Below are 57,671 nucleotides of genomic sequence, written 5' to 3'. Positions count from 1 at the left end.
GTTGGATTGCGCTCGCCGCATGGGGAGCAAGTGCTTACAAAGGCTTGATGTTAGCGATGCAACATGTGGACTATCAGTTCAACCCATCGCCATTTGCAACGTGCGACTTGTTTGTCACATTCCCTAGCTGGGCACCATTAAACCAATGGGTTCCGTGGATGTTTGAAGCATACGGCGATTGTGCGAAGATCGTTTGGCAGTTCCTTGGTCTTTCCATGCCTCAATGGCTTGTGGTGATCTTTGCAGGTAACTTAGTCGCCCTTGCCTTTATTGTGATTGCCCAGTTCTTTGGCGGAAAGCGTAAAAACCCTATTCAGTAACGCTCCAACTGATTGCACTAAAAGCAGATTAAACCAATCAAAAAAGCCGACCTCATGGTCGGCTTTTTATCTTTAGTTCAATTACTTACCACAGCACTGCTTGAACTTCTTACCACTATCACATGGGCAAGGGTCATTACGACCGACATCCTTAAACGGATTCAAGCTCTTGGATTTTTTACCTACCATTAGCTCATCAGCACCAAGCGCCACTTCGTTAATCATCAAATCAAGCTGATCAATAAAATCCATTAGTGCTGGCGGTGTTTCAATACCCGCATCACGCATTTGCTGTTGCGTTTGCTCTTCATCAATCGCTAGCATCATTGTCGTAAGCAAAGCTTGCAACATACGCTCTAAGCCATCGTTGAGCACGACATCATGCCATTGCTCTTCAATCATGGACCATACAGACATAAAACCTTCAGCAAAGTCAGCTAACTGATCTGAATCATCGTTGGTCAACGCGAGAATCGAGTACTCATTTCTCAGGATGTAATTGTGTTGTTTGTGAATTTGCTCTTCGATGACAGGCTGAAGAGCTTTAAAGCCCTCACCAAGCAGTGGCTCTAGCCACGTTTCTGGCGCTAATGGTTTTGTGGTTAGGTTAGCAGCGAGCACTGCCCCTTCCAAAAACAATGAAGACTCATCGAACTGAACTTCACCTTTCTCAATTAATGTGTATTGCATGACATCTGGTTTCTCATAAATTTGGCGGCATTATACCCCAGAGCTTATACCCAAGTAACCTCGAGATGCTTGGGTATATAGGATGCTCGTTGATGTCACTCGATGCTGATGAGTCTTTTAATGACAAACTTCACTCACATCGCTACAATCGCCCTCTTTTTTCCCACCAAAGTGTATTAGGTAAACTATGCGAGTTGTATTAGGTCCAATGGAAGGCGTTTTGGACCATTTGATGCGCCAAATCCTGACCGAAATTAACGACTATGATCTGTGTGTGACAGAATTTGTTCGAGTGATCGATCAGCTTTTACCTGATCACGTATTCCACCGTTTGTGTCCAGAACTTCTTCAAGGGTCACAAACCGCGTCTAGCGTACCTGTTCACGTTCAATTACTTGGACAAGAGCCTAATTGGATGGCAGAAAACGCAATCAAGGCGGCAGAACTTGGTGCTCGTGGCATTGATCTTAACTTCGGATGCCCTGCTCGATTGGTGAATAAAAGTAAAGGTGGAGCGGCTTTATTGCAGCATCCGGAGTTGATCCATAACGTTGTAAAAGCGTGCCGTGAAGCAGTACCTACGGATATTCCTGTTACCGCAAAAATCCGTTTAGGTTGGGAAAACCCTGAAGACTGCTTTGAAATTGTCGACGCGATTCAATCTGCCGGCGCGAATGAGTTAACGGTTCATGCTCGTACAAAGCAAGGTGGTTATAAAGCTTCTGAAATCAAATGGGAATACATCACAAAAATCCGCGAGCGTTTTGATATCCCGTTAATCGCAAATGGCGAGATTTGGAATTACGAAGATGGTCAACGCTGCATCGAAACGACTGGCGTTGATTCTCTGATGGTTTGCCGTGGTGCCTTTAATATCCCAAACCTTGGTAACATGGTGAAATACGATCATAAGCCAATGGCTTGGTCAGAAGTTGTCGAACTGCTGATTTACTACTCTCAATTTGAGATGAAGGGCGACAAAGGTCTGTATTACCCTAACCGCGTAAAACAATGGTTCTCCTATCTACGTCAAGCTTACCCAGAAGCCAACGAGCTATTTAGAGAAATCCGCACGTTTAACAAAGCCGCGCCTATTGTTGAACATATTCAGCGCTACCGAGATGAGTTGCAATCTCGCGTCGCTTAGCGCGGAATAAACCCATTAGTACATAAAAAAGGGCGATGATATCGCCCTTTTTTATTTCTCTATTCTTAATAGCAAATCTTGTTCTTGCCCGTGCTCTTCGCCTCGTAAAGCTTTTCATCGGCAAGTTTGAATAGCTCATCAAAGCTTTCCAGTTGAGGAGAAGACTGAAACTCAACCCCTCCCGACACTGTGAACCCACCAGACACCACTTTTCGTGAGTTTTTAGCAATTGCGCTTCGCACACGCTCTAAGATGCGAAGCATACTGTCAAAGTCTTCATCATAAATCGCTAAGACAAACTCTTCGCCACCAAAACGGGATGCGACGTCCGAGTGGCGGATGTTCTCGCGTATGCACTTTGCAACCAGACGGATAGCATCGTCGCCGACATCATGACCATGTGTATCATTGATTGCTTTGAAATCATCGATATCAAACACTGCGAGCGCAACATGTTTTTTGGTCATTTTATTGCGCCAAACCGCTTGTATGCCACGGCGGTTTAGCAGCCCCGTCATTGGGTCTTTTGCCGCCAGTTCTTGGAAATAACGGCGCTCTGTACGGGTATTCACTAAGAACAAGGCCACAGTACTCAGTACGTAGATGAAAAACGCTACAGCCACGCTGTACTTTTCAAAGACTAATAAATTCTTAAATTCATCCCACCAATTGTATTCATAGAATATGCGATGATTTGAGCTCAAACGCTCATGTTCTATTGGCTGTAAACGGATTACATGCTTAGGTATGTCCATCATTCCAGAGATGATATGTAACTTACCTATTAGGTTTTCATTCGTTTCAAGTAAGTTATCCACATCAAAATCTATGGATAAAACGCCTTGGTGTTTACCCTTTTCGTAGATAGGTACAGTCAGGCTCACTACTTGCCCATCGTGCCGATCTAACATCGGTGCGGGACCAGACATGGTTACTTTGACGGTTTCCTGCGCTGTTTTCTGCCAGAAAGGTCTCGCCTTTAAAGTCTCCCAAAGTGCTTTGGAAAAGTACTGAGCGTAAGTATCTGGAGAAGAAATAACATACCCACGCTGATCAATATAGTGAATACCAATCACATGTGATTCGATATCATGTAGAAATGACAAAGACGGAGCAAAGCCTGCTTTTTGTTCTGCCAACTTAAACAGTTTAGTTCCTGGTTCACACAGTTCTTTTTGTCCAACAATCATGTAGTCAAGCTCAACGGCAGGCAGACCTCCGGAGTGCTTGTTTTCTAAAAGCAGCACATCAATCGGCCAAACAAAACACAGATCATTTTTGATCATATGATTGTGCTCTTGAAACAGAGGGTGAGCTGGGTTGGAGTAGTTAACAAAGCTGTAATCCAGCGCCGTTAATACTTTGATAGCACGATTAATAGCACGATCAACTTGCGCGTACTCTAATGTAATGTAGCGATTCATCGCGTCGTAGTAGTTCTTTGCGGTCACCACCATGACGGCAAGGAATAATAGTAGGGGGAAGAAGATGACAAACTTGAGGCTAAATCGCCTTTTAGTACCCATTGAACACCATTGATTATAATAATATCAGCCCTTCGAAAGCTTAGGCTATCGAAGGGCTATTTATAGTTTTTCACTTATGTATTCATAAATTTTAATAAAGAAGGCGCTCGAAGTCACTCCATCTGCCATACTTTGCAGTTCATTGCTGGGATATTGACAGAAAAATGACGTTCAATAGGCATTAGTTCACCTTTGTCTAATAATTGATGCAGGTGTTTAGCATTTAAGCCAAGTTGCCACAATGGTAGGTTAACATCTTGGTCACTGTTGCTAAGGTTAAATGCCACAACTATTGCTTCATCTTGCCATTGACGCCCATATGCCATGACTTGTTCACCACAATGAAGCCATTGTAAGCTACCACATTGTAGTGCCTTGTATTTCTTACGGATTTCTATCCATTCCTTATACAAAGGTAACCATTTAGAAGTCGTTATTTGGTCCCAAGGGAAACAACGTCGATTGTCTGGGTCGAGCCCTCCCTCTAGTCCAACTTCACTGCCATAATAAAGACAAGGTGTTCCAACGTAAGTCATCAATAATGCAAGCGCCATTTGCATTTTTTCTTCATTTCCATTTAATAGCGTCAGAAAACGGGCGGTATCATGACTGTCTAATTGATTAAGCTGCGACAGCTGATTTGCAAACGGTACTTTGGCACGAGCTTCATCTACCCATTCTTTGAAATCCAACGCATTGATATCAATCGGATCATACATAATGTCTTGTTTGGCAAATAACGCACGTACAGGGTGGGCAAAGCCATAATAGTTCATCGCTCCATCTTCTTGTCCACCTTGTAGCCACTGCGTTGCCTCAAAGAAGTGTTCACCTAACACATATGCATTCGGATTGGTGGACTTAGCAGCTTGACGGAAAGCTTCCACATAGTGGGCATTATTCTTCGCACCATCGCCCTCGCCTAACATATGGATAACGTCGAAGCGCCAGCCATCTACACAATACGGGGGTTTGAGCCAATGTTTGATCACAGCTTCTTCACTTTGATAGATGTAATCACGTACCTGTTCATTTTCGAAATTCAGAACAGGTAAGTTACCAATCCCTTTCCAGCCAATATAGTTGTTGGTTTGACCTTCGAAGAAGTAATAATCTCGGAAATCTGAATTGGGATTTCCATAAGCGCCCTGACCTTCTTGCTTAATATCAAACCAAGGATGATGAACAGACGTGTGGTTAAACACAGCATCCAAAACAATCTTCATTTGTTTGCCACGAATTTGCTCACACAACTGCGCAAACTGCTCATTCGTGCCAAACATAGGGTCAATCTGGAAGTAATCCGTTGTGTCATATTTATGATTACTTGGCGCTGTAAAAACTGGGTTAAAGTAAAGTGCTGTTACACCCAGACCGGATAGATAATCCAGCTTTTGTTCAATGCCTTTTAGATCCCCACCAAAGAACTCGCGAGCCCCCGTATTTTGGTGCGTTCCAACGGCATCTCCCCACGCCTTCACCATGGCACTTGAATCGTGATGTGCATAAGCATTTTTTATAGCGGTATGCTCCTGACTAGCAGCAAAACGATCTGGGAAGATCTGATAGAAGACTTGCTCTTGAACCCAGCTTGGCGGCTGAGATTGTACGTTTAACTTAAAGTGAAACTCTTTGGGCGGAACGCGCTTATGCACACCTCTCGCGTCTAACCAGAACTGGCTCGCCCCCTTAACAAGTTTAAACACGTAATGTGTCACGTCTCGATCTTTGTTTGGAGCAAACTGACCTTTCCACAACTGCAACTCACCAGCTTTACCATGAGGCTGCATCTCAATGAGATATTCTTCATTATCAGGCTCGCACCTTACATGGATGCAATCGAATTGGGTGTCATCCGTTTTGAGAACGACGGTCAGCCGTTCACCATCGAATTCAAGACCATCTTTCGTTTGGCTATGGAAGATAAATGGAAGGGACATGGCAAGTGCTCTTTGTATTGGAATATTCCACTATTTTAATAAAGAGCTTCTACCTAAAAATCCTCCTTTTAAAAATACCGTATGGGTCATTTTCTTAAGGAGGATCACGTTTGGTAGGCGTAGTCGATGAGCAGTCAATGCTAGTTTAGTAGGAGACTATCGTCAGCCAGTTCTTCTCCGCGCACTTTAGAGAACATTTCAAGCAAGTCGGGAACTTGCATATTTTTACGTTGCTCCCCTGCCACATCTAGCACTATTTCACCTTGGTGAAGCATGACGGTTCTGTCACCACACGCTAACGCGTCTTTCATGGAATGCGTCACCATCATCACAGTAAGGTCGAACTCAGTAACAATGCGTTTAGTTAAATCAATAACAAACGCTGCCATACGAGGGTCCAACGCGGCGGTATGCTCATCAAGCAACAACAGCTTACTGTCTGAAAGTGTTGCCATTACAAGGCTGACAGCCTGTCGCTGTCCTCCTGAGAGTAGACCAATGCTGTCACCTAAGCGATCTTCTAACCCCAAGCCAAGAATGCTGATACGTTCCTGAAACAGCTTACGGCGTTTAGTAGAAAGAGCCATTCCCCAACCACGACGTTTTCCTCGCATGTAAGCAAGCGCCATATTTTCTTCGATGGAAAGCTCGCCACATGTACCAGCCAATGGGTCTTGGAACACCCTCGCACATTGAGTAGCACGCTGAGCAACGGTTTTCCGTGTCACGTCTTTCCCATCAATGATCACCTTTCCGCCAATCATTGGTGTTTCCCCCGTCACGGCTCCGAGTAGAGTTGATTTCCCCGCACCGTTAGAGCCAATCACCGTAAGAAATTGATGCTCAGGAACCTCTAGGGACACGCTCTTTAAGGCTCGATTTTCTAAAATCGTACCAGGGTTAAACGTCACCTGAATGTCATTAAGTTCAATCATAGCGCCTCCCCTGAGCCGTTTTTGGATGCCGCTTGTTTGGCATTAATCACTCGCTGCTTTGCTTTCATCCTCTGTTTAAGTTTCGGTGCAATTAGAGCGACCGCCACCAGCACCGCTGTCACCAGATTTAGATCCGATGCTTGCAAACCAAACATGCCGGAACTCAGCGCAAAAGCAACCGCCAGACGGTACAACACCGAACCAATAATTACCGCGCAAACAGCAACCCAGATTTTGCGTCCTGGAATCAAAGTCTGACCAAGGATCACCGCCGCTAAACCAACCACAATCGTCCCTACACCAGACGTGACATCGGCAAAGCTATTTGTTTGAGCAAACAGAGCCCCAGCAAAACCCACAAATCCGTTGGATAATGCCAAACCAAAATACGTGTAGAATCCCGTACTGGCTCCTTGTGCCGCGACCATTCGAGCGTTTACGCCTGTTGCTCTTAACCCTAAACCAAAATCACTATTTAGAAGGCGCACAACAAATAACGCAGAGAGTAAAACCAATACGCCCACGACCAATGGTCGGATGTACATCGCATCTCCCATGGCTTCAAAAGGCGTCAGAATCGTATCTTCGCCCAGTAGCGCCATATTCGGTTTTCCCATGATGCGGATGTTGATGGAAAATGCCGCAATCATGGTCAGGATTGAGGCAAGAAGATGAAGGATGCCGCAACGAACGGCAAGAAAAGCGGTGACCCACCCGGTCATGCCACCAGCGATTATAGCCAGTCCCGTTGCTAACCAAGGGTTGATACCCGCAACGATGGCTGTTGCTGCAACAGCCGCCCCCATAGGGAAACTACCGTCAACGCTTAGGTCCGGAAAGTCAAGAACACGAAACGTAAGGTAAACGCCCAAGGCGACCAAGCCGTAGATAAGCCCTATCTCGAGCGCACCAAAAAAAGCAAATGCAGACATAACTGCTCCTTTCTGCATAGATCAGGTCGGTAGAACACCGACCTAAAAACAACGCTTACTGCATACTAGTTGCACGTTTCACAACAGAACCTGGCAATTGAATACCAAGCTTACTTGCCGCGCCTTCATTCACGACAAGATCTGAGCCTGTCGCCACTTTTACATCTAACTTACCCGGATCTTGCCCTTCAAGAATAGCTGCCACGTAATCGGCTGTTTGAACACCGACTTGGTAGTAGTCAAAACCTAAGCTTGCGATAGCCCCTTTCTCAACATATGACGTCGCGCCTCCAAATACCGGTTTCTTCGCTTGGTTTGCGGCAACGATCATTCCTTCAATCGCGCTTGCAACCGTGTTATCTGTTGGTGCGTAAATGATGTCCGATTTCGCTGCAATAGCTTGAGTTGCAGATTGTACATCTGCGCTTTTCAGTGCCGTCGCTTCAACAACTTTTAATCCTTTTGACTCTGCGCTCTCTTTCAATAACTGTACCAAGGTGACGGCATTTGCTTCCCCTGGGTTGTAAACCACGCCAATGGATTTCACCGAAGGTAAGATTTCCTGAATCAACGCAACGTGCTGTGCGACCGGAGATAAATCAGAGAGTCCTGTGACATTCTTTCCTGGTTGACTCATCGATTTGACCAACTTGGCACCAACAGGGTCCGTCACTGCAGTAAACACAACAGGAATAGAGCGAGTCGCAGAGACCAAAGCTTGTGCTGATGGCGTTGCTATACCAACGAGGACGTCCGGGCTTTCTCCTACATACTGGCGTGCGATCTGAACCGCGATTGCTGGATTACCTTGCGCTGTCTTGTAGTCAAACTCTAAGTTCTTCCCTTGTTCATACCCTTTGGCTTTCAGACCGTCTAACAACCCTTGACGAGTTGCATCCAAAGCAGGGTGTTCAACAATCTGTGATACCGCGACTGTCGCGGTTTTAGCCAGAACGCTAGCGGAAGAAAAAGCCGTGGTCGTAGCAAGAATAGCAATGGCGAGTAAACGTTTTGTTTTCATCATGACTCCTTGATGTTTCTTCGTCCTTGAACTGCAAGCACAATGTTGCTGACGTACTCACGAGTCTTTGAAGTAGAAGATGGGATGTTGTGTTTATAGCTGCGCACTTTTTGTGCATCTAATTATCATTATTAACGCTAAGTCTGAGGAAAGAAAAGTAAGATTTAACAACAAAGTAACATTTGTGATCTCACAATCGGCACGAGAGGCGGTGATTACAAATAAGCAAAGAGTAAAAAACCATGTTGCGGGCATAAAAAATGGAGTGGCTAAAAGCACACTCCATTTCAATGAGTTGATGACCGAACAAGAAGATTAGAACCAACGCTCTAATGAAGTCTTATCCAGTTGGCGAAAAGCTCGGTTTAAAATTACTGCGAGCTCTTTATATCTTGGACGCGCTTTAGCAGGCTCTAAAGCAAATCCTGTTTCGGTAATTTTTTGGTGCAGCTCTCGATACCACGATGCTAAGGCAGGTGGCAACTTAGTATTGGAACGGCTGCCCAACCACCACATGCCTTGCAGTGGCATGCTGATTGCGAACAGTGCAACCACAATGGCTTGAGGAAGCGCATCATAATTGTTAAAAGCCATTTGAGTGAGCACACTGATTGCTGCAACCGCTGGCATCACTTTAATGCCAAAGCGTGTTGCTTTAATAATGCGTTGTTCGGGAAAAATGGCGTTCAGCTCTTTACGAACCGGCCAGATCTCCATGTAACTCTGGCCGTCTTTCAGGCTATGGATCAATCCGACTTGTTTGCTCATACCGCTCTCTCACTAAAAAATAGTTGAACATTTCAACTGAAGGCGCAAAAAATTGATGAAAGTTAATATTCTTTCAAAATTTTTTTGTTATCATTGCCTATTATCGCTATCCTTTGCAGACCCTCAATCTCATTGTTGCCGTTATTTACAATTTAAGCAACTCCGAGATTTTATTCTGCACGGATCGCTTCATAGTGGTGGATGGGTTCATCACTATTCATTTATACGGAATTAGAACAATTTTTGACCAAGATTAGTACGCACCCTTGGCGGTATCGTCTATTCTTGTGATTAATTTTTCATCCTTTAACTGATTTTGATCAGACGAATAACAGGTAGTCACACATGTCTAAGCTAGTTTTAGTTTTAAACTGCGGTAGTTCTTCTCTTAAATTTGCTGTTGTTGATGCAGAAACAGGTGCAGAGCACCTATCAGGTCTTGCTGAATGTCTTCACCTTCCTGAAGCACGTATCAAGTGGAAACTTGACGGTAAACACGAAGCTCAACTAGGCAACGGTGCAGCACACGAAGAAGCACTAGCGTTCATGGTTGAAACTATTCTTGCTTCTAAGCCAGAGCTTAAAGCTAACCTAGGCGCTATCGGTCACCGTATCGTACACGGTGGTGAGCAGTTCACTCAATCTGCACTAATCACTGATGACGTACTAAAAGGTATTCAAGACGCTGCGACTTTCGCACCGCTTCACAACCCAGCGCACATCATCGGTATCGAAGCTGCTAAACACAACTTCCCAGAGCTTCAAAACGTTGCTGTATTCGACACTGCGTTCCACCAAACTATGCCTGAAGAGTCTTTCCTATACGCTCTTCCATACAAACTATACAAAGAGCACGGTATCCGTCGTTACGGCATGCACGGTACTTCACACCTATTCATCACTCGTGAAGTTGCAGGCCTACTAAACAAGCCAGTTGAAGAAGTAAACATCATCAACTGTCACCTAGGTAACGGTGCTTCTGTTTGTGCAATCAAGAACGGTCAATCTGTAGACACTTCTATGGGTCTTACTCCTCTTGAAGGTCTAGTAATGGGTACTCGTTGTGGTGATATCGACCCAGCTATCGTATTCCACCTACACGACGCTCTAGGTTACTCTGTTGAAGAAATCAACAACATGCTAACTAAAGAGTCTGGTCTTGCTGGTCTAACTGAAGTGACTTCTGACTGTCGTTTCGTTGAAGACAACTACGGTGAGAAAGAAGAAGCAACTCGTGCAATGGACGTGTTCTGTCACCGTCTAGCTAAGTACGTAGCTGGTTACACTGCTTCTATGGAAGGTCGTCTAGACGCAATCACGTTCACTGGCGGTATCGGCGAAAACTCTGGTCCTATCCGTGAAATGGTTCTAAACCGTCTAGGTATCTTCGGTATCGAAGTTGATGGTGAAGCTAACCTTAAAGCACGTTTTGGCGGCGAAGGTACTATCACTACAGCTAACAGCCGTATCCCAGCAATGGTTATCTCTACTAACGAAGAGCTAGTAATTGCTGAAGACACTGCACGCCTAGCAGGTCTTTAATAGATTGAACTGGCTAGCCACTCGGCTAGCCAGTTTTTCTTCCAAAAGAATTTCTTAGGGGCTTAACTCCTATTCTCTGAATTATTCATGGAATAAGAGTTGAGCTTTTATCCCCCAATAGCTAAAGGTACTCTACGAATGTCTCGTACTATTATGCTTATCCCTGCAAGTGCTGGTGTTGGTCTAACTAGCGTAAGCATGGGTGTTCTTCGCGCAATGGAGCGCAAAGGCGTTAAGGTTTCTTTCTACAAACCAATTTCACAGCCACGTTCTGGCGGTGATCAACCTGATCTAACTTCAACTATCGTTGGTTACAACAGCGATATGAAGATCGGTCAACCACTAGCGATGTCTGTTGCTGAAAGCCTAATCGGTAACGACAACATGGACGAGCTGCTAGAAACTGTTGTTGAGCGTTACAACCAAATCAACAAAGATGCAGACGTAACGCTTATCGAAGGTCTAGTACCAACTCGTAAGCACCCATTCGCTAACCAAGTGAACGCGGAAATCGCAGCGACTCTAGGCGCGGAAATCGTTCTTGTTGCAACTCCTGGTACAGATAACCCAGCTCAACTTAAAGAGCGCATCGAAGTAGCATGTTCTAACTTCGGTGGTACTAAGAACAAGAACATCTCTGGCGTAATCATCAACAAGCTAAACGCACCTGTTGACGAAGCTGGCCGTACTCGCCCTGACCTATCTGAAATCTTTGATGATGCAGACAGCGCGAAGCAAAACGAAATGAAAGTGATGGAAATCTTCAACACTTCTCCAATTCGTGTACTAGGTTGCGTGCCATGGAGCATCGATCTGATCGCTACTCGTGCTATCGATATGGCTCAGCACCTAAATGCTGACATCATCAACGAAGGTGACATTGCGACTCGTCGTATTAAGAGCATCACTTTCTGTGCACGTTCTCTGCCAAACATGATTGAGCACTTCAAACCAGGTTCTCTACTTGTTACTTCTGCAGACCGTCCAGACGTAATCGTTGCAGCAGCACTTGCAGCAATGAACGGTGTTGATATCGGTGCAGTTCTATTGACTGGCGGTTACGACATCCCTGAAGAGATCACTGGTCTTTGTAAGCCAGCGTTCGAAACTGGTCTACCGATCTTCAAAGCACAAGGTAACACTTGGCAGACTTCTCTAAACCTACAGAGCTTCTCTATCGAAGTACCTGCAGACGATAAAGAGCGTATTGAGTTCATCAACGAGCACGTTGCTGGTCACATCGACGGTAACTGGATCGAGTCTATGACTGAAGGTACTCAGAAGTCTCGTCGTCTAAGCCCACCAGCATTCCGTTACCAGCTAACTGAGTTCGCTCGTAAAGCTGGTAAGCGTATCGTTCTTCCTGAAGGTGACGAGCCACGTACAGTTAAAGCTGCGGCTATCTGTGCTGAGCGCGGCATCGCTGAATGTGTGCTTCTAGGTAACCCAGACGAAATCCGTCGCGTTGCTGCACAACAAGGCGTTGAGCTAGGTGCTGGCGTAACTATCATCAACTCTGATGAAGTTCGTGAAAACTACGTTGCTCGTCTAGTTGAGCTACGTGGCGCGAAAGGTATGACTGAAGTTGTTGCTCGTGAGAAGCTACAAGATTCAGTATTCCTAGGCACAATGATGCTTGAGAACGACGAAGTAGACGGTCTAGTTTCTGGTGCGGTTCACACCACAGCAAACACTATCGTTCCTCCGTTCCAAATCATCAAGACTGCACCTGATGCGTCTATCGTATCTTCTGTATTCTTCATGCTGCTACCTGACCAAGTATTGGTTTACGGTGACTGTGCGATCAACCCAGATCCAACAGCTGAACAGCTTGCTGAAATCGCTATCCAATCTGCTGATTCTGCAGCGGCATTCGGTATCGACCCTCGCGTTGCTATGATCTCTTACTCTACTGGTGAATCTGGTAAGGGTGCAGACGTAGATAAAGTACGTGAAGCGACTAAGATTGCTCAAGAGAAACGTCCAGATCTAGTGATCGACGGTCCTCTACAGTACGATGCAGCGATCATGGAAAACGTGGCAGCTTCTAAAGCGCCTAACTCTCCAGTAGCAGGTAAAGCGACAGTATTCGTATTCCCAGACCTAAACACTGGTAACACGACTTACAAAGCGGTACAACGTTCAGCAGACCTAGTATCTATCGGTCCAATGCTTCAAGGTATGCGCAAGCCTGTAAACGACCTATCTCGCGGTGCACTAGTAGACGATATCGTGTACACAGTTGCTCTAACTGCGATTCAGGCAGATCAAGCTGACCAAGCAAAAGAAAAAGCAGTTAACTAATAACTTCGCTTCTTCCAAAGAATAAAACCTCGCCACGGCGAGGTTTTTTTCATTTAATGTTCGGATAAATCAATACAAAGCCAAAAACAAAATAGCGCCAGAAAGCACGCATCCAACCATGACGGGCGCAACTCTTCTCCACAATGCCTTATCCCCTATTGCGACAACCATCCCCATTTTCACCACTGTATTGACTGATGCCGCGATCAGAATACCCAGTGCCGCGGTTTCCACACTTAGGGTTTGGGTACTTTGTCGCCCAAGAGCAAGGGAAATAGCATCGACATCTGTAATGCCGGATAGCGCAGATAGTATCAGAACACCAGCATTACCAAACAGATCAGCCAGTGCATGCGATAACAGCATAATCACAGCCAATACGACACCGAAGAACAACGCCGATTGCAATGCCAAAGGATTGGTTTGTTTATTTGATTGTTCCACCTTCCCTACCTCACTTCGACGCCATATCCACCAAGCAGGGAAGTAAAGAGCAATCATCATAATCATGACGATGGGCCACAACAATGTCACTAACTGAGGGTTAATCACTGACAGCACAATTAGCAGCCTAGGAAACATGGTACCGCAACTCAATAGTATGCCGCTTGCTAGCAAAGGGCTGATACTCGATTGTTCGCGTGAAAGATGGGAGAACTGCAGTGTGAGCGCAGTAGATGAGCTTAAGCCAGCGAAGACAGAAGTAAACAAAATGCCTCGCTTCGCCCCACCAATTTTAATCGCAAAGTAGCCCACAAATGAAATACTGGCAATCAACACCACCATCCACCAAATCTCATAAGGATTAAGTGCATTCCAAGGACCGTAAGCTTGATTGGGTAAGAGCGGCAACAAGACGATGGAAATGAGCAGCAGACGCAAAGCGGCATCAAGCTCGTACTCTTGGAGGCGTTGAAGCGCCTGATGAAGTTCTCTCTTGTTGTCCAGAACAACTGCGGTGATAACGGCAGCTGCCGCAGCAAGAACAGGCTCACCGGATACTGCCAAACTACCAAGAACAAACGTAATGACTAAACTGACGACGCCAGTAATGCTGATGTCTTCACTCTTTCTTTGCTGAATAACAAACGCAATGCAAGCAAGAATAACCAAAGCAATAAGAGCAAAGCCAAGTAACAAAGGCGTATACAGATTGGCAAGAATCCCAACCAAGCCACCAAGCAAACCGACTAAAGAAAAGGTGCGAATACCTGCAACGCGACTGCCTTCGACGCTATTGCGCATCACCCAGCCACGTTGTGTTCCCACAATCGCACCCAAAAGCAGAGCAACAAACAGATTCCAAATTAGATGCTCGCCACTGACAAACTCATTGATATCCATACCCCACCTCGGTCAAAGATCGGTTGTTATATCATCAGTTTATGTGATTGGTAGGAAGAAGCTGTGATGCTAAGAAGATATTGAGAAAAAAGAAAAGCGCCACATCAAATGGCGCTTTTCTTAGAGGTTTTAAACTTAGGTAGATTCTCGACCATGAGGTGAATCCAAATCTAATTCAGGACCTTTTGGTACCACTTGTGTTGGGTTGATGCCAGTATGGCTAAAATAATAGTGACGCTTTATGTGGTAGAAGTCCGTGGTTTCTGCCACACCCTCTACTTGATACAGCTCTTTCAAATAACCTTGAATGTTTGCGTAATCAGCAATACGTTGTTTATTACACTTGAAATGACCAACATACACCGCATCAAAACGCACAAGAGTAGTAAACAAGCGCCAATCCGCTTCAGTGATTTTATTACCTGCTAAGTAGCGATGCGTCGCAAGATGGGCATCAATTTTATCCAAAGCATCAAAGAGTGAATCAAAAGCTTCTTCATACGCCTCTTGAGTTGTGGCAAACCCGCAACGATAAACACCGTTATTCACGTGTGGATAGATGTCATCATTCCATTCATCAATCACACTTTGAAGCTGCTCCGGGTAATAATCATCATGATTGCCTGTTAACTCATTAAACTCAGAGTTAAACATTCGGATGATTTCTGACGATTCATTCGACACAATGGTATTGGTCTTCTTGTCCCATAATACTGGCACTGTTACTCGACCAGTGTAATCCGGTTTAGCTTCAGTATAAATTTGATGCATACGGGAGTGACCAAATAATGGCTCAGGCAGTCCCATCTGCCAGCCCTCGTTTAGCATATCAGGACACACCACGGTGACATCGATGTGTTTTTCTAACCCTTTGAGACTGCGAAAAATCAACGTTCGGTGTGCCCAAGGACAAGCAAGTGAAACATACAAGTGATAGCGACCAGACTCTGGTTGATAGGTTGCATCCGGTTTGTTTTTAATCCAGTTACGAAACCCTGCATCTTCTCGCACGAATTTACCGCCACTTGATTTAGTGTCGTACCATACATCGTGCCAAACACCTTCAACTAACTTACCCATGACTGCTCTCCTCAGATTCTGTTTTCCACTATATTAGCGAATCATGCAAAGCTTAAAATCCAACCGCTTAGTTCAACTTGTTCAAGAATTTCGAATGAACTAAATCAAGCCTAGATCGTAGGCATAAAAAAAGCGCGACCCTATAAAAGGAGCCGCGCTTAAGCCCGTCACAGGCCGAATTTAATTACACCGCTACGTGCAAACAAGAAACTGCATGAATATCAGAACCTTGGATATTTGGTTTTGTCTTTGCACACTCATCCGTTGCTTGAGGGCAACGAGTACGGAATACACAGCCCGATGGTGGGCTGATCGGAGATGGTAGATCACCTTCTAACATCTGGATCTTCTTACTGCGTTCAATTTCCGGATCTGGAATAGGCACAGCAGACATTAGTGCACGAGTGTATGGGTGCTTTGGATCTGCAAACAACGCATCTGCTTCACCCAGCTCCACAGCATTACCTAGGTACATAACCAGTACGCGGTCAGAAATGTGTTTCACAACTGATAAATCGTGCGCAATGAACACCAATGAAAGACCAAGCTCTTTTTGCAGCTCTTTCAATAGGTTAACTACCTGAGCCTGAATCGATACATCCAGTGCTGATACTGGCTCGTCACAGATAATCATCTTAGGTTTTAAAATCAGAGCACGTGCGATACCAATACGCTGACACTGACCACCAGAGAATTCGTGTGGGTAACGGTTGATAACGTTTGGTAGAAGACCTACCTTCGCCATCATCTCTTTTACGCGGTCTTTCACTTCTTGCTTAGTCAGCTCTGGGTAGAATGTCTCTAATGGTTCAGCGATGATGTCACCAACCGTCATACGTGGGTTAAGAGAAGCCAGAGGATCTTGGAAAATCATTTGGATTTCTTTACGCGTTTCACGGCGTTGGACGTCTTTCATTTTTGTCAGATCTTGACCCAACCAAACCACTTCACCGTCTGTTGCTTCCACCAGACCAATGATGGCGCGAGCAAATGTCGATTTACCACAACCGGACTCGCCTACTACACCAAGGGTCTCGCCTTCGTATAAACGAACGTTTACGCCGTCTACCGCTTTTAGGCTTGAAGGTTTTGACCAAGGCCACGCAGATTTTGATGCAATGCTGAAGTGAACTTTCAGATCAGATACATCCAGAATTAGCTTTTTATCTGTACTCATTTGCTCCAAGCCTCCCATTCAGAAAAACATGCACGCTGACGACCATCACCAAATGGCGTCAGAATTGGTGCTTCACGCTTACAACGATCCATCACGCGATGGCAGCGATCTTGGTAAGGACAGCCAGGTGGTAGACGAAGCAAGTTTGGCGGGTTGCCAGGAATCGTTGGCAGAATCTCGCCTTCTGTATCTAGACGAGGAATAGCCTTCAATAGACCTTCTGCGTATGGGTGGCTTGGGTTGTAGAAGATTTCGTTCACTGTGCCGTACTCCATGGTACGACCCGCGTACATAACCAGTACTTTGTCACATGAACCTGCAACAACACCAAGGTCGTGCGTGATCATGATGATTGCAGTGTTGAACTCAGATTTCAGCTCGTTCAGCAGATCCATGATCTGCGCTTGAACCGTAACGTCCAATGCCGTTGTTGGCTCATCCGCAATAAGCAGTTTTGGACGACACAGCAGCGCCATTGCGATCATTACACGTTGACGCATACCGCCCGAGAACTCGTGTGGGTACATAGTGATACGCTTACGGGCTTCTGGGATTTTTACTGCTTCAAGCATACGAACAGACTCTTCGAATGCTTCTGCTTTGCCCATACCTTTGTGCAGCATCAGTACTTCCATCAGCTGATCACTGACTTTCATGTATGGGTTAAGAGAGGTCATCGGGTCTTGGAAGATCATAGCGATCTGTTCCGCTCGAACCTTGTTAAGCTCTTTTTCTGGAAGGTTAAGGATTTCTCGACCTTCAAATTTCGCGCTACCAGAGATAATACCGTTCTTAGCCAGTAGACCCATGATTGCGAATACAGTTTGTGACTTACCTGAACCAGACTCACCTACGATACCTAGGGTCTCGCCTTGATTCAGAGAGAAGTTCAAATCGTTTACTGCGGTTACGATACCATCTTGCGTGGTAAATTCGACGCGCAGATCTTTGACATCTAATAAACTCATCATTGCTTCCTTTATTCTTTCTATTTTTAATTATCTGTCTTTTGGATCCAGCGCATCGCGCAGACCGTCACCAACGTAGTTGAAGCAGAATAGAGTCACAACCATGAACGCTGCTGGGAATGCCAGCTGCCAGATTGCTACTTCCATTGTTTGTGAGCCTTCTTGTAGAAGTGCGCCCCAACTTGTCATTGGTTCCTGTACACCAAGACCAAGGAATGAAAGGAATGATTCCGTTAGAATCATGCTTGGGATAAGTAGTGTTGAGTAAACCGCTACGATACCCAATACGTTTGGAACGATGTGGCGAGTGATGATCTTCCAGTTGCTCACACCACAAACGTGTGCCGCTTCAATAAACTCTTTACTACGCAGGCTTAGCGTTTGACCACGTACGATACGAGCCATATCTAGCCATGCGATAGCGCCGATAGCGACGAAGATAAGAACAATGTTACGACCGAAGAATGTTACCAGTACGATAACTAGGAACATGAACGGTACCGCATATAGGATCTCAAGAATACGCATCATGATACGGTCAACTTTACCGCCAATGAAGCCAGAAGCCGCACCGTAAAGTGTACCAATCACAACCGCAACTAATGCACCTAGAACACCAACCATTAGAGAGATACGACCACCAATCAGCGTACGTACGTAAAGGTCTCGACCTAAGCTGTCTGTACCAAACCAGTGCTCAGCACTCGGACCAACGTGCATTGCATACCAGTCAGTATCATCAAAAGCGTAAGGGGCAATCATCGGTAAGAAGATTACCGCTAGGGTCATCAATGCAAGAATGAACAAGCTCACCATCGCCGCTTTGTTACGCATAAAGCGGATACGGGCGTCTTGCCACAAACTACGGCCTTCAACTTCCAGGTTCTCTGCAAATTTCTCGACCGCTTCAAGATTCTCTTTTTTCGTTAACATAACCATACTTCCCTGTTAGTAGCGAATTTTCGGGTCAATCATTGCTAGCAGAATATCAACGATAGCGTTGAATAGAATGAATAGGAAACCAATCAGAATGGTCACACCCATTACTAGCGAGTAGTCACGGTTGAAGGCAGCGTTGACAAACAGCTTACCGATACCAGGCAGACCAAAAATGGTCTCGATAACAACCGAACCTGTGATGATACCTACAAACGCTGGCCCCATGTATGACACAACAGGAAGCAGAGCTGGTTTTAGTGCGTGTTTCAGGATGATGTAACGGTAACTTAGACCTTTTGCGCGAGCGGTACGAATAAAGTTACTGTTCAATGTTTCGATCATCGAGCCACGAGTGATACGTGCGAAAGTCGCCACGTAGAGCAATGACATACCGATCACAGGTAGCACAATGTATTGCCACCCTCCGTCATGCCAACCACCCGCGGGGAATAAATTCCAATGGAGAGAGAACAAGTAAATCAGAGCAGGAGCCAATACGAAGGACGGCATAACTACCCCGAGCATCGCCGTTGACATTATGGCGTAGTCCACCCAAGTATTCTGCTTGAGTGCGGCTATGGTTCCAACCGTCACCCCCAAAATTACAGTGAAGATAAAGGCGATAAAACCAACCTTCGCTGATACTGGTAATGCAACAGAGATTAGCTCATTTACTGTGTAATCTAAGTATTTGAATGAAGGACCAAAATCACCTTGGATAACGTTGGTCAAATATGTGGTGTATTGCTCAAATACAGGCTTATCTAGACCGTATTTAGCTTCAATGTTCGCCATAACTTCTGGCGGTAATGGGCGCTCGCTCGAGAATGGGTTACCCGGTGCGAAACGCATGAGAAAGAAAGATACGGTGATCAAAACCAACATGGTTGGGATCGCCTCAAATATCCTTTTTGCGATGAATTTAAGCATAAACTCACTCTTTCAGTCTGTGACAGTTAAAATGTAAATGATAGGCTGCACACGCTCCTTCAATGGTGCGTGTGAGCCTTATTCTTATAGTTTTGAAGTGACTTTAATTAGTCAGCTTTGATGTAAAGATCTTTGGTGTAGATCTTTTCTTCCGCGTTGTTTGCAGGGAAACCACCAACGTGCGGATTTAATAGACGAGAACGAACATACTGGTAGATAGGCGCAATTGGCATATCTTTCGCCATCAGTTGCTCAGCTTCTAGGTAAATTTTGGTACGCTCTTCTTCAGAAATCGATTTGATCGCTTTATCAATCAGAGCATCGTACTCTTTATTACCCCAGTGCTGACCACCAGTTGTGTTCGAGCTAACCATTAGGGTTAGGAATGAAGATGCTTCGTTGTAGTCACCACACCAACCGGCGCGTGCCACTTCGAAATCACCTTGGTCTTTAGTCGATAGGTAAGTTTTCCACTCTTGGTTTTCTAGCGTTACGTCTAGACCTAGAGTTTTCTTCCACATAGAACCTAGTGCTACTGCTAGTTTCTTGTGGTTCTCATCCGTGTTGTATAGAAGAGAGAATTTAAGTGGGTTGTCTTTACCGTAACCCGCTTCAGCCAATAGGCGTGCCGCTTCTGCATTACGCTCTTTTTGCGTCATCTTGCCGTAAGCTGGTAGCTCAGGGTTGAAATGCGCTGTAATTTCAGGCGTTAGGAAGTAAGCAGGCTTCTGACCTTGACCAAGAATTGCGTTTGCTACGATGTTACGGTCGATAGCGTAAGAAATCGCTTTACGAACGCGAACGTCGTTGAATGGTTCTTTCTTAGTATTGAATGAGTAGTAGTAAGTACACAGGCTACCTTCAACCGATACTGATTCTGGGTGCTCTTTTTTCAGACGTTTAAAGTGCTCTGTCGGCAGTTTAGACGTGAAATCAATTTCACCAGATAGGAAACGGTTCATTTCAGCAACACCGTTCTCAATTGGAAGGTACGTTACTTTGTTGATAACCGTTTTGTCGTTATCCCAGTATTCGTTGTTACGAACAAGCTCTAGACGCTCATTCACAACCCAGTTGTTTACGACATAAGCGCCGTTACCTACGAAGTTTTCTGGTTTCGTCCACTGATCACCAAACTTCTCAACTGTCGCTTTATGTACTGGTTTCATTGTTGTGTGACCAGCCATCATTACAAAGTAAGGAACGGCGGTATCTAGCTCAACCACTAGCGTGTGGTCGTCAGTCGCTTTAACACCGAGCTCGCTCTTGTCTTTTTTGCCCGCAACGATGTCTTTTGCATTCTTCATCTTGGTGTATTCCATGTACCAAGAATATGGTGAAGCCGTCGCAGGATCGACCGCACGCTGCCAGCTGTATACAAAATCTTGCGCTGTTACAGGATCGCCGTTAGACCATTTTGCGTCTTTACGTAGATGGAAGGTGAAAGTTTTGTTGTCTGAGGTTTCCCAGCTCTCAGCTACACCAGGGATAGTGTCGCCGTCTGCATTTTGGTTCACTAAGCCTTCAAGAAGATCACGAATCACATGCGACTCTGGAACCCCTTGAGATTTGTGCGGGTCGATTGTTGCAACTTCAGTACCGTTACCACGAACGAGTTCTTGTTTATCTGCTAGTTTAGTGCCTGCTGGAACGTCAGCAGCGAAAGCGGTAGAAGAAGAGGCAGCCACTGCCAGACCAGCACCTAGAAGAAGGGCTTTGGTGATTTTGTTCTTATACATGCGTAAAACTCCAAGTTTTTCATTAGCATCCATGACTTCTCTGCAAGGGACTGGAACGGTCAGAATTTTAGAATTTTTTAGTACACTTTCTGAGCACAAAACACTAAAACCTTACAAAGACTGCGGCACACATTAGCAATCATTGAAGTAATTTGCCATAAAAATGTAGCAAAAAAACTAATAATTCTGTAATTAGTGCTCATATTTAGCAATAAATACTACATAGTTTGTATTGGGTAGATAAATGCAGATTTGCGAGTTCATTTGGCAGGCAAAACTGTCGATAAATCTAAATTCAAACTCTTTGGTAGCATCTTATGCTAGATATATGTATAAAAATTAACATTTGTGACACATTGAGTCTAATTAATAATTGCATATATCTTGTTCGATATTTTTTATTGTGAACAAGGTCACCGAGAGGTGAAAGGAAGGAAAGGTGATGAATTTATCAGCAGGTCAAAGTAGGAAGTAAACTCCGTTTTTATCGTAAAAAAGAAAAAGCCAGATGAGATGAACATCTGGCTTTACTAGATTTGGTCGCAGAATAAAAAACGGTTCTACTTTTCCCAACGCTGCGCAGCTTGATGGTCAGTATCTCGTGACTCAATCCAGCGGTTATCGCTCGTTGTACGTTCTTTTTTCCAGAATGGCGCTTTAGTCTTTAGGTAATCCATAATGAATTCACAAGCATCAAATGCCGCACCTCGATGAGCGCTTGAGACTCCTACGAACACAATTTGATCGCCGGTATCAAGGTCACCAACACGATGTATCACGCGGACCCCAAGTAATGGCCAACGTGACTCCGCCTCATTACAGATATCGATCAGGCTTTTTTCTGTCATTCCAGGATAATGCTCTAAGTGCAGACCGATCACATTATCACCAAGATTCATATCACGAACCTTACCGATAAACGTAACAACGGCTCCAGACGCAGTGCCTTCCGACAAGCGCTGATACTCTTGATCAACAGAAAAGTCTTCAGCCTGTACAGAAACACGAGGATCCATCTTAACCTCCTGTCACTGGAGGGAAGAAAGCAACTTCATCACCCTCTTTCACTTCAGTATCCAGTGGGACAATAGATTGGTTTACTGCAGCGAGCAATTTACCAGGCTCAAGGGCGAGATCCCACTTACCTTCTGTACCTTCACCAATTTCAACCAAGTGAGCACGAATCGCTTCAACATTGTTGAATTGATCATCGAGCTCAAGCGCATCGATACCAACCAGTTCACGCGTTTGAGCAAAGAAAAGAACTTTAATCATTATTCCGCCTTGAAGTGACCAGATTTACCACCCGTCTTCTCTAGAAGACGAACTTGACCAATAACCATGTCTTTTTGTACCGCTTTACACATATCGTAAATCGTCAATGCAGCTACAGAAGCTGCCGTTAGCGCTTCCATTTCAACACCAGTTTTACCTGCTAGCTTGCAAACGGATTCAATGCGTACCATGCTCTCAGCTTCAATTGCTTCAAGTTGTACTTCTACTTTCGAAAGCAATAGAGGATGGCAAAGTGGAATTAGGTCCCACGTTTTTTTTGCCGCTTGAATACCAGCGATGCGTGCGGTTGCAAACACATCACCTTTATGATGTTGGCCAGAAACAATCAATTGCAGAGTTTCAGGTGCCATGTGAACGAATGCTTCTGCACGCGCCTCACGAACCGTTTCCGCTTTCGCTGATACATCGACCATGTTCGCTTCGCCAGACGCATTGATATGTGTAAATTGGGTCATGGTTTTTCCTTCGCTTTTAGGAAAGGTTATACAGATAGGTGTGGCATAAAGTTGCAAGGACGATGACTTGCATCTAGTTGTTGCTTGATGATCTTCGTCCACCCTGTGCGGCACGCACCTGTAGAGCCAGGCATTGCAAAGATAACAGTGTGGTTAGCGAAACCAGCAATCGCACGAGATTGAATGGTTGAAGTACCAATTTCTTCATAAGAAACCAAACGGAATAGCTCACCAAAGCCTTCTACTTCTTTATCGAATAGAGGCTTAAGCGCTTCTGGAGTGCTGTCACGTGAAGTGAAACCAGTACCACCAGTGATCATGATTGCTTGTACGTTTTCATCCGCAATCCACTGGGAAACGATCGCACGGATCTTGTACATATCGTCAATTACGATTTGCTTATCAACGACGTTATGACCTGCTTCCTTCGCGTGTTCAACTAGGTAACCACCAGAGGTGTCGTTTTCTTCAGTACGAGTGTCAGATACCGTTAGAACGGCAATGTTTGCAGGTTGAAATTTGCTTTCAGCGTGACCCATTTGTTCACCTATTCTTTAATTTGCTTTTTGATACGCAAGGTATCGATTCTGGAAAAATCATCAGAAGCCACGTCTGCTCCTGATGTGAAATCTGATTGGAGTTAACCGCCGATAGACGCAAGATGCGGCGTCATACCAGTGTTGCCATCGTGCAAGAAGTGACTTACGGATTTCGTTTGCAACTGTGCCTGAATACGTTCAATCAATTCGCTTTCTTGCTCGTCGCGCTCTAACAGGTCACGTAACTCCACGCCATGTTCACCGAACAGACAAAGATGCAGTTTACCCATAGCCGAGACACGAAGTCGGTTACAGCTCTCACAGAAGTCTTTTTCATAAGGCATGATAAGACCAATTTCACCCTTGTAATCAGGATGAACGAAAACCTGAGCAGGTCCATCATTATGAGAACGGACTTTCAGTAACCAACCGTTGGCGATTAATTGATTTCGGATCGCAACACCAGAGACATGGTGCTTAGCAAACAACTCATCCATTTCTCCTGTTTGCATTAACTCAATAAAACGCAATTGGATTGGACGGTCTTTAATCCAGTTAAGAAAAGCAGGCAACTCACTGTGGTTGAGGTCTTTCATCAGCACCACGTTAACTTTGACTTGCTCATAACCCACTTCAAATGCGCGCTCGATACCATTCATCACCTCAGTGAACTTATTTTCACCAGTAATTTGATGGAACATGCGGGGGTCAAGGCTATCCACACTAACATTAATATTAGTCAGCCCAGCTTCACGCCAATCAGCAACCTGTTTCGCCATGCGGTAGCCATTAGTCGTTGTAGCGACTTTTTTGATGCCAGGCGTCGCTGCGACAGAGTGGATAATGTCAGTAAAGTCTTTGCGTAAACTCGGCTCACCACCTGTGATGCGGACCTTTGAGGTACCACAATCTGCAAACGCTCTTACGACACGCTTGATCTCAGGGAGAGATAAAAAAGACGAGTTTTTATTGCCCGATGGCTTGTAGCCGTCAGGAAGGCAATAGGTACATTTGAAATTACATACGTCAGTCACAGACAGACGCAAGTAATAGAACTTACGATGAAATTTGTCTTCGAATTGTTGCGCCACGGAACACCTTTCCAAACACGGGAGGCATAATCATTTCCAATTATGCCCTTGTGACAGAATGTCACTGGCTCAAAACGCCTATCCTTAGACTTAGCATAGTGAGCTCGGAGTTATGGCAACCAGAGGAGGTAAACCCCTGATAGCTTTGCCGTGTAAAATACTTAATATTTGTAATGGAATCCAGACTTGAGTGATAAAAAACTCTCTAGAAACACAATTTACCGCTTAGTGAGTACCCCTTTGGCACTCATTAAGTTAAATTGTAGTCGTTTTTTACAAGATTATTAGAAGAACGTAATGAATATCTACACCGATAAGAAAGTGGTCGCAGTTGGTGGTGGTCACGGTTTAGGCCGTATGTTGGCAGCATTAAAAGATTTTGGCAGCAATGCAACTGGCATTGTTGCAACAACCGACAATGGCGGTTCAACCGGTCGTATTCGCCATTGCCAAGGTGGTATTGCATGGGGTGATACGCGTAACTGTATCAACCAGTTGATCACTGAACCATCAATCAGTTCCATGATGTTCGAATATCGCTTCAAAGGTACTGGCGAACTCGACGGACACAACCTAGGTAACCTAATGCTGACCGCTCTGGATAACCTATCAGTACGCCCATTAGAAGCGATTAACCTTATTCGCAATATGTTGAAAGTCGACGTCAACATTCTTCCTATGTCTGAGCACCCTTCCGATCTCACCGCATTATCGGTCGATGGGCAATGGGTTACGGGCGAAACCAACGTCGATGAGATGGATACCGATTTGCGTCGTCTCGATCTATCACCAGAAGTTCCCGCAACCAAAGAAGCTGTGACAGCACTTGCTGAAGCTGACGCCATCATTCTTGGTCCCGGAAGTTTCTTAACAAGCATTATGCCGCCACTGCTCCTACCTGAATTGGGTAAAGCTATTGCCGCAAATCAAACTGCAAAAGTGATTTTTGTCGCCAACTTGAGTCCAGAGTATGGTCCTGCTGGGCGTATGACAATGAAGCAAAAACTCGAATGGTGCGAGCGTGCTTGCCAAGGAAGAAAGATTGATGTCGTATTGGCAGAAGAAACAGAGCCAGAGGTGCTTGAGAACTGGAATGTGGTCACCGAGTCGTTAGCTTCTACTAATCGCGATTGGCGTCATGATCGAGACAAGCTCAAACTTGCGATTGAAAACCAGTTGCCGTCGAACTAGAAAGTTCGCATCGAGAAAACGACTCCAGCTAGAGCAATGTGATCGAATAAAAAACCCTTCCACACCGGAAGGGCTTTATGTTTTAGTGCTCATTGAATAGCGTCAACAAAGCGCTAGTTTGTCCAAGAGCGATAGGCATCGCGTGTGACATCAAGCAAAGCGAGCATTTCTGTGGCATCCTCACCCTGCTCGGCTAACTGATTCGACTTCGCTTTTCGGTCGATCGCAATAGCCAAATCACACAGTCGATCTGCACCAAAGCTTGCGGCACTGCTTTTGAGTGCGTGGCTGATCTCTTTCAAATAGATCAATTGCTCATTGCCTTTAAGATCAGATAATCGGGTTATATAGGTGTCCATTTCCCCTAAAAAAATATCAAGCAAAACGGGCACATTATCACTGCCTATCTCAGCAGACAGCTCTTCAATCTTTTGCTGATTTAATACGTTCATACTCATACGTTTTGTTTTTCGTCCCTGCTATTCCAAGCTTGCAACTTGCGATAAATCGTCGATGGGCTGACATCTAAGTAGCCCGCAGCGCGTGGAATATTGCCATCACACGCTTGAATCGCCTGCTCGATGGCCATTTTCTCAGTCATCCAAAGCGGCATAATGTCTGACACCGTCAAAATGTCAGGTTCAATAAATTTTGATGCCGATTGACGAACCACTGGCTGGTTCAACGGCGGTGGCAGCATGTCTAACGTAATCTCTTTGCCGTTGTTCAATACCACAATGTTGCGCAGTACGTTTTGCAACTGACGAACGTTACCCGGCCATTCATAACTATTGAACCTATCAATCACCTCTTGCGAGAAGCGGATGAAGCTTTTGCCTTCTTCGTGAGACATATAACCAAGCAACGAATAAGCAATCTCAATTACATCTTCGCCACGCTCACGCAGCGGTGGAAGGTGCAATGGGATCACGTACAAACGATAATACAAGTCTTCACGAAAACGCCCTTCTTGCACTTCCTTCCAAGGGTCGCGGTTCGTTGCGCAAACAAAACGTACGTCCACACTCTTCATCTTCGAAGAACCGACTTTTTGGAACGTCCCCGTTTGAATGAATCTTAGTAACTTTGTCTGGAGGTCTAGGTCCATCTCACAAAGCTCATCAAGAAACAAAGTGCCACCGTCAGCAAGCTCAGCCGCACCTTGTCGGTCATTTGCCGCGCCAGTAAATGCACCTTTTACGTGACCAAATAGCTCGCTCTCAATCAGATCTTTAGGGATGGCAGCACAGTTAATGGCGATAAACGGCTTATCACCACGTTTGCTTGCTGCGTGAATTGCCTCGGCACACACCTCTTTACCAGTACCACTTTCACCCGTGATGAAAATACTTGCTTTACTGCTCGCCGCCGAGTCAATAGTGCGGTAAACCTGCTGCATGGTTTGGCTACTGCCGATAAAGCCTTGGTAATTTTGGTTGCCCGGATTATCCGCTTCATTTTTAAGCTTGGTAGCTTTACGGATCGCATTATTTACCGTGACGCGTAAACGGTCAGCTTCACATGGTTTAATTAAGAAATCTTGAGAACCATGACGCATTGCTTCTACCGCAGTATCGATAGAGCCATGGGCAGTCATAAAGATAATTGGCACGTCTGGGTGACTTTTCTTCACTGCGTGCAATACATCCATCCCCGTCATATCAGGTAGACGAAGATCGAGCAGAATAAGATCAGGAATACGGTGGTTCAGACTTTCGATTGCGTCTCTGCCTGTACCAACAATATTGATATCGATGCCGAGTGGCGTTAGGTAAGAACGGTACAATGCCGCGACAGATGCGGTGTCTTCTACCATTAGTAGATAACGAGACTTTTGACCTTCTGTTATTTGTTGCATAGCCTAGCCGATTTTTTGTTGTGTTTTAAATAATAATCGCATTACGCTTTGCATTTTGCAAATAATCATTCGTAAGATTGTGGGTATTCTAAATAAACTAAACCGAATATCAACAGGTTAAATTATGGCACAAACCATGCTCTTAAACTAATGACCCCTCGGGTCACCTAGCCAACTGACGTTGTTAGTGAACGATATGTTCACAAAACGAGCCAATAGATCCGACTGCCTATTGGCTTCTTTTTTGTCTGTTGAGTATGGGGGAAGAAAGTGCCCAAGCGATTTATGTAAACACAAACACTTGGGCATGGAATGAAGCAATCAATCAACTGTTAGCGATGAACTGCTCGCGTAACTTCTCAATCTCGTCACGCTTTTGCGCTGCTAATTCAAATTCCAGATCTTGAGCATGTTGGTACATCGCCGCTTCTAGACGACTGATCTCTTTCTCCAACTGCTGTGGAGACATAATTTCGTAGGTTTGCGAAGGCTCTGCCACTTTCGATAACGGAACTTGCTTAGTGTTCCGTTGACGTTTGGACTTAGTGATATCCCCCAGCTCCATAATGTCTTTGATATTGCGCTTCAAGGCTTGAGGCTCAATGCCCATCTCTGCGTTATATGCCTTTTGCTTCTCACGGCGACGATCCGTTTCGTCCATTGCTTTCTTCATCGATTTAGTGATCGAATCTGCGTAAAGAATCGCTTTACCTTTGATGTTACGAGCTGCACGCCCAATGGTCTGAATCAATGAACGCTCTGAACGCAAGAAACCTTCTTTATCTGCATCCAAGATCGCCACCAGCGATACTTCGGGCATATCGAGACCTTCTCGCAACAAGTTGATCCCTACCAACACGTCGAACTCACCTAAACGAAGGTCGCGAATAATTTCTACACGCTCAACGGTGTCGATATCTGAGTGAAGGTATCGAACTTTCACATCGTGCTCGTGAAGGTATTCGGTCAAGTCTTCTGCCATACGCTTGGTTAACGTTGTCACCAGAACACGCTCATCTTTCGCCGCTCGAATGCGAATTTCAGACAACAAGTCATCAACTTGAGTCGATACCGGACGTACTTCCAATTCCGGATCGAGCAGACCCGTTGGGCGTACAACCTGATCAGCAATCTCATCGGCTGATTTTTCCAGCTCGTAGTTACCTGGTGTCGCTGATACAAATATCGTCTGTGGAGAAATCGCCTCAAATTCTTCAAACTTCATCGGACGGTTATCCAATGCTGAAGGTAAACGGAAGCCAAACTCCACCAACGTCTCTTTACGCGAACGGTCACCTTTATACATCGCACCAATTTGTGGAACCGTAACGTGCGATTCATCGATGATCAGTAAACCATCATGAGGTAAGTAATCGAATAGTGTTGGGGGCGGCTCACCCTCCGCTCGACCACTTAAGTAACGGGAGTAGTTTTCGATACCTGAACAGAAGCCTAGCTCGTTCATCATCTCAATATCGAACTGAGTTCGTTGGCTGATGCGTTGCTCTTCTAGAAGCTTGTTGTTATCTAGCAACTGCTTCTTGCGAACTTCAAGCTCATCTTTGATGCTTTCAATCGCATCAAGGATACGCTCACGCGGAGTCACATAGTGAGTCTTTGGATAGATGGTATAACGTGGTAAGTCACGCTGTTTCACCACTCCAGTCAGAGGGTCGAATACGCTAATGCAATCCACTTCATCATCAAACATTTCGACACGGACCGCATCTTGGTCTGATTCTGCCGGAAAGATATCAATCACTTCACCACGAACGCGGAACTGACCACGTTCGAATGCAACGTCATTGCGAGAATATTGCAACTCTGCAAGACGGCGCAGCATATCACGCTGATCAATCACATCTCCACGACGCAGGTGCAACATCATTTGCAGATACGATTCCGGATCACCCAAACCATAAATAGCCGATACCGACGCTACGATGATCGCATCTTTGCGTTCTAGTAAGGCTTTAGTGGCCGATAAACGCATTTGCTCAATATGAGCGTTAACTGAAGCATCCTTTTCAATAAAGGTGTCCGTCGTTGGAACGTATGCTTCGGGTTGGTAGTAATCATAGTAAGAGACGAAGTACTCTACGGCATTATTTGGGAAGAAGGCTTTCATCTCACCATACAGCTGAGCTGCCAGCGTTTTGTTGGGTGCAAGGAGGATGGCAGGACGCTGCGCTTGCGCAATCACATTTGCCAACGTGAATGTTTTACCTGAGCCAGTTACACCCAATAGCGTCTGATGAGCAAGACCTGCGTCTAACCCTTCCAATAACTGTTTGATAGCGGTTGGCTGATCACCAGATGGTTGATACTCAGAGACCAGTTCATAAACTTTACTCATACCCTTCCTCAAATTTACTGCACTTTGGCTGTATATATATACACCTTATTAGATGAAATCTACGTCTATTTTAGATTTATAGCTCATTGTTACTAATTTTTGTGCTTTCTCTATTTTGATCTAGCCTTAGTCTGGTGACTCTGTTATAGTCTTTCGCCCTACTTGGTGATACTCCCCAAATCATCACAATTTAATTTCCACAACTTTTCCCCAGAAAGACCTAATATTATCCTTTATCCCCAAAAGGCTAAATTTTATCCACTTTAACTAATTCTGCGTCAATCTAAATAAATCACTGTTTTATTTGCTTATTCAGTGCCTATTTCTGCTTAAAAATTCAAAACAAAACAACACTGTTGCATATAAAAGTTCTTTACTCAGATCTCATCAACATAGTTATCCACAAATTTGGTGGATAAGTAACTCCAGCCCTTTACTGGCAAGGATTACAAGAAAGTAAAGATAAAATTCCATTATTTTTTACTAGAAATGTGTTTTTTAGGTGTTGACAGAAATATAGGTGCTCGGTAAGATTCGACCCGCTTTCAAGCAAAGCAATTCCTCCTTAGCTCAGTCGGTAGAGCGACGGACTGTTAATCCGCAGGTCGCTGGTTCGAATCCAGCAGGAGGAGCCAAATTCCCGACAAAGCCGTGTCCAAAGACGCGGCTTTTTCGTATCTGCTCCTCTAGAATCTCAGCACAAATAAGCTTAGTAAATACAGTTACACAATCTCTTCATACACACCGCTTCTTCCTAATTCGAATGACGGCAAATCTGCTCATTACTCTGTTTTACTTTTAATTCGCCGATAAATTCACGATACCAAGCATTAAATGTGTGGTTCCAAAAGCAAAAGCCAACCATAAACCTATGATTTAAATATTAATGCATTTTAATCATTTAAAAAATGAAAAGCATTCATTTTACTCATAGATAGTAAGTCCATACGATTGAAAGGGTTAAGAATGGTTCCGTCCTACTCGTCGCCTCCATTCTATTTATCAATAACTTAGGGATTTACTAATGACTATTCCGACGACTGATATGCTTGACGCATGGACTGGATTCGCTGCTGGTGAATGGCAAAATGCTGTCAACACTCGTGACTTCATCCAAAAAAACTACACCCCTTATGAAGGAGACGAGTCCTTCTTAGCTGAGGTAAGTGAATCTACGTCAGCATTGTGGAACCAAGTGCTTGAAGGCATTAAACAAGAAAGCCGCACACACGCGCCTGTTGATTTCGATACCGCTCTGCCATCAACAATTACTTCTCACGATGCGGGTTACATCAACAAAGATTTAGAAAAGATCGTTGGCTTACAAACCGAACAGCCACTCAAACGTGCCATTATCGCCAATGGCGGCATTCGTATGGTGAAAAACTCGTGCGAAGTGTACGGTCGAGAGCTAGACCCAACCGTAGAAAAGATCTTCACCGAATACCGCAAAACTCACAACAAAGCGTGTTTCGATCTGTACACCAAAGAGATCCTAGCGTGTCGTAAATCAGGCATCATTACTGGTCTTCCAGATGCTTATGGTCGTGGACGTATCATCGGTGATTACCGACGTATCGCCCTTTACGGTATCGAATTCTTAAAAGCAGATAAAAAAGAGCAATACAACTCAACACAAACTTTCCTAGAGCGTGGCAGTGATCTTGAAAAGACACTTCGCCTGCGTGAAGAGATTGCCGATCAAGTTCAAGCACTTGAAGACATTCGTCAAATGGGTCTGAAATACGGCATTGATATGTCGCTACCCGCAAAAACAGCACAAGAAGCGATTCAATTTACCTACTTTGGCTACCTAGCGGCGGTTAAATCACAAAATGGCGCTGCAATGTCATTGGGTCGAACATCAACCTTCTTAGACGTTTATCTAGAACGCGATATCGCAAATGGTTTGATTGATGAATCACAAGCGCAAGAGATGATCGACCACTTCATCATGAAATTGCGCATGGTTCGCTTCCTGCGTACACCAGAATACGATTCACTGTTTTCTGGTGACCCAATCTGGGCAACAGAAGCCATGGCTGGGATGGGGGTAGATGGTCGCACGCTCGTAACTAAAACGACATTCCGCTACTTACATACATTGCATACTATGGGACCAGCACCAGAGCCAAACATGACGATCCTGTGGTCAGAGCAATTACCAGAGACGTTTAAGCAATACGCAGCAAAAGTGTCAATTGATACGTCTTCCGTTCAGTACGAAAACGACGATCTGATGCGCCCAGATTTCAATAACGACGATTACGCGATAGCTTGTTGTGTGAGTCCACAGATTGTTGGTCAACACATGCAGTTCTTTGGCGCACGAGCCAACCTTGCAAAAGCGCTGCTATACACAATCAACGGCGGCATAGACGAGAAATCTAAAGCGCAAGTAGGTCCATCTGTAGAAAAAGTTCAAGATGAAATTCTCGACTTTGACGCACTAATGCCGCGCTTCGATAACATGTTGGAATGGTTAGCGACTCAATATGTCACTGCGTTGAACATCATCCATTACTCGCATGACCGTTACAGCTACGAAGCGTCATTAATGGCACTGATGGATCGTGACGTACATCGAACCATGGCGTGTGGTATTGCGGGTCTATCTGTGGTGGCAGACTCTTTAGCTGCAATCAAATTCGCAACAGTGAAACCGATTCGCGACGAGAATGGCATCGCCGTTGATTTTGAAATCGAAGGTGACTACCCGAAATTCGGTAACAATGATCCACGCGTTGATGACATCGCTTGTGATCTAGTAGAGCGCTTCATGAAAAAAATTCAGAAGATGCACACTTATCGTGAAGCTGTGCCAACTCAGTCGATCCTAACCATCACATCTAACGTGGTTTACGGCAAAAAAACGGGTAACACGCCAGATGGTCGCCGCGCAGGTATGCCGTTTGGTCCAGGTGCAAACCCAATGCATGGTCGTGATGAAAAAGGAGCGGTTGCTTCGTTAGCTTCGGTTTCCAAACTGCCGTTTGCTTACGCGAAAGATGGCATTTCTTACACCTTCTCAATTGTACCCAACGCATTAGGTAAAGATGAGTCAAGCCAGAAGAAGAACCTTGCAGCACTAATGGATGGGTACTTCCATCATGAAGCAAGCAATGAGGCTATTGCGATTGAAGGTGGTCAGCATCTCAATGTTAATGTTCTCAACCGAGAGATGCTGTTAGATGCGGTTGAACATCCTGAAAAATACCCTCAATTGACGATTCGAGTGTCTGGTTACGCAGTACGTTTTAACTCGCTAACGAGAGAGCAGCAACAAGACGTTATCAGCCGCACCTTTACAGAAAAACTGTAAGTCAATTTAGAAACGTTAACCTTAGCTCATCCCCCTAGCCCATTAGGGGTATGAGCATTTTTATTTCGTTTTATCCAAGATAATGAAGAGTGGAGCCGCCAGCAAAGCGTGCGTTAAATCAGTGACGAAAATTGCGTTTTCCTTTGTTAACAACCATTCACCAAACTTTTCAATTTCTTATTAATCCATCCACTCACATCACATACACGTATAATTTTCCATCGGGTGCATAAAACCACACCGTTCTTTGGTTGTTATTGGTGTCACAAAACACGATAATATTGGGATCGGATTTTAAGAACGTAATAACTATGACCGAATATATTTTGTTGTTGGTCGGCACTGTGCTGGTGAACAACTTTGTACTGGTGAAGTTTTTGGGCTTGTGTCCTTTTATGGGCGTGTCTAAAAAACTGGAAACAGCAATTGGCATGGGCTTAGCTACAACTTTTGTACTAACGCTCGCGTCTGTGTGTGCATACTTAGTGGAAAGCTATGTTTTACGTCCACTGGGCATCGAATATCTACGAACCATGAGCTTTATTTTGGTGATCGCTGTTGTTGTACAGTTCACCGAAATGGTCGTGCACAAAACCAGCCCGACGCTTTATCGTCTGTTGGGTATCTTCCTACCATTGATTACAACGAACTGTGCTGTTTTGGGTGTTGCCCTGCTTAACATCAATGAAAACCACAACTTCATTGAATCGATCATTTACGGTTTTGGTGCGGCAGTTGGCTTCTCTTTGGTATTGATCCTATTTGCGTCAATGCGTGAACGTATTGCTGCAGCTGACGTACCTGTACCGTTTAAAGGTGCTTCGATTGCAATGATCACCGCAGGTCTTATGTCTCTTGCCTTCATGGGCTTTACTGGTTTGGTGAAGTAGACAATGAGTACTATTTTAATTGCGATCATTGCCCTTGCAGCGCTTGCCGCTGTATTTGGGGCCATACTCGGTTTTGCGTCGATTCGCTTCAAAGTAGAAGCCGACCCGATCGTCGATCAAATCGATTCTATTCTTCCTCAAACTCAGTGCGGTCAGTGTGGCTACCCAGGTTGTCGTCCATACGCAGAAGCGATTGCTAACGGCGATCAAATCAACAAGTGTCCCCCAGGTGGTCAAGCGACCATTGAAAAACTGGCGGATTTGATGGGTGTCGAAGCGGAAGAGTCGGCACACGATCTCGACAACAAAGTCAAAACCGTTGCTTTCATCCATGAAGACATGTGTATCGGTTGTACCAAGTGTATTCAAGCGTGTCCTGTCGATGCGATTGTTGGTGGTACTAAAGCCCTTCATACCGTTATCAAAGACGAGTGTACCGGTTGTGACTTGTGCGTTGCTCCTTGTCCAACTGACTGTATTGAAATGATTCCTGTGGAAACTACCACAGAGAGCTGGAAGTGGAAGCTTAACGCTATTCCAGTAGTTAACATTACGGATGCTGCCAGTGCAGCGAACGTGACTGATTCAATTAAATAAGGTTTCGTATGTTGTCTTTGATTGAACAAATTCGTACTGGTTCGCTCTGGGATTTCCCAGGCGGCGTGCATCCGGCAGAAAACAAAAAGCAATCCAACAAAACTGAATTGGTTCATGCAGCCATTCCGTCGGAAATCGTCCTACCTCTAAAACAACACATAGGTAAAGCAGGTAATCTATTGATTGCTGTTGGCGACAAGGTGTTAAAAGGTCAACAGCTAACGGCGTCAGACAGTGGCTTTACCGTTCCGGTTCATGCACCAACTTCCGGTCAAGTGACGGCTATTGAGCCACGAACCGTTGCTCACCCATCGGGTTTGAGCGAACTGTGCGCAGTGATTACACCTGATGGTAACGATGCTTGGTGTGAGAAAACGCCCGTTGCCGATTACACTCAAGAATCCGCTGATGCGTTAATCGATGTGATTCGCCTTGCTGGTATCTCTGGCATGGGTGGCGCAGGCTTCCCTACTGCTAAGAAGATCCAATCGGGTATCGCACGTACCGAAATTCTTATCGTCAACGCAGCCGAATGTGAGCCTTACATCACCGCCGATGACAAACTCATGCAAGAACATGCTGACGAACTGATCCAAGGGATCGAGATCGTCGAGTATATCCTTAAGCCAAAACTGACCATCATCGGTATTGAAGATAACAAGCCAGCAGCAATCAAGGCGCTGGAACAAGCGGCGATGAACAAAGACATAGTGATCCGCGTTATCCCAACCAAATACCCTTCAGGTGGTGAGAAGCAGCTCATTAAGATTTTGACCAACAAAGAAGTTCCTAGCGGCGCTATCCCTGCCGATATTGGCATCCTGGTTCAAAACGTTGGTTCTCTCTACTCAATTAAGCGTGCAGTGATCGATGGCGAACCTGTAGTAAATCGCATCGTGACTCTGACGGGTAAGACCTTCAAGCAACCACGTAACGTTTGGACGCTTCTTGGCACGCCAGTACAAGCACTTTTAGACGAGTTTGGCTACAAAGCAGATAAAAAGCTGCAGCGTCTGATCATGGGTGGTCCAATGATGGGCTTTACCCTACCTCACGCTCAGGTTCCTATCACTAAAACGGCAAACTGTATTCTGGCACCGAAACGTCGTGAGATCGCCTCTGACCAACACGAAATGGAATGCATTCGTTGTAGCCAATGTGCTGAGGCATGCCCTGCCTCACTACTGCCACAGCAGCTCCAGTGGTATGCGAAAAGCCAAGAATACGACAAGCTGGAAGAGCTGAACTTAAAAGACTGTATTGAATGTGGTGCGTGTGCATTTGTGTGTCCAAGTGAGATTCCACTGGTTCAATATTATCGTCAAGCGAAAGCTGAAATCCGTACTCGCGCTCAAGAAGCGGCAGCCGCTGAACGAGCTAAACTGCGCTTTGAAGAGAAAAAAGCGCGTATGGAACGCGAAAAAGCAGAACGTGAGAATCGCTTCAAGAAAGCCGCGGATGATCGTCGTAAAGACATGAAAGCATCTGGTGGTGACGATGCGATTGCAGCAGCGATCGCTCGTGTGAAAGCGCAAAAAGAGAACGCTGAAGCGAAAGCCGAGCCAGCAGTGAAACCAGCGGTTGCTGCCGCGATTGCCAAAGCAAAAGCAAAACAAGCTGCAGCGGCTCAATCTGGCGCAGCAGAACCTGATAACTCAGAAATGGCGAAGCTACGCGAAGAGCGCAAACGTATTGCTCGTGAGCGTAAAGCACAAAAAGAGCAAGGTGACACATCTGAGGATAATGCTGACGATAAGAAGTCTGCAGTTGCAGCCGCTATTGCCCGTGCAAAAGCCAAGAAAGCTCAGCAAGAAGACACATCAACACCTGCTGAAGCTGGTGACAAGAAAGCAGCCGTCGCGGCAGCTATCGCCAGAGCTAAAGCGAAAAAAGCACAACAAGAGGATTCAACCGAACCTGTAGAATCAGAAACGTCTGAACAGCAAGGCGGTGATCCTAAGAAAGCTGCTGTAGCTGCTGCCATTGCTCGTGCAAAAGCGCGCAAAGCTAAGCAAGAAAACTCTACAGAACCTGTAGAAACGGAAGCTCCTGCTGAACAAGCTGAAGATCCGAAAAAAGCCGCTGTTGCCGCAGCCATTGCTCGCGCTAAAGCACGCAAAGCTCAGCAAGAAGCACAAACAGAGTCTGTTGAAGCGGAAGCGCCTGCAGAGCAAGTTGAAGATCCGAAGAAAGCTGCAGTTGCCGCTGCCATTGCCCGCGCTAAAGCACGTAAGGCTCAGCAAGAGTCACAAGCTGAATCCGTTGAAGAAGCGCCTTCTGAAGAGCCAGAAGTGGATCCGAAGAAAGCTGCAGTTGCCGCTGCCATTGCCCGCGCTAAAGCACGTAAGGCTCAGCAAGAAGCACAAGCTGAATCCGTTGAAGAAGCGCTTTCTGTAGAGCCAGAAGTGGATCCGAAGAAAGCTGCAGTTGCCGCTGCCATTGCCCGCGCTAAAGCACGTAAGGCTCAGCAAGAAGCACAATCTGAATCCGTTGAAGAAGCGCCTTCTAAAGAGCCAGAAGTGGATCCAAAGAAAGCTGCAGTTGCCGCTGCCATTGCCCGCGCTAAAGCACGTAAGGCTCAGCAAGAAGCACAATCTGAATCCGTTGAAGAAGCGCCTTCTGAAGAGCCAGAAGTGGATCCGAAGAAAGCTGCAGTTGCCGCTGCCATTGCCCGCGCTAAAGCGCGTAAGGCTCAGCAAGAAGCGAATAAGAACAATACTGAGGAGAACGAGTAATGTCGTTTTTTATTGCCAGTTCACCACACGCTCACAGCCGTCGTAGTACGCCTGATTTGATGAAATGGGTAGCGCTGTGTGCAATTCCTGGCTTAGTGGCTCAAACCTACTTCTTTGGTTGGGGCACCATCATTCAACTTGTGTTCGCTATTGCGGTTGCGGTGTCGCTAGAAGCGCTAGTCATGCTTGTGCGTAAGCGTTCACCAATGCATGCACTTCGTGATAACAGTGCCATCGTGACAGCATGGTTATTAGCCGTTGCTATCCCACCATGGTCTCCGTGGTGGATCATGGTCATCGGCTTGATTTTTGCCATCGTGATCGCGAAGCACCTATACGGCGGTATTGGTCAAAACCTATTTAACCCAGCGATGGTCGCCTACGTGGTGCTACTTATCTCCTTCCCTGTCCAGATGACAAGTTGGAGCGCACCTGTTTCATTGATGTCTGAGCACGTTAGTTTTGCAGACGCGTTATCTCTGATCTTCACTGGTTATGATTTTGATGGCTTGTCACTACAACAAGTTCGCGCTGGAGTGGATGGCGTGACAATGGCAACCCCATTAGACGCATTTAAAACCGGTATCCACACTGGTGCGACACCAAGTGAAGTGCTATCACAACCTATGTTTGGTGGTCTTGCTGGTATCGGTTGGCAATGGGTAAACCTTGCTTACTTAGTCGGTGGACTGGTTATGATCAAAAAGCGCATCATCCAATGGTACATTCCTGTTGGCTTCCTAGGCAGTTTGGCGCTGTTTAGCACAGTATTTAGCTTAATCACACCAGGAGAAACTGCTTCACCAATCTTCCACCTACTTTCGGGTGCTACGATGTTGGGCGCATTCTTTATCGCAACTGATCCTGTATCAGCATCCACTACCGTGAAAGGTCGTTTGATTTTTGGTGCGCTTATTGGTGCATTGGTATTTATTATTCGTAGTTGGGGCGGTTTCCCAGATGGCGTTGCCTTTGCCGTTCTGCTTGCCAATATGTGTGTACCGTTGATCGACTACTACACCAAACCAAGAACTTACGGTCACTGAGGTAAACATGTTAACCGCTATTAGAAAAAATGGTCTGACACTTGCGATCTTCGCTTGTGCTACAACCGGTCTTGTGGCACTGACTCAGTACCTAACAAAAGATCAAATTAAACTTCAGGAACAAAAGCAATTGCTGTCGGTTCTTAACCAAGTGATTCCGGAAGAAATGCATGACAACAATCTTGTTACAGCGTGTACGATGGTGTCAGCGCCCGATCTAGGTACGGTTCGAGCGATGCCAACTTACATCGCAACTAAAGATGGTCAACCAACGGCAATGGCGATTGAATCCATCGCTCCAGATGGCTACAACGGTGAAATCAAAATCATCACTGGCATCGATAACCAAGGCAAGATCCTTGGTACTCGTATCCTAAGCCATCAAGAAACACCGGGGTTGGGCGATAAAATCGATTTACGTGTTACCGACTGGATTTTGAGTTTCACGGGTAAACAAGTGACAGAAAGTAACTGGAATTCTTGGCGCGTTCGTAAAGATGGTGGCGATTTCGATCAGTTCACTGGTGCTACGATTACCCCTCGCGCGGTAGTGAAAGCGGTAAGAAACACGGTAAACTATGTTAATAAATCTCGTGATGAGATTCTGAACCAGCCCCTAGACTGCGCAGGAGGCAACCATGAGTGAAAATAAACTGCTAATGAAAAACGGCATGTGGAGTAATAACCCAGCCCTAGTGCAACTTCTGGGTTTGTGTCCTCTACTTGCGGTTTCTTCCACCATTACCAACGCGCTTGGTTTGGGTATTGCGACTTTGTTGGTGCTTGTCGGTTCGAACGTGACGGTTTCACTGATTCGTAACTACGTACCAAAAGAAATCCGTATTCCCGTTTTCGTTATGATCATTGCTTCTTTGGTAACTTGCGTTCAACTGCTCATGAATGCTTATGCCTACGGCTTGTATCTATCTCTTGGTATTTTCATTCCTCTGATCGTAACCAACTGTATTATCATTGGTCGTGCGGAAGCTTACGCATCTAAAAATGATCCACTGCCAGCAGCACTAGATGGTTTTTGGATGGGTCTGGGAATGACAACTGTACTGGTTGTACTTGGCGCAATGCGTGAACTTATCGGTAATGGCACCCTGTTTGATGGTGCAGACCTACTCCTTGGCGATTGGGCTGCAGCACTGCGCATTCAAGTATTCCACTTCGATAGCAGCTTCCTACTTGCATTATTACCACCAGGCGCTTTCATCGGGGTAGGACTTTTGATAGCGTTGAAAAATGTTATCGATAGCTCAATTCAGGCACGTCAGCCAAAAGAAGAAAAACCAGCCATTGAGCGTGCTCGCGTAACTAACGCATAATGTAAAAATTCTAAAATCAAGGCTCTACCACTCGTAGGGCCTTTTTCATAAACCGCAAAGACGGGTTTGGAAGTCAGCAATGAACAAAGTCAAAAGAATTGAAATTCTCGAACGATTAAGAGAAAGCAATCCTAATCCTCAAACGGAGCTCAATTGGAGTACTCCGTTTGAACTCCTTATCGCCGTACTACTTTCTGCGCAAGCGACAGACGTAAGTGTGAACAAAGCAACAGACAAACTCTACCCAGTTGCCAACACACCGCAGGGCATTCTTGATTTGGGCGTCGATGGTTTAAAGGAATACATCAAAACCATCGGTCTGTTTAACTCAAAAGCCGAAAACACCATTAAGACTTGTAAGATCCTGCTCGAAAAACACAACGGTGAAGTGCCAGAAGATCGCGCAGCGCTTGAAGCGTTACCCGGTGTGGGTCGTAAAACAGCTAACGTTGTACTGAACACCGCATTCGGTTGGCCAACAATTGCGGTAGATACGCATATCTATCGTGTTTCGAACCGTACAAAGTTTGCGATGGGCAAAACTGTCGACGATGTGGAAGAAAAACTTCTTAAAGTGGTGCCAAAAGAGTTTAAGCTTGATGTACACCATTGGCTGATCCTTCATGGTCGCTACACCTGTGTTGCACGAAAGCCGCGTTGTGGTAGTTGTATCATCGAAGACCTGTGTGAATACTCTCCACCAAAAGAAAGTGTAAAGAAAAAGAAGAAATAAATACACTTAAATCTTTTATGGCTCTTTAATGAGCCATTTTTTTACTTTACAAAACCACCAAGTGCAACCATATTAGATTAATATGTAACCAACTTGCGATTTTGTAATGAATGAATTAAGTGAAAATGTTGCAGTAAAAATTTATAAAGATGCCGATGGGTACAGCTTTCCCCTCATTGTAAGATCTGGTGTATTTCCCGCTTGCTTGTACCTTAATGCTTATCTTAACGGAAACCATAACTCCCCACTTTCGGCAAGAAAGAATAAAGCAAGCACTCAAGCTCCAGCTTTTCATACACTAAAAAAATACGCCTATGAGCTGAAATTTTTATACTGTTATTTTATCGAGCAAGGTATCGATCTTGTTGAGCGTGTCAGCTCTGGTGAATTTCTTTCAAGGCAAGAGGTCGATGATTTTGTTAGATCGTGCAAGCTTTATGCTAATGAAGGCACTATTGATGAAAGTAATACCGTAGCAATTTCTGACAAGCGCATAAGAGATGCCATCCATGCGACTTCACATAGCCAACCACAAGTTTCTGCACACACATTACGTCAACGCTTAATCCGACTTAGAGCTTATATCGAATACTTGTTCGTTTGCCACCACTATGATCAAGAGCCAACTGATACTCAAGTCAGAGTTGACGACCAATTCAACAAGTTTAAGTTATACATCAACACGTTTATTAGTGGCACACGTAAAAATAACACCATCGTTAAAGATGCATTTGAGTCGGTAATACCTTCAGATAAGTTCTTTTATTTGCTTGAAATCATCAAAGAGAGTTCACCTGAGAATCCATTTAAATCCAGCAAATTAAGAAACCAACTCATCATGCAAATCCTAATTAACACAGGGGTTCGTGTTGGTGCGGTTTTAAAGCTAAAAGTCAGTGACTTGATTGACGATTGGGATAACCCTCGCTTCCTATTGACCAGAACTCCCAATGATCCGACTGATCCAAGGTTAGAACGCCCATCAAATAAAACCAAAGCGCTATCGGTTTCTATTTCCTCAGAGTTAATGAAGCTTATCAAGCTCTACATACAAACTGTGCGAGCAGAAAATACAACCACCCGTGAACATGACTTTGTGTTCATCTCAGAAAAAGGGACAACATCAGGGCAACCGCTCACGTATAAATCCATTCACAAAATCGTAGATAAATTTGGTGAGGCATTAGGTATCAAGCTCCACCCTCACAAGCTTCGTCATAAATGGAATGAAGTTTTTGAAGACAAGGCGAGAGAGCATGGGTTAACGCCTGAAAAAATTGAAGATTTACGCAAATATGCAATGGGCTGGGTTGAAGACTCGAAAATGGCATCCGTCTATAACGAATATCAACTGGCGGTCACTGTGGCTGATATTTCCGCTAGAACCCAATCTAAAACTGTTCCGAGGTTAGGAGGTGGTCATGAGTCATAGCCATATCGCAACATTAAAAAAGGAATACGATGGGCAGCGCATATTCAATGTAAGAGAAGATGGTTACTCTTTTGATGTGCTTTCAGATACGTGGGAGCTTGGTTATAAATCCTATTTATATCTAAATTGGATGAATGAACTAAATACTAATACTTATCTGGACTTAAGATTAGCAATAGCACATGCCGCAAAGCATTACACTTATAAGTCTCTAAACAGCCACGTTTGCACCCTCAAATCCATTGTAAAATATCTCGACATTTACGATTTTCAGGCGTGGTGGCTCACACTAGATACTTACAAGAAAAGTGTCAGAGATGGCTTAAACGCCCTATGCCACCCAAGAAATGGTTATACCTGTCATACTCTCCAACCGTTATATGACACAGTTAAAGATGAAAATTTAAAGCGCCAAGGTGTAATGAAAGGCATTCTTGACCCAAAAACGGGTGCTTACAGTGAAGTTGAGCACGACAATATTCTTGAAAGCTTAAGAATTGAAACGAAGCAAGTATTAGACGGGGAAATACTATCGCAACAAAAGTTTACCGCACTACGGAATGTCATAGCCAGTCAGTTACTTCTCGCCCTGATAAGACGACCAACCCAACTTGTGCAACTTAAATGGTGTGATGTTTTACCTGTAGGGGAAACCTTTTTATCTCATAAAGAACCGAACCTTAACTGGAAACCCGTTACTCAACACTTGTTCTCAGATGTGGAGCAATTGCACGTTCGCACCTTTAAAGGCAAGGATGGACAATTTCGAGGTGATGCGGAATCACGCTCACACCGCCTAGAGTCAGACTTTTCTCGACTGCTTTTGCGTTACTATCAGGTTTATGAACACTTCCTTTTACATTCGCTGTCTATACAACACATTACATTAGGTGAAGATGAAACCAAAGAACTCATGAGACGCCTACCTGTATTGCCTGACCAAAGCTTATTTAGCTCTCGTTTTGAATCTAAAGCAGAACTGTTTATCTCCAATAGCGATACCTCAAAAGCCTATCATATGAATTCGGTCAACCTTGGAAAGAATATACGTTATTTATTCGAAAACAAACTCAAGCCAAACAGCGATAGATGTCCAAACGATTCTTTGAATCTTGGTAACAACCGCTGGCGACACACCATTCTCACCCAAGGTGCAAAATATGGGTTAAGCCCTGCCCACCTTGCTGCTATAACAGGTGTCACCATTCAATCGATTACCCCCTATCTTGATTTGAAAACCTCAGAGCGAGTTAAAGTTGATGAGGCGTATGCTGGGAACCATATCATCAAGCGATTTGATAGCCTGTCGGTAAAAGAGTTACAAGCGCACGATGATTTCAAAGTAAAAAGCAGGTTTGATGAAGAAATTGGCCATAAACTCAATCCTGCTAACTGCTCCAGTTGTCAGTCAAAAGGCGGTGCGCCTATGGCCTGTTATCCCTGCGACAACTTTAGACCTCTAGAAACGGCAAACCATCAACAATATCTTGATAAAGCGAAAAGAAAACTGGTGATAAATAGTCAATCAGCACACCCTGCGACAGTCAAACGCCTCAAGAAAATCATTCTTTACATCAAGGCGACTATAGCGATTTGTGAAGAGAGAAAAACGGCTAAGCTTGGAGATGAAAAATGAACACACTCAACCGTTACATAACCAATCAACACGCTTATATCGCCGAAAAGAAAAAACAGCCATTACTTGGTTTTACCGCGCCATCAGGTCAGCAAGCAACGTGGGAGGACATTGCTGTTACCTTTACCAGCAACAAAGGCATCCATATTAACTTCCTTTTTAATAACGATAATCAGCCCAACGCCAACATTAACTCAACTTTTTCTCATAAAGACAGGCTCGATGAACATACGCACCATCTACTCTTTACCTTTGCTCTTGATGTACTAAAAGAAAATATTTCTAACAATAGGAGGAAAGATAAAGTCACTGCGGCAAAAAAACTTCTTATTGCTCTTAATGAAAATGTCGCTTCTTCCAGTCTGGATGAGATTCAAAACACCATTGATGAAATGAAGAATATCCAGTCTCTTTCTGCATTTTTTGAGTGGCTAAAAGCCCATAAGATGCTTCCAGCGAGTATAGCTCCGAACTTAACTAGGGAGATAAACTCAACAAGAGCCAAAAGCGGTGATGACGCTATCGAGGCTGAAAACAGTAAACTGCCTGATGAAAAGGCGTTATTGGCACTCGGGGCGATCTTTTATGATGCAATCCCGCCTTATCAAGACATCAAGAATAAAGAGAACACTAATTCTTGGGCTGCTCTCATCCATCCAACAACGAGTCAACTCGATAGTTATGTTTGCACCATGTCAGCACTTGCGATGTCGTCCCCCAATCGAGCGGCAGCAGAGCAAGTGTTACTAACCAAGCAACGAGTGAAAGCCCATAATGAAGTAGTCAATAACAACATTAATACTGTCTACTACCTTAATTGGCGTGGGTCAAAAGGATATAAAGACTATCAGAATCATATCAATGCTGAAATGGCCGAAAGCCTAGACCGAGCATTACACTATACCGCTCTTGTAACTGAGCCAGCGAGAGTATTAGCAAGGTTTTATCAAAACCCAACCCTAAGTTTAAAAAAGGTGTTAGGTGAGTTTAAGCCAAGTACCAAAAACCTAGATGCACTCAAACCCAACGACAGTAAACCGACCAACCTGATCCAGCTTGGTTTTTTATTGGGCTTTTATGATGACAGCGACGGCTATGCCCGTGTTACGTACGATACCAAGGGTGCGATTGATGCAACAAAACGTAAAAATTTCCCTTTATTTATCAAACACATCACCAAGCTGTTACCACTCGATAAACTAGAAATTAAATCCCGATGTCCTTATGCATCCTTACTTGTTGGCGCTCCTGTCAACGATAAAAAGCAATTGAGTAAATATTTCAATGGTCAAACAGAAATGACGGTTGAGGAATTTCAAAACCATTACATTACTACTAATCAACAAGCTATGTCAGGGTACAATAACGCTAAGACCAAGCGTGTCGATTATGGGCAAGCTTTATTTACCTATACAGAAAAACAAGTAAACACTCGGCAATCCTCTCACTTCCTGTTAGTTCTCATCGAATCTTTAGGTGCTTTTTTTGATAAAAACATCAAAAAAGGCAAAAACGGTTACACAACCATCTTTGAGCGGCATGGTTTCTCAACAGGTTTCGCAATCACCCCTCACCAATTCAGGCATTGGCAAAATAACTACCTAGCCAATAAGGGGTTGCCCCACTTACTCATAACGATGCTGTCTGGCCGTAAAAACCCTGAGCAAACACTCACCTATATTCATACTGCTGATGCCCAAAATGCCTCAGTGATCAGTGATATTTTATATGAAAAAGAAACCGAGGAAGAAGTACAAGATAAGGTTGGCAAACGCCTACAGAGTAAAGCTCAATACGATGATGCCACCGATAACTTAAGCCCAACTTTTGTCAGTGAAGTCGGCTTTTGCACCCAAGATTTAACGTTAACCCCTTGCACTTACATGACGGAATTTGAAACACAATGCACACTCTGTTCATCCTCATGCCATATTGCGCATGATAAAGATGCGATTGAACTACTAAATAAGGATTTAACAATCCAAAAACACAACCTTAAGCAAGTTCAGGAGGCCATTAACTTTGCAACCAGTGAAGGAATGCAGCAATGGTATGAAACCCACTACCAAAATACTTGTATGCTCAAGAGTCTTATTGAAGTGCTATCAGACGACTCCATCAAAGAAGGGGCTATTGTTCGCTTTTTGACTCGTTCAAATGTCATGCGAATTACAGATTTAGAAACTAAGACAGTAACAGAACGCAAGCTATCGCTACCTGATGCGAAAGAAGCTCTTCAAGCGGCTCTTGCTGCAACAAGCAAAACTAATAACGACTCGGCTAAAGATAACTTTTTAGGCTTTTTGGGATCAGTATAGGAAAATACACATGGCAACTAAATCATTAGACACTGATCAACAAATCTCCATTCAAGCATTAATTAGAAGTTGGGAAGGAAAGCTGACTTGGGATTTATTAGTTACGAAGATTGAGTCTAGCCTTGCGATCACTACGACGCGGCAAACACTTGATAAATATCTCAATATAAAAAATGAATACAAGGATAGAAAGCGCTCACTCAAAGGGCAACCTGTTTCCACTGACAATACTGAGCTACTTATCTATCTACAAAAAGATATTGATTTAGCAGAAAAAGTTATTCAACTAGAAGCGGAATTAAAAGTGGCAAAAGATGAAATCGGTTATCTGCAAGCTTTTATTCAAAAAATCGCCAATATCGGTCAAAGCGATCCAAATGTAATGACTATTTTTCAAAGAGCGATGCGGAGTATCGAGGAAAGTAAATAAAGACCTAAACGCAACTCTTTGTGTTTTCTAATCTAATTGAGGACTTATAATGGCAAGTGGTCAGCAGAAAGCGCAGCACAATCTTGAGGCATTTAAGGTTTGGGTAGCAACACAAAACGATGATGATTTTAAACAAATTATCTACCGAGGCCAGCTCAATCGCATCGAAGTCGCGAAAGGGATCGGCTGTGGTAAATCTGCCCTTAACCAAAACCCTGCTCTCAAAGACGCACTCAAAGCATTAGAAGATGAGCTGCGTGATAGAAGCATTCTGCCACCTTTGACCAACTCAGCTAAGAAAAACGAAGGTAAACCAAAAGCCTATGACAATACCGCCAACCGCAAGCTGTTCGACTCAAAACGAGTATCCTCATTAGAGGCTGAAAACATTGAATTAAAAGCTAAGGTAAAAGAGCTGGAAAAACGACTTGAGCGCTTTGGGGAGCTATCAGAGACCCTATCTGAAATGGGGTTGATGCCACGATGAATACTGTCCTACATGAAGATCAGATGCGCGTAACCAGCATTCCGTATCGCTCGACCAAGGTGGTGATATTCAGCGGTGTACCGCTGGCGAAGGACTCTTACAAAATCAACAGTTGGAAGTATTACGTCACCATTATAGCCGACCCTAATCGTATCCCTGTGCAACCCACGTTAGGTCAGCATTGGTCAGTCAAAGGTTCTCGCCAAGTTAAAGCTGTTGAAACTGGCGATTATGTAATGCAGCAACACACGTATGAATCCCCCAAGCATATTGAATGCTCCCTGCCCGAAACAGGTGAGCAACTGATACGATTTATTGCTAAAGAAAATGACTTCAAAGGCATAGGGGAAAACAAAGCCAGAGCGCTCTGGCAGCTCTTGGGGAAAGATTTCCATGCCACATTGAGAAATGACACCCCAGAGTCCAGAAAGCGTCTGACATCGATTCTGAGCGAAGATTCAGTAGAGGCACTCTTTAAAGGGTACGCCAAATATAAAAATCTGGCACATTGCAACTGGATGAGTGAGCACAACATCCCCGCCAGTGTGCAGCAACGGCTGCTCAAGCATCACGGTGAAGCCTCCATAGAGGTAATTAAGGATAATCCTTATGCTTTGATGGATTTTGGTCTTTCGTTCAGTGCCATTGAAGATATTATCAAGGCAACGGATTTTAAGAGCGATGTTGCGAAGAATGACCCAAGAAGGCTCAGCGCTGCTCTGGAAATGGCGATTCGCAAGGAGATTGAAAAAGGTCACACCTATACCACTCATGCCAATGTGCGCCCTTACCTCAACAGGCTACTGAAAGACAAAACACTGGTCACTCAGGCGTTCCAATCAGGTCATGATAAAGCTCAGTACATTTTAAACCCCGACACAGGAACCTACCATCCAACGGCGCAACTTCTGATGGAAAGTGTCGTTGCCAAACGGCTAAATACACTGGTTCAGCGGAATGACTTGTTTGATGAAAACGCCAATGCTGCGTATTGCTCTGCGGTTGCGGAGCTTCCCTACGAATTAATCCCTAAACAAATCGAAGCCGTAACAACGTGTCTGGATAATTCGGTATGCTGTATTACGGGTGGTGCAGGAACAGGCAAGACAACGTTACTCAGAACGGCTCTCAGGGCTTACCATCAACTTGGATTTGAAATACACGCCGTTGCGCTCAGCGGTCGTGCTGCAATGAGACTTCATGAGTCCATCGGTTTTGTTACCTCAACCATTGCCAAATTGCTGTGTGAAGCCCCCATAGAACCCAGTGTCGAGAAAACAAATCACCTACTGGTGATTGATGAGGCAAGCATGATTGACTTGCCAACCATGTATCGTCTTGTGAATCACATTCACCCCTCTGTACGATTGATATTCACTGGCGACCCCGACCAACTTCCACCAATCGGCTGCGGCAAAATGTTGGCAGACATCGTTGAAGCAAAAACGGTGGCTAATACGAAGTTAGATATCGTCAAGAGACAGGAAGGTTCAACGGGTATCCCCGAATACTCAAAGCTCATCAATCAAGGTGTGGTGCCTGATCGATTAAGTACGGGAGCAATACACTTTCACGAAACCAGTAAAACAGACATTGCCAAAGTCTGTTGTGATCTTTACCAACAGTGTCCTGAAAACAGTCGCGTCATGGCTCCAACCAAGGCACTCGTATCAGAAATCAATAAACTCACCCAACAAGCCGTTAACCCAGATAGCACTAGCCTTGAGTTCGAAATCAATGGTGATAAGTTCTTTTTGCCACTTCGCATGAATGATGCCGTGTTATTCACGCAAAACCATTATGATAAAGGCATTCAGAACGGCTCACTTGGCACACTAACCAACGTCAAACCTTCTGGTGATAGTTACGGTGAAGTGACACTAGATACAAGTGAAAAGGTCGAGATTACACAATCTGTACTCGATTGCATGGAGTTGGGTTACGCAATCACCCTACATAAAGCTCAAGGGTCACAGTTTCCACGTATCATCATCGCTCTGCAAAAAGGCAGAATAGTCGATAGAGCATGGCTCTATACGGCAATTACAAGAGCAGAAAGCGAAATTCATATCGTTGGAAGTAGTGATGACATGAGGCAGATCACCGAGGCACCTAGACACTCTCATAAACGGAATAGCTACCTGAAAGAACTGTTGAGTTAGCAGTTTCAAACTCGTTAATTAGATGGTACGCCCCACACCTACGCTAAAATTATCATAGTCGATGAACATTTAGAGGTGCCATCATGTCAGCTATTAAAGTTATTGGTATAGATCTCGGTAAGTCTGTTTTCCATCTAATTGGCCACGACTATTCTGGCCGTGAAGTTTTCCGATACAAATTGACCCGAGCTAAGCTCATTCATTTTATCTCACAGCAAGAATCTGCAACCATAGCAATGGAAGCGTGCTGTGGTGCGCATTGGTTGGCTCGAAAATGCCAAGAATATGATCATAAGGTCAAGCTAATTCCTGCACAGTATGTAAAGCCATACGTTAAGAGCCACAAGAACGATTTCATTGATGCTGATGCCATTGCCGAAGCTGCCACGAGACCTAATATGAGGTTTGTCTCTCCGAAAAGCGAACAAGCTCAAATTAGTACCGTGATTAGGAAAATCAGAACAGGATATATTCGCGAAAGAACCTCCTGTATGAATAGAATCGGATCAATCTTACTAGAGTTTGGTATTAGCTTTCCTCGCGGGCATGCCAATATGAAAATGCTGTTCCAGTGGCTAGCAGATAAAGAGGCTATAGTCCCACCACAGATCATTCTTGAGCTTCGTGACCAATTGGACTACTACAACCAACTAAATGAAAAGATCGCTGTTCAAGACCAAAAACTAGTCGAACTCAATAAAGAAAATGAGCTATATAGTTTACTTCAAACGATACCAGGCATAGGGCCTATGACAGCTTCTTGTTGCTTATCTTCTGTCGGCGACCCAAAAGACTTTGCTAATGGGCGAAACTTTGCAGCATGGATAGGGTTAGTGTCGTTTCAATATACAACGGGAGGAAAGCCTCGATTGCTGGGTATATCAAAGCGGGGAAATAAAGAGCTGAGAGAATTATTTGTCCATGCGGCTAGAGCTGTCATGTGGAGAGATGCTTCTGCGGAGCGTTACTTCGGTTCGTGGCTTATTGATTTGAAGTGCCGTAAACCATTCAACGTTGCCGTTGTCGCATTAGCGAATAAATTAGCTCGCATAGCATGGTCGGTGATGAGCTCTCACAAAGCATTTGAAGTAAAAGCATAACCAAAATTTGCACATGATAAATCAAGATGACAAAACGGTTAGACCACCAGATTGAAGACCTGAGGGGCAGAACAGCATTGAAAGTGCTTTCACGTTTATGAGGACAATCTGGCGCGGATCTCATCGTAGAGCTGGGACTAATGACGGTCTCAAATAGACTCTGAATACATTAGCGCAAACCAACTCTGTTATTTTGCTTAATCACTTGCAAAACGGGGCGTACCATACATTTTGCCCCTTTATTATTCAGAGTAAATACTTATTCATATGTGGTTAACGTTAGTTTTCCCTGCCAAAAGTTATCCGAAAGCGACAGTTCAAAGTACTATTGGCTGATCGTTTTCAGAAGAGTGATTTCGAAACCTTGAGTTTAATTTTGTCGATTTTTATCGTATTGCTAAAAATTATGGCAATGAAATCTAATATCAGTGAGGGATATCAAGATTTTTAAGTTTGTTGGATAACAGTATTCAGTATAATCCCCATTATTTATAGTGACTTATGGTGATTGAATGTCTAAAACAAGAGATAATCATTACGTACCTCAATGGCATCAAAAGGGTTTCTTTAGTGAACGAGAAAATGAGCTTTGCCATCTCAAGGAAAAATCAATTGTATTGCCTAATGGGGACATCAAAATTATCCCTCCATCTAAAAAATGGCAGACTCCGACCCAACGTTTTTATCAAAAAGACCTATATACCACTTTCTTTGGAGATGAAATCAACGATGAGATTGAGAAGAAACTGTTTGGGTATATTGATGACAACGGCTCACATGCTGTAAGGGCGTTTCTAACTGATGATCCAGCTGAGTGGCTTCAGCATTTTGAAAGTTTCTTTTCGTATTTAGATGCCCAGAAAATCAGAACTCCAAAGGGCTTAGATTGGATAAAAAGCCATTATCCAGAGCTTAGTCAAAATGACCTGATGGAAGAAATGCAGTCAGTAAGGTCGTTGCATTGTACTCTGTGGGCTGAGGGAGTACGAGAACTAGTTTCAGCCGAAGATTCAGCGGTTAAATTTATAGTTTCAGACCATCCCGTTACGGTATACAACTATGCGTGCCCACCTGACTCAAAGTTATGTGAATACCCCAACGATCCAGATATTTCCCTAAAGGGCTCACAAACTATTTTTCCATTGGATAAAAATAGATGCTTAATTTTGACCAACCTTGAATATGCAAAAGCCCCTGAATCAGTAGACCCTTTAGAGCCTCGCGCTAACGCTGTAAAGATGCGTCAAAGCATGGTGAATGCAATAGAGTTTATCAATACTCGAAAGTTGTCAGATGAAGAAGTAACCAAGATTAACTATATAATCAAAAGTCGTTCAAATGAGTCTGTAGCTGCGGGCTCTGATGCTTGGCTACATCCTGATAAAGAAGTTGATTGCGATTGGGCTCATTTAAAACATGTATTGTTACCACCACCTAGCGAACTTTATCGTTATGGTGGGGAGATGTTTGCAAAATTTGATGATGGTCATGTTCATTATCAAGACGCATTTGGCCGAAAAAATCCCGAAAGTAGTTATCTCAAAAAGACAATTGATGAAAAAATGCTAGGCCGCAATGACAATTGTGGGTGCGGTAGTGGTAGAAAGTACAAGAAGTGCTGTAGAGATATACCGATAGATAAGCGTTCAACTTGGTCGGTGCTAAGCATTAGGGAACGAAATCTAGCATTGTGTAATGCAATCAGAGATATACTCGGGCTCAACAACGGAAAGTCGTGGGATGATGTTAGGCGCGAACTGTCAGATGATCAGGTGTCAGAAATTTATAGGTTCTATTCCGTATTATGGCCCAATGATACCGATATCTATTCTATGTTGCCTAAACCTGATGGTAAGTTTCGTGGACTTTATGCTGGCCCATTAGATGTTAGAAGGATAGGTATACACGCACTTACTATGGCCCCTCATTTTGAGGAGTTTCTGATTCAACACCCATTTATCAATCCTAATAATGTAAAGCCTGAATTTAGTCCTGTTGAAACACCTAGTAGTTACAAATATCAGGCCCTGAAAGATTTTTACTTCATGTTAACTATTGAGCCATATATTGGTTTAGGGTTGGTAAATCTCATTCCTGATCCTTGTTGTTTCGACTATAGCTTGCATCGTGAAATGCTAGATATGGCAACTTCCAGAAAAGGAACTTTCATTAGTCCGTCAGATCGTCTGCTGTATTTGCATTTGATGACAGAAGACCTTTTAAACTCCACATATTCGAAGCCTAGAGATGTTCGAAAGAGAATGTTATTAAGCGAGTTTCCTCATTTGACGGACAAGCAAGCTGAAGATGTCAGTGATACTTTAGATGAGAAAGCTCAAATTGATCCGTTAATCCCCCTCCAAGACCTAGCCAGTGGACGAGGCGGTCAGTTTATGCCATTTAGCATGGCCCCAAACTACGAGATGGGCTTATTTTTAGCACAAGTAACCGGCTCGGTAATTGTAACCGACAGTGAATCTAGATGGGTTGAGTTTCATGCCGCTCAACATCGGAACCAAGGAATAGTTAATTATCCTTGGAGTGAGGTTTACGATAAAGTCACGATGGCTCCTGTAGACTCTCAAGCATTGAATTCGTTTTGTAAATCAACAAGTGCGAATTTTGTTATGTACCGAGATTGGCTTAAGTCTTCCCATGAGTTAGTAGCTTCAAACAACTCAGAGCAAAATTCACTATTAGTGAAGAAGATGCAGGCGGTTGAACTAGATAAAAAAATCAAAGTTCACGATCTTGGGGGTGATTCAATTAACTTTAAAGCTTTAGTTCCCGAGGGAGGTTTTTATGACAAAAATGTGCAGCGATTACTTCTAAAGTCAAACTGTACTGACTATAACGACAAGGCATTAGCTGTGTATTACTTGTCTTCGTAGCATTTCATTTTTAAGTAAGGAATTGCCACCCAACTTGTAGACCTAAACAAGTTGGGCTTTACCCAAACTCAGCTTATTAATGCCTAACAGTTTAGGGCGACAGCTCTAAACTGTTTCTGTCCAGAACCTTCACAGTTGGCACTTCGTAACACAGAAGTGCCCCAAAATGTGTTTAGAACGCAGTAAAATCTCATAAGAACAATTTGTTCAACAGCCTTTTGACTAAATTCAGGGCATGAAATTCAAGAATCAAACTGTTTCGCAATGGCGTGGTATCTTAAACCTGATTTAAGCACTTAAGTGTTACACAGACTCTCATGATCTTGATTTACAGTATTCGGGGGAATTTCATTTTTCTAATGGTAACTTTTGAGTACGTCATAGAGGATTGCTTAAATGCCTGCTTAAGACGTTTGTTAGCCATCTTTATTTTACTAAGTCTACGTTGTTCAATTACTTCTTTCACATCAATCTTTGGCGCATCTTCTGATTCAACTTTTTCCACTTTCAATTCCCAATAACCGATCCCGTATAGGACAAAATCATGCAGTTCTTCGTCCCAATATAAGCGTTTCTGTATGCAATTTAAGCATCTATTCATACAATAGGCAAAGTCACAGGTCATTTTGGGATCGATACGTCTGCTATTGAGATAAAACCTAACAAGGCAGCATGCTTTAGAATTCGCAACAACCAGACTCTTTCCTAAAACAGGAACGAAGTCGTTATAACTAGTTATACAGTCGCTTTGAAACTGTTCTCTCCTTTTATTTTTGCGTAAAATATGCCCATAGAGTAAAAGGAATACCAAATGAAAAACAGATGGTTAGGTATGGCTTGTGTGCTTCCCCTATTGGTTGCGTGCAATAGCGAAAGTTCAGCAATTAAGGTGTCTAGCGAGACGGTCTCACAAAAGCAAATCGATACGATTGTGTCGAATATCAATGAGCTTTACCCAGAAGCAACTCCAGATCAGAAACAGAAAGCGGCAGAAGTGGTGGTCCGAGCGATTGAGAACATGGTGTTCGTTGAAGGCGGAAGCTTCGATATGGGTGATTTCAAGATGGATTGTGATTTTCCAACGAAAACTGAAAACCGTTTAGATTGGTCTCCTGATGCGCAATGTTTTAACTTTGCTACCAACCTTTCTGGTGCGCAACATTTACATAAAGTCACCCTCGATTCTTACTCTATGTCTAAATATGAGACCAGTTTTATGGATATGGAATGGATGCGTCAAATAAATGGATTACCGGTAGCCCTCACTAACTTCATTAGTGTAATTCCTTTGAAGACAAAGCCTATGGAGCGGACAGATGAAAAATATAAGAAAGCTATTGAATACAATTTGAAAAACAATGAGGCTGCATATACAAAATCTTGGCAAGAGGCAAAGGATTACTGTCAGTGGTTGGGCAAAGTTTCCACTTTAGAATTTGATATTCCGACAGAAGCGCAATGGGAGTTTGCGGCAAGGAGTCGCGGACAGCATTATTACTATGCAACCAATGATGGTTATCGTTCCATTCGGGAAGGACGACATTTTGACCCGAATATTGGTAAGTATGTCGATATAAAGCCCTCAGAAGTAAATAGTGGCACTAGCAGTGAAGAATATATTGGCCAATGGCCAGCAAATCCTCTGGGGGTATATGGGATGAGTAATGGTATTCAGGAGTGGGTTAATGATTGGTATGCAAAAGAGTATTACCTAAACTCACCTGAACACAACCCGCAAGGACCGGAAAATGGTATTCAAAAGGTCGTTCGAGATGGTGGAGGAGTAAAAACCTTTGACCGTTTTGGTAAAGATCCTGTTCTTGACGCTTACTCCCCAACCCACAGCTTCCGTTGTTCAGTTCAACAACCAAAACCACTTACAGAATAGACAAGATATGAGCCAACACATTTCCCTCCTGTCTACTCAAACAGTATTGTCATTTCATCCCTAAATAAGCACCACATGCTTAAACTCACTTGTGCACAGTCTCGCCTCCTCCCTAAACAAAAAACAGGAACGCCGTCGTTATAACTAGTCATACAGTGCCTTTGAAACTGTTCTCATCTTTTATTTTTGCGTAAAATATGTACATAAAGTAAAAGGAATACCAAATGAAAAACAGATGGTTAGGTATGGCTTGTATGCTTCCCTTATTGGTTGCGTGCAATAGCGAAAGTTCAGCAATTAAGGTGTCTAGCGAGACGGTCTCACAAAAGCAAATCGATACGATTGTGTCGAATATCAATGAGCTTTACCCAGAAGCAACTCCAGAGCAGAAGCAGAAAGCGGCAGAAGTGGTGGTACGAGCTATCGAGAACATGGTGTTCGTCGAAGGCGGAAGCTTTGATATGGGCGATTTCAAGATGGATTGTGATTTCCCAACAAAATCTGAGAACCGTTTAGATTGGTCTCCTGATGCGCAGTGTTTAAGTCATTTTGCGAGTAGTATGTTTGGTGCTCAGTACTTACACAAAGTGACCCTCGACTCCTATTCGATATCTAAGTATGAAGCAAGCTTTATCGATATGGAGTGGATGCGACAGATTAATCAACTACCAGTAGGTGCGAACAAATGGGAAGGCTACGCACAACTTAAAGATATCGTCCAACGCGACACAGAAGAATACTCTGAGTTAATGAAATGGCATTATAAAAACCACAAACCAGCTCAAACAAAAACTTGGCAAGAGAGCAAAGACTACTGTCAGTGGCTTGGGGAAGTTTCAGGCTTGCCTTTTGATCTTCCCACAGAGGCGCAATGGGAATATGCCGCACGAAGTCGTGGACAGCATTACTATTATGCGACCAATGACGGTTACCGCTCTCTTTCTGAAGGGCAATATTTCTCTCCAACAGCGGAGAGATACGTAGATGTAAAGGCATCGGAAGTAAATACTGGCAGAAGTAGCGAGGAATATATTGGACGTTGGCCATCTAATCCGCTTGGTATTTATGGAATGAGCAATGGGATTTATGAGTGGGTTAATGATTGGTACGAAAAAGACTATTACCTGAGTTCAGTGGAAGCGAACCCTTTAGGTCCAAAAACAGGAACCCAAAAAGTTATACGTGACAGCGTAAGCAACAAAATGACCTTTGGACGTAGCGGACAAGATATAGAGTCGGATACCTATAATCCAAGCTTGAGCTTTCGTTGTTCAATTCAGAAACCGAAACCAATAACGAAGTAAATTTAAACTGGCCTACGGGGCCAGTTTGTTTATGTTTATGCGTAAGGGTAGCTACCGTTACTACCAAATAGCGAAGCATATTGTTGCTGTACCCGTTCCCTTTTTAGAGTAAAAGCACTGTTATCGTAGGGAGTAAATGGTGCCCCTGCAACTTTATCTGCCGAGTTCGTTTCTGCTAAGGTCGCTACCCAATTATTGAACTGAGTTTGTTGCTTACCGTCAAGTAAGGCATTAATACGTTGAATGTTTTCAAAGAGGACCTGCTCACCTGCAGCTTTTTCTCCTTTGTCATTCATTCGCGCAAGAATTTCTTCAAACTTGTGCCAACTATAGGTACTTTCTTCGAGTAGTTTACAAATCGCCGCCTCTTGCTTCTCTTCCCAGTTAAATGTGAAGGTCCGAGTTAATGTATCTAGCATTCTGCCTATCGCCTCGGGAAGAAGCTGATCAAAAGGTACCCCACTACGTGCCAAATCGTTCAGCACTCTGTCAGCTAAAGTAATTGCCTCTGCTTCTAGGTCAAGCCTTTTTTTCCGAGCAACCCTAATTTTTTCTATAGTGTCCTCGCCTTTAGCAATGGCATTTTTTAATGCATCGTGTGGGGCAACAAAACCTTTGGCAAGGGCAAACGCAAAGTAAGTAGCGTCAACTAAATATTCATAAGCCAGAGAATTAATGTTTTGTAGCATCCGATAATCCACATATTGAAGTCCTTGCCAGATTACTTTCGCTAGACTCCAAATTTCTTCTGCGTTTATAGCGACAGAAAAGCCACCGCCGCCGCCAGCCCCCCAAACCAGTTTGGCTGAGATTTTAAGGAAGAACTTTGTACCATCTAAATAGAGCTCAAAATCTGCGTTATAACCACCACCAACGGAAACATTGCCTTCAGTCTGAATTTCAGCCAAAGAGTTAAAGTTTGTGATTTTATCGTTTTCTGGTGCTTTCCATTGAACTCCACCTGCAAACTCACCACTTAACTGGCCACCACCAAAAACACTGGCCTTGATGCCTATTTGACCGCCTCCTGCGTTGCCCATGCTCACATGAGGGTCAAACAATATCCCTACATCATCACCAGTTTCCGGTCTTCTGTTACTGATACCTGCTTTTGCTTGAGCAACCACGCCCACAAAACAACCCACTTTCATTTTGGCATTAAATCGGAAACTACCAAAGGAGTGCACAGCTGGTTGACCATTTGCATCGGTGTAGTTTAGGCATGGCGTATAACCCGCATCGCTTGGTAAAAAGCGCTCAACAGTTATAGCAGCTTCAAAA

At 44.2% G+C, this 57,671-nt stretch carries 45 protein-coding genes, 1 tRNA gene, 1 pseudogene and 1 riboswitch (1 of these 48 running past the window's edge); of the genes and pseudogenes, 24 read left to right on the top strand and 23 right to left on the bottom strand.

Features of this window, described 5'->3' with window-relative positions:
* Nucleotides 1-320 carry the 3' portion of a disulfide bond formation protein DsbB gene (gene dsbB / locus OH459_RS17220; RefSeq protein WP_017189373.1) on the top strand. It extends 217 nt beyond the left edge of the window, so 320 of the gene's 537 nt are visible here — the last part of the coding sequence; its start codon lies beyond the left edge, outside the window; it ends in the stop codon at nucleotides 318-320.
* An 81-nt stretch (nucleotides 321-401) separates the two neighbouring features.
* Here dsbB and OH459_RS17215 read toward each other — a convergent pair whose 3' ends face one another.
* Nucleotides 402-1,010, bottom strand: a complete 609-nt coding sequence (locus OH459_RS17215; RefSeq protein ID WP_005444758.1) for an SEC-C metal-binding domain-containing protein — start codon at nucleotides 1,008-1,010, stop codon at nucleotides 402-404.
* A 187-nt stretch (nucleotides 1,011-1,197) separates the two neighbouring features.
* Between OH459_RS17215 and dusC the strand changes: the two genes are divergently transcribed.
* The gene (gene dusC, locus OH459_RS17210) at nucleotides 1,198-2,157 is read left to right on the top strand and encodes a tRNA dihydrouridine(16) synthase DusC (RefSeq protein ID WP_017189372.1); all 960 of its coding nucleotides are present in this window, start codon (nucleotides 1,198-1,200) and stop codon (nucleotides 2,155-2,157) included.
* Nucleotides 2,158-2,222: 65 nt separating this feature from the next.
* On the opposite strand, the gene OH459_RS17205 is transcribed toward dusC, so the two are convergent.
* The 6 genes from OH459_RS17205 to yfbV all read right to left on the bottom strand — a co-directional run bounded on the left by OH459_RS17205 (nucleotide 2,223) and on the right by yfbV (nucleotide 9,279).
* Nucleotides 2,223-3,683, bottom strand: a complete 1,461-nt coding sequence (locus OH459_RS17205; RefSeq protein ID WP_017189371.1) for a sensor domain-containing diguanylate cyclase — start codon at nucleotides 3,681-3,683, stop codon at nucleotides 2,223-2,225.
* A 113-nt stretch (nucleotides 3,684-3,796) separates the two neighbouring features.
* Entirely contained in the window at nucleotides 3,797-5,623 is a 1,827-nt protein-coding gene (gene malZ / locus OH459_RS17200) for a maltodextrin glucosidase (RefSeq protein ID WP_269987808.1), read from the bottom strand.
* A 140-nt stretch (nucleotides 5,624-5,763) separates the two neighbouring features.
* Nucleotides 5,764-6,558 carry an ABC transporter ATP-binding protein gene (locus OH459_RS17195; RefSeq protein WP_005444750.1) on the bottom strand — a complete coding sequence of 265 codons (795 nt, stop codon included), beginning with the start codon at nucleotides 6,556-6,558 and terminating at the stop codon, nucleotides 5,764-5,766.
* Nucleotides 6,555-7,490, bottom strand: coding sequence for an ABC transporter permease (locus OH459_RS17190; protein WP_050908464.1), 936 nt, complete (start codon nucleotides 7,488-7,490; stop codon nucleotides 6,555-6,557). Before OH459_RS17190 ends, OH459_RS17195 begins: the two co-directional genes overlap by 4 nt.
* A 55-nt stretch (nucleotides 7,491-7,545) precedes the next feature.
* Entirely contained in the window at nucleotides 7,546-8,511 is a 966-nt protein-coding gene (locus OH459_RS17185) for an ABC transporter substrate-binding protein (RefSeq protein WP_005444747.1), read from the bottom strand.
* 315 nt (nucleotides 8,512-8,826) lie between these two features.
* Nucleotides 8,827-9,279 (bottom strand): terminus macrodomain insulation protein YfbV, encoded by a 453-nt coding sequence (yfbV, locus tag OH459_RS17180; RefSeq protein ID WP_005444743.1) that lies wholly within the window; start codon nucleotides 9,277-9,279, stop codon nucleotides 8,827-8,829.
* 345 nt (nucleotides 9,280-9,624) lie between these two features.
* Between yfbV and OH459_RS17175 the strand changes: the two genes are divergently transcribed.
* Nucleotides 9,625-10,821: an acetate kinase gene (locus OH459_RS17175; RefSeq protein ID WP_005444740.1), complete on the top strand. Its 1,197-nt coding sequence runs from the start codon at nucleotides 9,625-9,627 to the stop codon at nucleotides 10,819-10,821.
* Between the two features lie 138 nt (nucleotides 10,822-10,959).
* Complete coding sequence (gene pta / locus OH459_RS17170) at nucleotides 10,960-13,125, top strand: phosphate acetyltransferase (RefSeq protein ID WP_005439640.1); 2,166 nt, start codon at nucleotides 10,960-10,962, stop codon at nucleotides 13,123-13,125.
* A 69-nt stretch (nucleotides 13,126-13,194) separates the two neighbouring features.
* Here pta and OH459_RS17165 read toward each other — a convergent pair whose 3' ends face one another.
* The 12 genes from OH459_RS17165 to moaA form a co-directional block, all read right to left on the bottom strand.
* On the bottom strand, nucleotides 13,195-14,469 hold the full coding sequence (locus OH459_RS17165) for an MgtC/SapB family protein (protein WP_256902244.1): 1,275 nt from the start codon (nucleotides 14,467-14,469) through the stop codon (nucleotides 13,195-13,197).
* A gap of 135 nt (nucleotides 14,470-14,604) precedes the next feature.
* Nucleotides 14,605-15,549 (bottom strand): glutathione S-transferase family protein, encoded by a 945-nt coding sequence (locus OH459_RS17160; RefSeq protein WP_269987807.1) that lies wholly within the window; start codon nucleotides 15,547-15,549, stop codon nucleotides 14,605-14,607.
* A 184-nt stretch (nucleotides 15,550-15,733) separates the two neighbouring features.
* Nucleotides 15,734-16,726, bottom strand: coding sequence for a murein tripeptide/oligopeptide ABC transporter ATP binding protein OppF (gene oppF, locus OH459_RS17155; RefSeq protein ID WP_009698507.1), 993 nt, complete (start codon nucleotides 16,724-16,726; stop codon nucleotides 15,734-15,736).
* Nucleotides 16,723-17,694, bottom strand: a complete 972-nt coding sequence (locus OH459_RS17150) for an ABC transporter ATP-binding protein (RefSeq protein WP_005444728.1) — start codon at nucleotides 17,692-17,694, stop codon at nucleotides 16,723-16,725. The genes oppF and OH459_RS17150 overlap by 4 nt, the downstream gene beginning before the upstream one ends.
* A 30-nt stretch (nucleotides 17,695-17,724) precedes the next feature.
* A complete protein-coding gene (gene oppC, locus OH459_RS17145) occupies nucleotides 17,725-18,627 on the bottom strand; it encodes an oligopeptide ABC transporter permease OppC (RefSeq protein ID WP_005444726.1) in 903 nt (300 codons plus the stop codon).
* Nucleotides 18,628-18,642: 15 nt separating this feature from the next.
* Nucleotides 18,643-19,563 carry an oligopeptide ABC transporter permease OppB gene (gene oppB / locus OH459_RS17140; protein ID WP_005444724.1) on the bottom strand — a complete coding sequence of 307 codons (921 nt, stop codon included), beginning with the start codon at nucleotides 19,561-19,563 and terminating at the stop codon, nucleotides 18,643-18,645.
* 107 nt (nucleotides 19,564-19,670) lie between these two features.
* Nucleotides 19,671-21,302, bottom strand: coding sequence for an ABC transporter substrate-binding protein (locus OH459_RS17135; protein ID WP_269987806.1), 1,632 nt, complete (start codon nucleotides 21,300-21,302; stop codon nucleotides 19,671-19,673).
* Nucleotides 21,303-21,862: 560 nt separating this feature from the next.
* Nucleotides 21,863-22,318, bottom strand: a complete 456-nt coding sequence (gene moaE / locus OH459_RS17130; RefSeq protein WP_009702831.1) for a molybdopterin synthase catalytic subunit MoaE — start codon at nucleotides 22,316-22,318, stop codon at nucleotides 21,863-21,865.
* 1 nt (nucleotide 22,319) lies between these two features.
* Nucleotides 22,320-22,577 (bottom strand): molybdopterin synthase sulfur carrier subunit, encoded by a 258-nt coding sequence (moaD, locus tag OH459_RS17125; protein WP_005444716.1) that lies wholly within the window; start codon nucleotides 22,575-22,577, stop codon nucleotides 22,320-22,322.
* Nucleotides 22,577-23,053, bottom strand: a complete 477-nt coding sequence (gene moaC / locus OH459_RS17120; protein WP_050908866.1) for a cyclic pyranopterin monophosphate synthase MoaC — start codon at nucleotides 23,051-23,053, stop codon at nucleotides 22,577-22,579. The genes moaD and moaC overlap by 1 nt, the downstream gene beginning before the upstream one ends.
* A 26-nt stretch (nucleotides 23,054-23,079) precedes the next feature.
* Entirely contained in the window at nucleotides 23,080-23,592 is a 513-nt protein-coding gene (moaB, locus tag OH459_RS17115) for a molybdenum cofactor biosynthesis protein B (RefSeq protein ID WP_005433210.1), read from the bottom strand.
* A gap of 101 nt (nucleotides 23,593-23,693) precedes the next feature.
* Entirely contained in the window at nucleotides 23,694-24,683 is a 990-nt protein-coding gene (gene moaA / locus OH459_RS17110; RefSeq protein WP_269987805.1) for a GTP 3',8-cyclase MoaA, read from the bottom strand.
* A riboswitch (molybdenum cofactor riboswitch) is annotated at nucleotides 24,672-24,805 on the bottom strand. (Overlaps the previous gene by 12 nt.)
* A 175-nt stretch (nucleotides 24,806-24,980) precedes the next feature.
* On the opposite strand from moaA, the gene OH459_RS17105 reads away from it, so the two are divergent.
* Nucleotides 24,981-25,874, top strand: coding sequence for a YvcK family protein (locus OH459_RS17105; protein ID WP_005444701.1), 894 nt, complete (start codon nucleotides 24,981-24,983; stop codon nucleotides 25,872-25,874).
* A 113-nt stretch (nucleotides 25,875-25,987) separates the two neighbouring features.
* Here the strand turns inward: OH459_RS17105 and luxU are convergent, their stop codons facing one another.
* From luxU to uvrB, 3 genes are all read right to left on the bottom strand, one after another.
* Nucleotides 25,988-26,332, bottom strand: a complete 345-nt coding sequence (luxU, locus tag OH459_RS17100) for a quorum-sensing phosphorelay protein LuxU (RefSeq protein WP_005444699.1) — start codon at nucleotides 26,330-26,332, stop codon at nucleotides 25,988-25,990.
* Nucleotides 26,329-27,732, bottom strand: coding sequence for a quorum-sensing sigma-54 dependent transcriptional regulator LuxO (gene luxO, locus OH459_RS17095; RefSeq protein ID WP_005444697.1), 1,404 nt, complete (start codon nucleotides 27,730-27,732; stop codon nucleotides 26,329-26,331). The genes luxU and luxO overlap by 4 nt, the downstream gene beginning before the upstream one ends.
* A gap of 325 nt (nucleotides 27,733-28,057) precedes the next feature.
* Nucleotides 28,058-30,088: an excinuclease ABC subunit UvrB gene (gene uvrB / locus OH459_RS17090; protein WP_005444695.1), complete on the bottom strand. Its 2,031-nt coding sequence runs from the start codon at nucleotides 30,086-30,088 to the stop codon at nucleotides 28,058-28,060.
* Nucleotides 30,089-30,647: 559 nt separating this feature from the next.
* Between uvrB and OH459_RS17085 the strand changes: the two genes are divergently transcribed.
* The 19 genes from OH459_RS17085 (at nucleotide 30,648) to OH459_RS16995 (ending at nucleotide 56,390) form a co-directional block, all read left to right on the top strand.
* Nucleotides 30,648-30,723, top strand: a tRNA-Asn gene (locus tag OH459_RS17085).
* Nucleotides 30,724-31,112: 389 nt separating this feature from the next.
* Nucleotides 31,113-33,410, top strand: coding sequence for a formate C-acetyltransferase (gene pflB / locus OH459_RS17080; RefSeq protein ID WP_009702726.1), 2,298 nt, complete (start codon nucleotides 31,113-31,115; stop codon nucleotides 33,408-33,410).
* A gap of 311 nt (nucleotides 33,411-33,721) precedes the next feature.
* Entirely contained in the window at nucleotides 33,722-34,300 is a 579-nt protein-coding gene (gene rsxA / locus OH459_RS17075; protein ID WP_005425202.1) for an electron transport complex subunit RsxA, read from the top strand.
* A gap of 3 nt (nucleotides 34,301-34,303) precedes the next feature.
* Nucleotides 34,304-34,897 (top strand): electron transport complex subunit RsxB, encoded by a 594-nt coding sequence (gene rsxB, locus OH459_RS17070; RefSeq protein ID WP_005444686.1) that lies wholly within the window; start codon nucleotides 34,304-34,306, stop codon nucleotides 34,895-34,897.
* 8 nt (nucleotides 34,898-34,905) lie between these two features.
* On the top strand, nucleotides 34,906-37,632 hold the full coding sequence (gene rsxC, locus OH459_RS17065; protein ID WP_269987804.1) for an electron transport complex subunit RsxC: 2,727 nt from the start codon (nucleotides 34,906-34,908) through the stop codon (nucleotides 37,630-37,632).
* On the top strand, nucleotides 37,632-38,678 hold the full coding sequence (rsxD, locus tag OH459_RS17060; protein WP_269987803.1) for an electron transport complex subunit RsxD: 1,047 nt from the start codon (nucleotides 37,632-37,634) through the stop codon (nucleotides 38,676-38,678). The genes rsxC and rsxD overlap by 1 nt, the downstream gene beginning before the upstream one ends.
* 7 nt (nucleotides 38,679-38,685) lie before the next feature.
* Nucleotides 38,686-39,324, top strand: a complete 639-nt coding sequence (gene rsxG / locus OH459_RS17055) for an electron transport complex subunit RsxG (protein WP_005444679.1) — start codon at nucleotides 38,686-38,688, stop codon at nucleotides 39,322-39,324.
* A complete protein-coding gene (locus OH459_RS17050; RefSeq protein ID WP_009698515.1) occupies nucleotides 39,317-40,009 on the top strand; it encodes an electron transport complex subunit E in 693 nt (230 codons plus the stop codon). Before rsxG ends, OH459_RS17050 begins: the two co-directional genes overlap by 8 nt.
* A 79-nt stretch (nucleotides 40,010-40,088) precedes the next feature.
* Nucleotides 40,089-40,742, top strand: a complete 654-nt coding sequence (gene nth, locus OH459_RS17045) for an endonuclease III (RefSeq protein WP_269987802.1) — start codon at nucleotides 40,089-40,091, stop codon at nucleotides 40,740-40,742.
* 106 nt (nucleotides 40,743-40,848) lie between these two features.
* Nucleotides 40,849-42,174, top strand: coding sequence for a site-specific integrase (locus OH459_RS17040; RefSeq protein WP_269987801.1), 1,326 nt, complete (start codon nucleotides 40,849-40,851; stop codon nucleotides 42,172-42,174).
* Complete coding sequence (locus OH459_RS17035; protein WP_269987800.1) at nucleotides 42,164-43,810, top strand: hypothetical protein; 1,647 nt, start codon at nucleotides 42,164-42,166, stop codon at nucleotides 43,808-43,810. Before OH459_RS17040 ends, OH459_RS17035 begins: the two co-directional genes overlap by 11 nt.
* Nucleotides 43,807-46,128, top strand: a complete 2,322-nt coding sequence (locus OH459_RS17030) for a hypothetical protein (RefSeq protein ID WP_269987798.1) — start codon at nucleotides 43,807-43,809, stop codon at nucleotides 46,126-46,128. The genes OH459_RS17035 and OH459_RS17030 overlap by 4 nt, the downstream gene beginning before the upstream one ends.
* Before the next feature lie 10 nt (nucleotides 46,129-46,138).
* A complete protein-coding gene (locus OH459_RS17025) occupies nucleotides 46,139-46,558 on the top strand; it encodes a hypothetical protein (RefSeq protein ID WP_269987796.1) in 420 nt (139 codons plus the stop codon).
* A 49-nt stretch (nucleotides 46,559-46,607) separates the two neighbouring features.
* The gene (locus tag OH459_RS17020) at nucleotides 46,608-47,045 is read left to right on the top strand and encodes a VPA1267 family protein (protein WP_269987794.1); all 438 of its coding nucleotides are present in this window, start codon (nucleotides 46,608-46,610) and stop codon (nucleotides 47,043-47,045) included.
* Nucleotides 47,042-49,207 carry an AAA family ATPase gene (locus OH459_RS17015; RefSeq protein ID WP_269987792.1) on the top strand — a complete coding sequence of 722 codons (2,166 nt, stop codon included), beginning with the start codon at nucleotides 47,042-47,044 and terminating at the stop codon, nucleotides 49,205-49,207. The genes OH459_RS17020 and OH459_RS17015 overlap by 4 nt, the downstream gene beginning before the upstream one ends.
* Before the next feature lie 83 nt (nucleotides 49,208-49,290).
* Nucleotides 49,291-50,307, top strand: coding sequence for an IS110 family transposase (locus OH459_RS17010; protein WP_269987790.1), 1,017 nt, complete (start codon nucleotides 49,291-49,293; stop codon nucleotides 50,305-50,307).
* Between the two features lie 512 nt (nucleotides 50,308-50,819).
* Nucleotides 50,820-53,198 (top strand): DUF4238 domain-containing protein, encoded by a 2,379-nt coding sequence (locus tag OH459_RS17005; RefSeq protein WP_052439717.1) that lies wholly within the window; start codon nucleotides 50,820-50,822, stop codon nucleotides 53,196-53,198.
* 811 nt (nucleotides 53,199-54,009) lie between these two features.
* The gene (locus tag OH459_RS17000) at nucleotides 54,010-55,086 is read left to right on the top strand and encodes a formylglycine-generating enzyme family protein (protein WP_045379144.1); all 1,077 of its coding nucleotides are present in this window, start codon (nucleotides 54,010-54,012) and stop codon (nucleotides 55,084-55,086) included.
* 224 nt (nucleotides 55,087-55,310) lie between these two features.
* Complete coding sequence (locus OH459_RS16995) at nucleotides 55,311-56,390, top strand: formylglycine-generating enzyme family protein (RefSeq protein ID WP_045379147.1); 1,080 nt, start codon at nucleotides 55,311-55,313, stop codon at nucleotides 56,388-56,390.
* Nucleotides 56,391-56,425: 35 nt separating this feature from the next.
* Here OH459_RS16995 and OH459_RS16990 read toward each other — a convergent pair.
* A pseudogene (locus OH459_RS16990) lies at nucleotides 56,426-57,671 on the bottom strand (LysM peptidoglycan-binding domain-containing protein); the annotation flags it as partial.

This window comes from Vibrio sp. MM46 (assembly GCF_027587135.1).
Lineage (GTDB): Bacteria > Pseudomonadota > Gammaproteobacteria > Enterobacterales > Vibrionaceae > Vibrio > Vibrio harveyi.
The sequence above is the reverse complement of the archived record's forward strand: the minus strand, read 5'-3'. Positions and strand labels throughout refer to the sequence as shown.

Coding starts and splice junctions, on each gene's coding strand:
- luxO (WP_005444697.1), bottom strand. CDS start 27,732: ATGCAACAAATAACAGAAGGTCAAAAGTCTCGTTATCTACTAATGGTA.
- OH459_RS17205 (WP_017189371.1), bottom strand. CDS start 3,683: ATGGGTACTAAAAGGCGATTTAGCCTCAAGTTTGTCATCTTCTTCCCC.
- dusC (WP_017189372.1), top strand. CDS start 1,198: ATGCGAGTTGTATTAGGTCCAATGGAAGGCGTTTTGGACCATTTGATG.
- OH459_RS17195 (WP_005444750.1), bottom strand. CDS start 6,558: ATGATTGAACTTAATGACATTCAGGTGACGTTTAACCCTGGTACGATT.
- OH459_RS17010 (WP_269987790.1), top strand. CDS start 49,291: ATGTCAGCTATTAAAGTTATTGGTATAGATCTCGGTAAGTCTGTTTTC.
- OH459_RS17030 (WP_269987798.1), top strand. CDS start 43,807: ATGAACACACTCAACCGTTACATAACCAATCAACACGCTTATATCGCC.
- OH459_RS17005 (WP_052439717.1), top strand. CDS start 50,820: ATGTCTAAAACAAGAGATAATCATTACGTACCTCAATGGCATCAAAAG.
- OH459_RS17050 (WP_009698515.1), top strand. CDS start 39,317: ATGAGTGAAAATAAACTGCTAATGAAAAACGGCATGTGGAGTAATAAC.
- OH459_RS17150 (WP_005444728.1), bottom strand. CDS start 17,694: ATGAGTTTATTAGATGTCAAAGATCTGCGCGTCGAATTTACCACGCAA.
- pflB (WP_009702726.1), top strand. CDS start 31,113: ATGACTATTCCGACGACTGATATGCTTGACGCATGGACTGGATTCGCT.
- luxU (WP_005444699.1), bottom strand. CDS start 26,332: ATGAGTATGAACGTATTAAATCAGCAAAAGATTGAAGAGCTGTCTGCT.
- OH459_RS17215 (WP_005444758.1), bottom strand. CDS start 1,010: ATGCAATACACATTAATTGAGAAAGGTGAAGTTCAGTTCGATGAGTCT.
- rsxG (WP_005444679.1), top strand. CDS start 38,686: ATGTTAACCGCTATTAGAAAAAATGGTCTGACACTTGCGATCTTCGCT.
- malZ (WP_269987808.1), bottom strand. CDS start 5,623: ATGTCCCTTCCATTTATCTTCCATAGCCAAACGAAAGATGGTCTTGAA.
- OH459_RS17165 (WP_256902244.1), bottom strand. CDS start 14,469: ATGGATATCAATGAGTTTGTCAGTGGCGAGCATCTAATTTGGAATCTG.
- yfbV (WP_005444743.1), bottom strand. CDS start 9,279: ATGAGCAAACAAGTCGGATTGATCCATAGCCTGAAAGACGGCCAGAGT.
- rsxD (WP_269987803.1), top strand. CDS start 37,632: ATGTCGTTTTTTATTGCCAGTTCACCACACGCTCACAGCCGTCGTAGT.
- OH459_RS17105 (WP_005444701.1), top strand. CDS start 24,981: ATGAATATCTACACCGATAAGAAAGTGGTCGCAGTTGGTGGTGGTCAC.
- oppF (WP_009698507.1), bottom strand. CDS start 16,726: ATGAGTACAGATAAAAAGCTAATTCTGGATGTATCTGATCTGAAAGTT.
- OH459_RS17160 (WP_269987807.1), bottom strand. CDS start 15,549: ATGGGTAAGTTAGTTGAAGGTGTTTGGCACGATGTATGGTACGACACT.
- rsxB (WP_005444686.1), top strand. CDS start 34,304: ATGAGTACTATTTTAATTGCGATCATTGCCCTTGCAGCGCTTGCCGCT.
- uvrB (WP_005444695.1), bottom strand. CDS start 30,088: ATGAGTAAAGTTTATGAACTGGTCTCTGAGTATCAACCATCTGGTGAT.
- rsxC (WP_269987804.1), top strand. CDS start 34,906: ATGTTGTCTTTGATTGAACAAATTCGTACTGGTTCGCTCTGGGATTTC.
- rsxA (WP_005425202.1), top strand. CDS start 33,722: ATGACCGAATATATTTTGTTGTTGGTCGGCACTGTGCTGGTGAACAAC.
- OH459_RS17035 (WP_269987800.1), top strand. CDS start 42,164: ATGAGTCATAGCCATATCGCAACATTAAAAAAGGAATACGATGGGCAG.
- nth (WP_269987802.1), top strand. CDS start 40,089: ATGAACAAAGTCAAAAGAATTGAAATTCTCGAACGATTAAGAGAAAGC.
- moaB (WP_005433210.1), bottom strand. CDS start 23,592: ATGGGTCACGCTGAAAGCAAATTTCAACCTGCAAACATTGCCGTTCTA.
- oppC (WP_005444726.1), bottom strand. CDS start 18,627: ATGTTAACGAAAAAAGAGAATCTTGAAGCGGTCGAGAAATTTGCAGAG.
- OH459_RS17025 (WP_269987796.1), top strand. CDS start 46,139: ATGGCAACTAAATCATTAGACACTGATCAACAAATCTCCATTCAAGCA.
- OH459_RS17015 (WP_269987792.1), top strand. CDS start 47,042: ATGAATACTGTCCTACATGAAGATCAGATGCGCGTAACCAGCATTCCG.
- OH459_RS17175 (WP_005444740.1), top strand. CDS start 9,625: ATGTCTAAGCTAGTTTTAGTTTTAAACTGCGGTAGTTCTTCTCTTAAA.
- oppB (WP_005444724.1), bottom strand. CDS start 19,563: ATGCTTAAATTCATCGCAAAAAGGATATTTGAGGCGATCCCAACCATG.
- moaC (WP_050908866.1), bottom strand. CDS start 23,053: ATGACCCAATTTACACATATCAATGCGTCTGGCGAAGCGAACATGGTC.
- OH459_RS17135 (WP_269987806.1), bottom strand. CDS start 21,302: ATGTATAAGAACAAAATCACCAAAGCCCTTCTTCTAGGTGCTGGTCTG.
- pta (WP_005439640.1), top strand. CDS start 10,960: ATGTCTCGTACTATTATGCTTATCCCTGCAAGTGCTGGTGTTGGTCTA.
- moaE (WP_009702831.1), bottom strand. CDS start 22,318: ATGGATCCTCGTGTTTCTGTACAGGCTGAAGACTTTTCTGTTGATCAA.
- OH459_RS17020 (WP_269987794.1), top strand. CDS start 46,608: ATGGCAAGTGGTCAGCAGAAAGCGCAGCACAATCTTGAGGCATTTAAG.
- OH459_RS16995 (WP_045379147.1), top strand. CDS start 55,311: ATGAAAAACAGATGGTTAGGTATGGCTTGTATGCTTCCCTTATTGGTT.
- OH459_RS17190 (WP_050908464.1), bottom strand. CDS start 7,490: ATGTCTGCATTTGCTTTTTTTGGTGCGCTCGAGATAGGGCTTATCTAC.
- moaD (WP_005444716.1), bottom strand. CDS start 22,577: ATGATTAAAGTTCTTTTCTTTGCTCAAACGCGTGAACTGGTTGGTATC.
- OH459_RS17040 (WP_269987801.1), top strand. CDS start 40,849: ATGAATGAATTAAGTGAAAATGTTGCAGTAAAAATTTATAAAGATGCC.
- OH459_RS17185 (WP_005444747.1), bottom strand. CDS start 8,511: ATGAAAACAAAACGTTTACTCGCCATTGCTATTCTTGCTACGACCACG.
- OH459_RS17000 (WP_045379144.1), top strand. CDS start 54,010: ATGAAAAACAGATGGTTAGGTATGGCTTGTGTGCTTCCCCTATTGGTT.